General features: G+C 40.0%; 46 protein-coding genes and 2 pseudogenes (2 of these 48 only partly in view). 9 read left to right on the top strand and 39 right to left on the bottom strand.

Annotated elements, in window-relative coordinates; genetic code table 11:
• A protein-coding gene (gene trxB, locus BXY41_RS03200) for a thioredoxin-disulfide reductase (protein WP_104434520.1) crosses the window boundary here: on the bottom strand, window positions 1–611 show its 5' portion. 313 nt of this gene lie to the left of the window's left edge; only the first 611 of its 924 coding nucleotides appear in the window; it begins with the start codon at window positions 609–611; its stop codon lies off the left edge, out of view.
• A 148-nt stretch (window positions 612–759) separates the two neighbouring features.
• Between trxB and ymfI the strand changes: the two genes are divergently transcribed.
• Window positions 760–1,491, top strand: a complete 732-nt coding sequence (ymfI, locus tag BXY41_RS03195) for an elongation factor P 5-aminopentanone reductase (protein WP_104434518.1) — start codon at window positions 760–762, stop codon at window positions 1,489–1,491.
• Here ymfI and BXY41_RS03190 read toward each other — a convergent pair.
• From BXY41_RS03190 to scfA, 6 genes are all read right to left on the bottom strand, one after another.
• Window positions 1,450–1,956 (bottom strand): MarR family winged helix-turn-helix transcriptional regulator, encoded by a 507-nt coding sequence (locus BXY41_RS03190; RefSeq protein WP_242980023.1) that lies wholly within the window; start codon window positions 1,954–1,956, stop codon window positions 1,450–1,452. The two genes, ymfI and BXY41_RS03190, sit on opposite strands and share 42 nt — an antisense overlap.
• Window positions 1,957–2,138: 182 nt before the next feature.
• Entirely contained in the window at window positions 2,139–2,435 is a 297-nt protein-coding gene (yajC, locus tag BXY41_RS03185; protein ID WP_104434514.1) for a preprotein translocase subunit YajC, read from the bottom strand.
• A gap of 54 nt (window positions 2,436–2,489) precedes the next feature.
• The gene (tgt, locus tag BXY41_RS03180) at window positions 2,490–3,632 is read right to left on the bottom strand and encodes a tRNA guanosine(34) transglycosylase Tgt (RefSeq protein WP_104434512.1); all 1,143 of its coding nucleotides are present in this window, start codon (window positions 3,630–3,632) and stop codon (window positions 2,490–2,492) included.
• Between the two features lie 16 nt (window positions 3,633–3,648).
• Window positions 3,649–5,802 (bottom strand): protein translocase subunit SecD, encoded by a 2,154-nt coding sequence (secD, locus tag BXY41_RS03175; RefSeq protein ID WP_104434510.1) that lies wholly within the window; start codon window positions 5,800–5,802, stop codon window positions 3,649–3,651.
• A 61-nt stretch (window positions 5,803–5,863) separates the two neighbouring features.
• Window positions 5,864–7,258, bottom strand: coding sequence for a thioether cross-link-forming SCIFF peptide maturase (scfB, locus tag BXY41_RS03170; protein ID WP_104434508.1), 1,395 nt, complete (start codon window positions 7,256–7,258; stop codon window positions 5,864–5,866).
• Between the two features lie 128 nt (window positions 7,259–7,386).
• Window positions 7,387–7,533 carry a six-cysteine ranthipeptide SCIFF gene (scfA, locus tag BXY41_RS03165; RefSeq protein ID WP_097003442.1) on the bottom strand — a complete coding sequence of 49 codons (147 nt, stop codon included), beginning with the start codon at window positions 7,531–7,533 and terminating at the stop codon, window positions 7,387–7,389.
• A gap of 183 nt (window positions 7,534–7,716) precedes the next feature.
• Between scfA and BXY41_RS03160 the strand changes: the two genes are divergently transcribed.
• Window positions 7,717–8,076, top strand: coding sequence for a TIGR04086 family membrane protein (locus tag BXY41_RS03160; protein ID WP_104434506.1), 360 nt, complete (start codon window positions 7,717–7,719; stop codon window positions 8,074–8,076).
• Window positions 8,077–8,718: 642 nt separating this feature from the next.
• Here BXY41_RS03160 and BXY41_RS03155 read toward each other — a convergent pair.
• From BXY41_RS03155 to BXY41_RS03095, 13 genes are all read right to left on the bottom strand, one after another.
• Window positions 8,719–9,996, bottom strand: coding sequence for an HlyC/CorC family transporter (locus tag BXY41_RS03155; protein WP_104434504.1), 1,278 nt, complete (start codon window positions 9,994–9,996; stop codon window positions 8,719–8,721).
• Window positions 9,997–10,083: 87 nt separating this feature from the next.
• The gene (locus BXY41_RS03150) at window positions 10,084–10,551 is read right to left on the bottom strand and encodes a signal peptidase II (protein ID WP_104434502.1); all 468 of its coding nucleotides are present in this window, start codon (window positions 10,549–10,551) and stop codon (window positions 10,084–10,086) included.
• 19 nt (window positions 10,552–10,570) lie between these two features.
• Window positions 10,571–11,971, bottom strand: coding sequence for an ATP-dependent Clp protease ATP-binding subunit ClpX (clpX, locus tag BXY41_RS03145; protein WP_104434652.1), 1,401 nt, complete (start codon window positions 11,969–11,971; stop codon window positions 10,571–10,573).
• Window positions 11,972–12,179: 208 nt separating this feature from the next.
• Entirely contained in the window at window positions 12,180–13,595 is a 1,416-nt protein-coding gene (locus tag BXY41_RS03140) for a S1C family serine protease (protein ID WP_104434500.1), read from the bottom strand.
• A 174-nt stretch (window positions 13,596–13,769) separates the two neighbouring features.
• Entirely contained in the window at window positions 13,770–15,653 is a 1,884-nt protein-coding gene (locus BXY41_RS03135; protein ID WP_104434498.1) for an LCP family protein, read from the bottom strand.
• Window positions 15,654–15,689: 36 nt separating this feature from the next.
• On the bottom strand, window positions 15,690–17,108 hold the full coding sequence (locus BXY41_RS03130; RefSeq protein WP_104434496.1) for an undecaprenyl-phosphate glucose phosphotransferase: 1,419 nt from the start codon (window positions 17,106–17,108) through the stop codon (window positions 15,690–15,692).
• Between the two features lie 98 nt (window positions 17,109–17,206).
• Window positions 17,207–18,196, bottom strand: a complete 990-nt coding sequence (locus BXY41_RS03125) for a glycosyltransferase family 2 protein (RefSeq protein WP_104434494.1) — start codon at window positions 18,194–18,196, stop codon at window positions 17,207–17,209.
• Window position 18,197: 1 nt separating this feature from the next.
• Window positions 18,198–20,390 (bottom strand): glycosyltransferase family 2 protein, encoded by a 2,193-nt coding sequence (locus BXY41_RS03120; RefSeq protein ID WP_104434492.1) that lies wholly within the window; start codon window positions 20,388–20,390, stop codon window positions 18,198–18,200.
• Window positions 20,387–21,394, bottom strand: a complete 1,008-nt coding sequence (locus BXY41_RS03115; protein ID WP_104434650.1) for a glycosyltransferase family 2 protein — start codon at window positions 21,392–21,394, stop codon at window positions 20,387–20,389. Before BXY41_RS03115 ends, BXY41_RS03120 begins: the two co-directional genes overlap by 4 nt.
• A 4-nt stretch (window positions 21,395–21,398) precedes the next feature.
• Window positions 21,399–22,466, bottom strand: coding sequence for a zinc-binding dehydrogenase (locus BXY41_RS03110; protein WP_104434490.1), 1,068 nt, complete (start codon window positions 22,464–22,466; stop codon window positions 21,399–21,401).
• 9 nt (window positions 22,467–22,475) lie between these two features.
• Window positions 22,476–23,666, bottom strand: coding sequence for a class I SAM-dependent methyltransferase (locus BXY41_RS03105; RefSeq protein WP_104434488.1), 1,191 nt, complete (start codon window positions 23,664–23,666; stop codon window positions 22,476–22,478).
• A gap of 31 nt (window positions 23,667–23,697) precedes the next feature.
• The gene (locus BXY41_RS03100; RefSeq protein WP_104434486.1) at window positions 23,698–24,630 is read right to left on the bottom strand and encodes an NAD-dependent epimerase/dehydratase family protein; all 933 of its coding nucleotides are present in this window, start codon (window positions 24,628–24,630) and stop codon (window positions 23,698–23,700) included.
• A gap of 24 nt (window positions 24,631–24,654) precedes the next feature.
• Complete coding sequence (locus BXY41_RS03095; RefSeq protein WP_104434484.1) at window positions 24,655–26,589, bottom strand: thiamine pyrophosphate-binding protein; 1,935 nt, start codon at window positions 26,587–26,589, stop codon at window positions 24,655–24,657.
• 397 nt (window positions 26,590–26,986) lie between these two features.
• Between BXY41_RS03095 and BXY41_RS03090 the strand changes: the two genes are divergently transcribed.
• Together BXY41_RS03090 and BXY41_RS03085 are read left to right on the top strand one after the other, a co-directional pair.
• Window positions 26,987–28,333 carry a cell wall-binding protein gene (locus BXY41_RS03090; RefSeq protein WP_104434482.1) on the top strand — a complete coding sequence of 449 codons (1,347 nt, stop codon included), beginning with the start codon at window positions 26,987–26,989 and terminating at the stop codon, window positions 28,331–28,333.
• Between the two features lie 229 nt (window positions 28,334–28,562).
• The gene (locus tag BXY41_RS03085) at window positions 28,563–28,955 is read left to right on the top strand and encodes a hypothetical protein (protein WP_104434480.1); all 393 of its coding nucleotides are present in this window, start codon (window positions 28,563–28,565) and stop codon (window positions 28,953–28,955) included.
• A gap of 63 nt (window positions 28,956–29,018) precedes the next feature.
• Here the strand turns inward: BXY41_RS03085 and BXY41_RS26605 are convergent, their stop codons facing one another.
• The 9 genes from BXY41_RS26605 to BXY41_RS03045 form a co-directional block, all read right to left on the bottom strand.
• A complete protein-coding gene (locus tag BXY41_RS26605; RefSeq protein WP_170072174.1) occupies window positions 29,019–29,168 on the bottom strand; it encodes a hypothetical protein in 150 nt (49 codons plus the stop codon).
• Between the two features lie 398 nt (window positions 29,169–29,566).
• The gene (locus BXY41_RS03080; RefSeq protein WP_104434478.1) at window positions 29,567–30,238 is read right to left on the bottom strand and encodes a hypothetical protein; all 672 of its coding nucleotides are present in this window, start codon (window positions 30,236–30,238) and stop codon (window positions 29,567–29,569) included.
• 189 nt (window positions 30,239–30,427) lie between these two features.
• A complete protein-coding gene (locus BXY41_RS03075) occupies window positions 30,428–31,387 on the bottom strand; it encodes a hypothetical protein (protein ID WP_104434476.1) in 960 nt (319 codons plus the stop codon).
• A 17-nt stretch (window positions 31,388–31,404) separates the two neighbouring features.
• Window positions 31,405–32,136 carry a LytR/AlgR family response regulator transcription factor gene (locus BXY41_RS03070; RefSeq protein WP_104434474.1) on the bottom strand — a complete coding sequence of 244 codons (732 nt, stop codon included), beginning with the start codon at window positions 32,134–32,136 and terminating at the stop codon, window positions 31,405–31,407.
• Between the two features lie 9 nt (window positions 32,137–32,145).
• Window positions 32,146–34,014, bottom strand: coding sequence for a sensor histidine kinase (locus BXY41_RS03065; protein WP_170072172.1), 1,869 nt, complete (start codon window positions 34,012–34,014; stop codon window positions 32,146–32,148).
• 240 nt (window positions 34,015–34,254) lie between these two features.
• Entirely contained in the window at window positions 34,255–38,673 is a 4,419-nt protein-coding gene (locus BXY41_RS03060; RefSeq protein WP_104434470.1) for a hypothetical protein, read from the bottom strand.
• A gap of 85 nt (window positions 38,674–38,758) precedes the next feature.
• On the bottom strand, window positions 38,759–39,775 hold the full coding sequence (locus BXY41_RS03055) for a cadherin-like beta sandwich domain-containing protein (protein ID WP_104434468.1): 1,017 nt from the start codon (window positions 39,773–39,775) through the stop codon (window positions 38,759–38,761).
• Between the two features lie 65 nt (window positions 39,776–39,840).
• Window positions 39,841–40,086, bottom strand: coding sequence for a phage tail protein (locus tag BXY41_RS03050; protein ID WP_104434466.1), 246 nt, complete (start codon window positions 40,084–40,086; stop codon window positions 39,841–39,843).
• 39 nt (window positions 40,087–40,125) lie between these two features.
• On the bottom strand, window positions 40,126–40,374 hold the full coding sequence (locus BXY41_RS03045; RefSeq protein ID WP_104434464.1) for a phage tail protein: 249 nt from the start codon (window positions 40,372–40,374) through the stop codon (window positions 40,126–40,128).
• 544 nt (window positions 40,375–40,918) lie between these two features.
• On the opposite strand from BXY41_RS03045, the gene BXY41_RS03040 reads away from it, so the two are divergent.
• Entirely contained in the window at window positions 40,919–42,094 is a 1,176-nt protein-coding gene (locus BXY41_RS03040; RefSeq protein WP_104434462.1) for a glycosyltransferase family 4 protein, read from the top strand.
• A gap of 323 nt (window positions 42,095–42,417) precedes the next feature.
• Here the strand turns inward: BXY41_RS03040 and tnpA are convergent.
• A pseudogene (gene tnpA / locus BXY41_RS03035) lies at window positions 42,418–42,875 on the bottom strand (IS200/IS605 family transposase).
• A 192-nt stretch (window positions 42,876–43,067) separates the two neighbouring features.
• On the opposite strand from tnpA, the pseudogene BXY41_RS03030 reads away from it, so the two are divergent.
• The 4 genes and pseudogenes from BXY41_RS03030 to BXY41_RS03010 all read left to right on the top strand — a co-directional run.
• Window positions 43,068–43,356: pseudogene (locus BXY41_RS03030) on the top strand (recombinase family protein); the annotation flags it as partial.
• 149 nt (window positions 43,357–43,505) lie between these two features.
• A complete protein-coding gene (locus BXY41_RS03025; RefSeq protein ID WP_104434460.1) occupies window positions 43,506–44,948 on the top strand; it encodes an MBOAT family O-acyltransferase in 1,443 nt (480 codons plus the stop codon).
• A gap of 15 nt (window positions 44,949–44,963) precedes the next feature.
• On the top strand, window positions 44,964–46,553 hold the full coding sequence (locus tag BXY41_RS03020; RefSeq protein ID WP_104434458.1) for a hypothetical protein: 1,590 nt from the start codon (window positions 44,964–44,966) through the stop codon (window positions 46,551–46,553).
• 964 nt (window positions 46,554–47,517) lie between these two features.
• On the top strand, window positions 47,518–47,757 hold the full coding sequence (locus BXY41_RS03010) for a transposase (protein ID WP_341457790.1): 240 nt from the start codon (window positions 47,518–47,520) through the stop codon (window positions 47,755–47,757).
• A 360-nt stretch (window positions 47,758–48,117) separates the two neighbouring features.
• On the opposite strand, the gene BXY41_RS03005 is transcribed toward BXY41_RS03010, so the two are convergent.
• From BXY41_RS03005 to BXY41_RS02965, 9 genes are all read right to left on the bottom strand, one after another.
• Entirely contained in the window at window positions 48,118–48,531 is a 414-nt protein-coding gene (locus BXY41_RS03005) for a GtrA domain-containing protein (protein ID WP_104434451.1), read from the bottom strand.
• A 126-nt stretch (window positions 48,532–48,657) separates the two neighbouring features.
• The gene (locus BXY41_RS03000; protein WP_104434449.1) at window positions 48,658–49,389 is read right to left on the bottom strand and encodes a glycosyltransferase family 2 protein; all 732 of its coding nucleotides are present in this window, start codon (window positions 49,387–49,389) and stop codon (window positions 48,658–48,660) included.
• Window positions 49,390–49,416: 27 nt separating this feature from the next.
• Window positions 49,417–49,812, bottom strand: coding sequence for an HAD family hydrolase (locus BXY41_RS02995; protein WP_104434447.1), 396 nt, complete (start codon window positions 49,810–49,812; stop codon window positions 49,417–49,419).
• The gene (locus BXY41_RS02990) at window positions 49,805–51,256 is read right to left on the bottom strand and encodes a hypothetical protein (protein WP_104434445.1); all 1,452 of its coding nucleotides are present in this window, start codon (window positions 51,254–51,256) and stop codon (window positions 49,805–49,807) included. The genes BXY41_RS02995 and BXY41_RS02990 overlap by 8 nt, the downstream gene beginning before the upstream one ends.
• On the bottom strand, window positions 51,231–52,121 hold the full coding sequence (locus tag BXY41_RS02985; protein WP_104434443.1) for a lysylphosphatidylglycerol synthase domain-containing protein: 891 nt from the start codon (window positions 52,119–52,121) through the stop codon (window positions 51,231–51,233). Before BXY41_RS02985 ends, BXY41_RS02990 begins: the two co-directional genes overlap by 26 nt.
• A 14-nt stretch (window positions 52,122–52,135) precedes the next feature.
• A complete protein-coding gene (locus tag BXY41_RS02980; protein ID WP_104434441.1) occupies window positions 52,136–52,930 on the bottom strand; it encodes a glycosyltransferase family 2 protein in 795 nt (264 codons plus the stop codon).
• Window positions 52,923–54,533 carry a hypothetical protein gene (locus BXY41_RS02975; protein WP_104434439.1) on the bottom strand — a complete coding sequence of 537 codons (1,611 nt, stop codon included), beginning with the start codon at window positions 54,531–54,533 and terminating at the stop codon, window positions 52,923–52,925. The genes BXY41_RS02980 and BXY41_RS02975 overlap by 8 nt, the downstream gene beginning before the upstream one ends.
• Window positions 54,534–54,980: 447 nt before the next feature.
• On the bottom strand, window positions 54,981–57,017 hold the full coding sequence (locus BXY41_RS02970) for a glycosyltransferase (protein ID WP_170072170.1): 2,037 nt from the start codon (window positions 57,015–57,017) through the stop codon (window positions 54,981–54,983).
• Window positions 57,018–57,047: 30 nt separating this feature from the next.
• Window positions 57,048–57,671: the 3' portion of a class I SAM-dependent methyltransferase gene (locus tag BXY41_RS02965; RefSeq protein WP_104434435.1), read on the bottom strand. 450 nt of this gene lie beyond the right edge of the window; 624 of the gene's 1,074 nt are visible here — the last part of the coding sequence; its start codon lies beyond the right edge, outside the window; the stop codon is at window positions 57,048–57,050.

The following is a 57,671-nucleotide window of genomic DNA, read 5'->3' as shown; positions in this document are numbered from 1 at the left end:
TCGACTACGGTATCCCAGATGATTTCAACATTCTCCTGGTTAAATAACTGGGTCTGCAGTGTCTTTGCACCGCGCAGTTCGTCTCTTCTGTGAATTAAGTACACCTTCTTGCACATTCTGGAAAGGAATATGGCGTCTTCGATTGCCACATCGCCTCCGCCTACAACGGCGGCTACCTTGTTTCGGAAAAATGCTCCGTCACAGGTTGCACAATAGGAAACACCCATTCCGGTCAGTTCTTTCTCTCCAACGACGCTGAGCTTTCTATACAGAGCACCAGTTGCGATAATGACCGATTTTGTTACATAGGACTTCTCCTGACCTACAACGGTAAATTCTCCGTCTGCTGCCTCAATCCGAAGCACTTCGTCTGTGACAAAATCAGCTCCCAGCTTTTCTGCATGATCCCGAAATTTCATACCCAAGTCAAATCCGTTAATTCCGGGAAGACCCGGATAATTATCCACTTCGTAGGTATTGAGAATCTGGCCGCCGCTGGCGACTTCTTTTTCAATCACTACCATCTTTAGCTCAGCTCTTTTTCCATATACTGCAGCAGTAAGACCTGCCGGACCTGACCCTATAATCACAACGTCATAAATCTCATTCATTTTATCTACCTGCTTTCTTTATTTATATTACAGATTCTTTTGTAATCATTATATCTCACCCGTCTTTTTGTATGCAATGCCCTCGTTGCATTTTAAAGCAGAATTTGTTAAAATAATAGCATCACATAACGACAGAAAGGGTGGTTTTATGTCTAGAAAAACAGTACTTGTAACTGGCGCTTCCCGGGGAATCGGAAAGGCCATTGCTGTCAAATTTGCAAAAAAAGGATATAATGTGGTCATTAACTGTCTTCATAATGAAGACCGCCTTTTGCAGACCAGGAAGGAACTGGAGTCCTATCAGATCTCCTGCCTTTCCTATATGGGTGATATGGGAGATATGAATCAGTGCCAGGAACTCTTCCAGATGATAAAAAAACAGTTTGGTTCTCTGGATGTACTGGTTAATAATGCAGGGATCTCCTACATCGGACTCCTTCAGGATATGACGACAGAAGCCTGGGACCGAATTATACGGACCAATTTAACCTCTGCCTTTCATTGTTCCAAGCTGGCAATTCCGGGAATGCTGGAACGCAAGCAGGGCAAAATCATAAACATCTCCTCTATCTGGGGTGTCTCGGGTGCATCCTGTGAAGTCGCCTATTCCGCCACCAAGGGTGGGATTAATGCATTCACCAAAGCTCTGGCCAAAGAGCTGGCCCCAAGTAATATCCAGGTCAATGCAGTGGCATGCGGAGCCATCGATACGGAGATGAATCAGTTTCTAAGCGAAGATGAATTAATCGCTCTCATCGATGAGATTCCAGCCGGAAGACTGGGAAAAGCGGAAGAGGTGGCAGATCTTGTCTATCACCTGGGTTATAAAAATTCCTATCTAACCGGTCAGATCATCGGTCTTGACGGAGGATTTATTTAAAAAGCTCTCCACATTCTGATTCATGATTGACGCGGTGCGGTGAAGGATTTTAAGATCTTCTTCGGGAATCTCCCTGTGGAGTTCCTCCACAAATTCCTTCCTGCACCGCCTGATCCGTTCCACAATTTCCTCGCTTTTTTTCGTAAGCTGGAGGCGGACCAGCCTTCTGTCATTTTTATCCCGGTCTGCTGTTAAATATCCTTTCTCACTGAGAGAATCCACAGATCTTGCGATCAGGCCCTTGGAGATATTTCTATACTGCGCGATCTCCGAAGCACTTTTCAGTCCTTCACTATTGGCCAGAAACATCATAACTACTATCTCATTGGGAGTGAAACCATATTCCGATACAGACTGGCTGCACAGCTTCTGGTATACCTTATCAATTTTTACAAAACATGCCAGACAGCACTCTTCTTCCTGTCTCATTCTTTCTCCTGGCATATTGGTTATAGACTCATTCATAACAACACCCTTATTAAATCATATGAGAAAATTTCCCCACTGTATACTATGGCAGCTATTACAACGTTTTCAATAGTTCATTATTGAACCGTTTACTTTTGAAGTATATCTCATAGAAATGCACCTGTCAACCCTGTATAGAAAAAACCCGGAAAAAGAAATCCTTTTCCGGGTAATAATTTTTATGCTTCTGGCTTTTCAACCTGTGCAATTTGTGACTTCTGCATAGGAATTCTGCAGTTTTTGTTATTGCCAAATTCAACGATAACAGTATCATCAGTCATATCGATAATAACTCCATAAAATCCGCTGCTGGTTAATATACTGTCACCCACTGCAATACTGGCGAACATCTCCTGCTGTCTTTTTTTCTCTTTCTTCTGTGGTCTGATCGCAATAAAATACATGAAGCCAAAGATTACTGCAATGTAAATTACCCAGAAACCCATGCCCATTGTACCGCCTGTTGCTAATAACATAACCGTTTCCTCCTTAAATATCGATCTGCCGTCTGCCTGTCCGAAAAGGGGGCCTTATGCCTCGGAACCACCGGCCATCATGCCGGACAGTTTCCTCTCCTTATACTCTCCATAACGGTGATTCTCGATTGCTTCGCGAATCTCTTCCATCATTGTATTATAAAAATACAGATTATGCAAGACACATAATCTCATGCCCAGCATTTCTTTTGCTTTTAATAAATGCCTGATGTAAGCTCTGCTGTAGGAACGGCAGGCGGGGCACTGGCACCCTTCTTCAATCGGCTTATGATCCAGTTCAAATTTGGAATTAAATAAATTTAATTTTCCATGGTTTGTATAAACGTGGCCGTGACGGCCGTTTCTTGACGGATAAACACAGTCAAAGAAATCCACTCCCCGGTCCACACCTTCCAGGATATTCGCCGGAGTTCCAACTCCCATCAGGTAAGTAGGCTTATTCTCAGGCAGATAAGGCACCGTCTCATCAAGAATCCGGTACATCTCCGAGTGGCTCTCTCCTACTGCAAGACCGCCCAGAGCATATCCATCCAGATCCATGGCAGATATGGTTTTGGCATGGGCTATTCTGATGTCTTCAAACGTTCCGCCCTGATTAATACCAAAGAGCAGCTGATCTTTATTAATGGTATCAGGCAGCTCATTTAACCTTGCCATCTCTTTCCTGCACCTCTCCAGCCATCTGGTGGTACGGTCCACACTGTTTTGCATATATTCCCTGGTAGCCGGATGAGGAGGGCATTCATCAAACGCCATAGCAATGGTAGATGCCAGATTGGACTGGATCTGCATGCTCTCTTCCGGACCCATAAAGATCTTGTGTCCGTCAATATGAGACTGGAAGTACACACCCTCTTCCTTAATCTTTCTGAGTCCGGTCAGAGAAAATACCTGAAAACCACCGGAGTCTGTAAGAATAGGGCGGTCCCAGTTCATAAACTGGTGAAGACCGCCAAATTCCTTAATCAACCGGTCGCCTGTGCGCACATGAAGATGATAGGTATTGGAAAGTTCCACCTGGGTTTTAATTTCCCTGAGATCATCGGTGGAAACAGCCCCTTTAATGGCTGCTACCGTTCCCACATTCATAAACACCGGCGTCTGGATTGTTCCATGCACCGTAGTCACTTCCGCCCGTTTTGCACGTCCGTCTTTTGCAATGATTTTATAGTTCATTTACAATTCCTTACTTTTATTTTTTGCTGTTTTTAGCAGTTGCTTTTACACCAGATTTCTTTTTCCCCTTATTCACTGTCATAATATACCACAGGGATCCTGTCATACATACGGAAGAATAAGTACCGCATACAATACCCACCATAAGAGGAAGGGCAAACTCCCGAATGGAGGAAACACCCATGATATACAGTACAAATACCATGATAAATGTGGTAAGAGAGGTATTAATACTTCTGGTGAATGTCTGAGTAATACTTAAGTTAACAATTTCAATCAGTTCCATCTTACTCTGGGTCTTTAAGTTTTCGCGGATACGGTCAAAGATAACGATGGTTGCATTAATAGAGTATCCCAAAATAGTAAGCATACATGCAATAAATGTTGAACCTACTGACCATCTGAGCACAGAATAACAGGTAAACACAACTAATACATCATGAACCAGCGCCAGTACTGCACTGCTGGCGAACCGGATATCCTTAAACCGGAACCAGATGTACAGAAGCATACAGATAGTAGCTATGATAACAGCCACAACTGCATCCCGCTTCATCTCCTGGCTGACTGCACCAGAAATACTTTCAGCAGTAATTTTTTCCTGTTCCACACCAAAGTGATCCACCATGGATTTATTCAGTACTTCTCTTTCATCCACAGTTAAGGTTCTGGTCTTAATAATTACTTCATTGCTTCCAGCTACTTTCTGTGTCTGAACATCTGCATCCTTAGTCACCTCTTCCACAACCGGAACTACCTCTGAAGAAATCTTCTCCAGTGTCATGTCTTCATTAAACGTTACATTTGTAGATGTACCGCCTTTAAACTCCATACTGTAATTTAAAATACTTCCGGTCTGAGACTGATTGACACCAAGCCATACAAACCCAAGTACAATAACAAGTATAGAGGCTGAGAACCAGATTACGCGTTTAGAAACAAAATCAAAAGGTTTCCTGTCTTTTTTAATTCCATAAAGCTTCTCATTATCAAAACCTAACTGAAACAGACTGTTTAATACAAATTTGGTTACAAACAGTGCTGTAATCATGGAAAGCACAATACCGATAGCCAATGTGGCGGCAAATCCCTTTACTGTACCGGAGCCTCTCCAGAACAGTACGCCCGCAGCGATCAGAGTTGTGACGTTACCGTCGATGATTGCTGACAACGCTTTATGAAAACCGGCTTCAATCGCTGATTTAACCGTTTTTCCGTATCCGATCTCTTCTTTGATACGGGTAAAAATAATAACGTTTGCATCCACCGCCATACCGATGGAAAGAATAATACCTGCAACTCCCGGAAGAGTCAGTGTGACTTCAAATGCCTTTAACAGAATTAAAATAACACCTACATAAATAGACAATGCTACCACTGATGCAAAACCAGGCAGTAAATAAACCAGAATCATAAACACTGCTACGATCGCAAATCCGATTACACCTGCCTTTAAGCTGGTAGTAATCGCTTCCTGTCCAAGCTTTGCACCTACTACATTGGAACGTAATTCTTCCAGCTCCAGAGAAAGAGATCCGATGCGGATTGTGGAAGCCAGGGTTTCCGCCTCTTCATAAGAGCTCATTCCGCTGATCTGACACTGTCCCTGAGTAATTGGTTCCTGAACAACGGGGTTTGAATAAACCTTTCCATCATAAATAATAGCAATTCGTTTTCCAACATTGGCAGTTGTGGCATCGCCGAATACTTTTTTTCCTTCATCAGTAAAGGTCAGATCTACCATATACTGCTTGATGCCGTTATTTTCAGTAATAACCGGCTTTGCTGTTGCTACCTGATTACCATTTAAAATAACTTTTCCCGCTTCATCTGTAAATGTTAAGGAGCCAGGTTTTCCAAGCTCTTCAAGAATTGCATTGGCATCTGATACGCCAGGGATATCAACATTAATACGGTTGTCTCCCTCCTGGTACACCTCTGCCTCTGTGCTGTAGTTCTCAACCCTCTGCTGAAGTTTGTAGATCGTGTCCTTCATATTCTCAGCACTTGGTTTCTCTTCTTTTGCCTGATAAGTGATGCTGACGCCCCCCGCCAGATCCAGTCCAAGCTTAATGTCACTCATGGTGGTATATCCGAAATAACCGGTTAATCCAACCATTGCCAGAGCAAAAATCAGCCCCAATAACCCTTTACCTTTGTTGCTTTTCATTACTTCTCTCCTTCACTTTTGTAATACACAAGTCTAAGACTAAATGCTTGAACGTTCAGTCTTAGCCTTCCGCCAACGCCGCCTTGATCATGATCGCACACTCAATCCGCTTCTTCTGCATCTCGCAGCCAGTATCATACGCATCTGTAATGCTACCATGAAAATTATAGGAATTAGCTGCACAGCCCCCGCTGCAATAAAACCTTGCGAAGCAATCCCGGCATTTGTCTTTTGCATAAACGTTGCAAAGTTTAAATTCATCGCGGATCTGTGTGTTTGTCACACCTGTATCTACATTGCCCAGAAGAAATTCTTCTTCTCCGACAAATTGGTGGCATGGATAGAAATCCCCCCATGGCGTAACCGCCAGATACTCGGTCCCTGAACCGCAGCCAGACAATCTCTTTGCCACACAGGGTCCCTGAGTCAGATCAATATTAAAGTGGAAGAAATTAAATCCTCTTCCTTCCTTTTGTCTCTTAATATACTCAACAGCCAGCTTATCATACTCCTCTAAAATAGCAGGAATATCTTCCTGTCTGATGGAATAGTCCTCTTCATCCTGAGCCACAACCGGTTCAATGGACATGCTCTCAAAACCAAGATCCGCAAACTCCAGAACATCTTTTGAAAAATCCATATTATTCCGTGTAAAAGTCCCCCGGATATAATAATCCTTTTCCCCTCTCAGTTTTGCGAACTTCTGAAATTTAGGAACAATCAGCTCATAGCTTCCCTTCCCGTTCCTAAACGGCCTCATCTGATCATTCACTTCTTTCCGTCCATCAAGACTTAACACCACGTTGCTCATTTCCCGATTACAGTATTCCATAATCTCATCATTTAAAAGGACACCGTTGGTAGTCATGGTAAAACGAAATTTCTTATTATATTCTTTCTCTTTTGAGCGCCCGTATTCAACAAGCTGTTTTACAACGTCCCAGTTCATCAACGGTTCGCCGCCAAAAAAGTCCACTTCCAGATTCTTACGATTTCCCGAATTCTCAACCAGAAAATCCAGCGCCTTCTTACCAACCTCAAATGACATCAGCGCACGGCGTCCATGATACTCCCCTTCTTCCGCAAAGCAGTACTTGCATGCAAGGTTGCAGTCATGAGCAATATGCAGGCAAAGAGCCTTCACAACGGTCTTTCTCTTTTTAAAATCAACCACATAATCATGGTAAATATCCTTGGTAAACAGTTCCCCTTCATCAATCAGAAACTGAATTTCTTCCAGAGCCTCTCTCACCTCAGCCTCTTCATAGGTACTTAAAAGCTCCAAAAGCACTTTCTCTTCCGCTTCCTTTGGAAGCGCTGCAGCCTTTTCCATATCCGGTACCAGCTGAGCTGCAATCTTTACAGCATCATACATAACCGGATCAACCGAATGAACAGACCCGCTGTTGACATCCATAATAATATGGAAGCCGTTATTAATATATTGATGGATCACTTGTATTCTCCTTAATTAAAATTTAAACCCGTAATCATTTTTAGCAGACAAGCGAAGCAACCCCTACCGTCTAACGACCGTAGGGGCATGTGCTTATCTGCCTTATGGCTGTACTATACAGTTTTATACTAGCGATTGCTGTTCTCGCAGCTCTGGTTACCTACTGTACAGGATGTTTTGCAAGCTGACTGACAGGAAGTCTGGCACTCACCGCAGCCGCCTTTTTTCATAGATTCTTTTAATGTACTGGAACTTAATGTTTTTACGTGTTTCATAAACTTACACCTCCTGTATTTGCCTAATTCTTTGAGATTATACCACATGTTTTTAACCAGTGCAAGATGAATTGCCCCCTCAGGGAGGCGCCGAAACATTTTTTTCAACCGCCAATATATTCGAATATCCTCCCTGATGGACGAATATACTGAACCAGAAGACAAGACATAAGGAGAAAAAACATGGAAAAATCAAAGCTTCAGGTCACACTTAGAAATCTGCTTGTCACCTACATATTGACCGGAGTCCTGCTGGTGATCCTGGCCTTAGCGCTTTATAGATTCCGGCTGAAGGAAGGTCAGATCCGGCTGGGTGTCAATGCAGTTTACATTATCACCTGTCTCTTTGGAGGGATTCTCATGGGGAAGAGCATAAAGCAGAGGAGATTCTTCTGGGGCCTGTTACTGGGTCTTTTGTATTTCCTTGTGCTGCTGGCAGTTTCCTTTATGCTGAACAGAGGGATTAACGGGTCGATGAATCAGATACTGACTACCATGGCGATCTGCGCAGCTAGTGGGACTGCGGGGGGGATGCTTAGTTAGTGGGAGGACGGTTGGTTTAGAGATGGGGAGGCATGGGGGGCTGGCGGAAAATGAGGAGTCCGGTCCCCGGATACGCTCATGGTTTCGGGCGGGATAGGTGTAAGGGTGAGAAAGCACAAAAATAAGGACACCGGCACCATTCGTCAGGTTTTCTTGATGAAAACCCGACTCAGGGCGCCTAAAAAACGGACTTTGTGAGTCCGTTTTTTGTCCTCATTTTTGCACTTCCTCTCCCTAACACCTATCGACGCCCTGCACAAATCGCTGTATCCGGGGACCGGACTCCTCATTTTCTGTTCAACACTGCTTCTCCATCTGGGAAAAAACGTCGCGGACGAAAAGGTGAAATAAGCACCTTTACTTCTTTAGGATTGATGACGTGGAGGAGTTTTTTTAACAGTGGAGGGGCCTGATGCGTCGCTGGAAACAGGACAGACCAAGAGGGGCGGAGACGGTTTGGAGGCGGGGTTAGAACTTCTTAGGCCGGAGAGGTGCAAAAAACATGGGCGGAAATTGGCTTCAAAGCCAATTTCCGAGGAAACCCTGAGCGCGAATTTCTTTCAGAAATTCGGGTGAAGTGTTTCCGATCCCATGTTTTTTGTGCCTGTCCGGCCTTAGAAGTTATCCCGCCGAAACTCCGTCTCAGTCCCTCTTGGGCTGTCCTGTTTCTTCAACCCCCAGATACATTCTTACTTTATCAATTCTATTCTTATCCAGTGCCTCTACTACCAGCCTGATATTATTGCAAACTACTTCTTCTCCCTGCTCGGGAAGACGGTCTAACAGTCCGATGATTAATCCGGCTATGGAATCGTAGTCCTCTGATTCCAGTTCCAGACCAAGTCTGTCGTTTAAATCGTCCAGCTTCATGGAACCTTCCACCAGGTATTCCAGCGGGGCTACTTCTACAAGCTCGTTTTCTTCGTCTTCATCGTATTCATCACGGATCTCTCCTACAATCTCCTCCAGTAAATCTTCCAGAGTGATCATGCCGGCTGTCGCTCCGTATTCGTCCAGGACAATAACCACGTTGTTACAGGTCTGACGCATCTCTATCATGAGTTCAGCCGTTTTTTTGTACTCATATGTATAGAGGGGCTCTCTTAGGAAATTACGGATGTTGAAATCGGTGCTGTTATCGGTTAAAAGAAGGTCTTTCATGTTGATAATTCCAATTACATTGTCATTGGTTTCTTCGTAAACGGGAATTCTGGTGTACATCTCTTCACGGAAAATATCGATGAGCTCTTCGTATGTGGCATTCACATCTACTAATGTCATGTCAATACGGGGTATCATGATGTCCCTGGCTACGGAATCGCCAAAATCGAAAACATTGTTAATCATCTTTCTTTCTTCTGATTCAATTACGCCTTCTTCATGGCTTACATCTACGATGGTTCTCAGTTCGTCTTCTGTAATGGAATCCTGCTTTTTGTTGGGGTTTACGTGGATGAAACGCAAAAAGCTGGAGGATAGGATGTGTACTACGTAAATGACTGGTGTCATGATTGTCATAAATGCGTAGACGATTTTTGCATACCTTAATGCAATTGTTTCGGAATATAGGGTTGATATGGTCTTAGGGGAAATTTCACCGAAAACCAATATTACAAGGGTCAGAATGCCGGTTCCAATGCTGACCGCCTTATTTCCCCAAATACTCATGACAAGTGTGGTGGACAAAGAAGAGGCGGTTAAATTTGCCACATTGTTTCCAACGAGAATTGCGCTGAGCATCTTGCCCTGGTTTTCCAGTATCTTCGTAAGCGTAATGGCATTCTTGTTGCCTGCTTCTGCCAGTGTTCTGACCCTGATCCGGTTCACCGTCGTAAGTGCTGTCTCAGCGGATGAGAAAAATGCTGATAATGAAACTAATAAAACTAACGTAAGCAACTGTATATAGTCACTCGAATCCAAAAAAATCAACTCCTGTTTTTTTATATTTTACGAATGATTGTACAATAGAAAAACGGCTGTGTCAAGAAGACAGCCGTTTTTTTTAGTTTAGCGTTCTTTGAATGTACGTATGGTTTCAATGATGATGATGAGACCAGCGCCCAGAAAGATGAATAAATCACCCAGGTTAAAGACCACTTTTTTCAGCTTTCCGTACTGAATGCTGAAATAGTCCACTACGTAATGACGAACCAGCCGGTCGTACAGATTGCTGACCGCTCCCCCAAGGGCAATGGAGAAGGCAAGCTTTTCTGCTGTTTTTCCTTTGCTTTTTAAGAGGCATGCTAACATTCCTCCGATGAAGGAAGCAACTGCCAGGGGAATCATGGAAACAAGCTCCGGGTGGTCTTTTAAATAGCCAAAGGAGAAGCCGGGATTGTGATTCTTGTATAAAAGGATCTTACCGCCGCTTTTCTGTAATTCTTTGGGGAAGTCTGATTCGTTTTGCTGTTCTATGGCCTGCTTGATGAATAAGTCGAGAGCCGCAAGGATACCTATAATGCCGATATATAGCATGTTCCACTCTCCTTTCTTCTTATCCTCTCATCTGAATGAGAGGGCCTCCGTTTTTGTCTAAGTAAGCTCTGGTGATGATGACGGAACCGATGTTGGGGTCTTTGGGGATCTCATACATGATGTCAAGCATGAAGCTTTCTATAATGGCACGGAGGGCTCTTGCACCGGTCTTTTTCTTCAGTGCCTCCTCTGCAATCCATTCCAGGGCTTCGTCTTCAAATACCAGTTTTACCTCGTCCAGCTCCAAAAGCTTCTGATACTGTTTTAATATGGCATTCCTTGGCTCGTTTAATACCCGGACTAACAGTTCTTTGGTTAAGGTCTCCAGAGTGACTGTGATGGGCAGTCGTCCGAGGAACTCGGGTATCATTCCAAATTTTTTCAGGTCTTCATTGGTTACACGTGAAAGTATGTTGGCATCCTTGTCGTACTTGTCTTTTAATTCGGAAGAAAATCCTATGGAGGTCTTTTCTTTGAGGCGCTCTTTGATGATATCCTCCAGATCAGGGAAGGCTCCGCCGCAGATGAACAGGATGTTCTCGGTGCGTACGGTGGTCATGGGGGTCATGGCATTCTTCTGGTTTGCACCTACAGGAACTTCTACGGTGCTTCCTTCCAGTAACTTTAATAGTTCCTGCTGGACGGACTCGCCGCTTACATCTCTGCTGCTGGTATTCTTCTTTTTTGCAATTTTGTCAATTTCATCGATGAAGATGATTCCACGTTCTGCCCGCTCTACATCGTTATCTGCGGCAGAAAGCAGCTTTGATACTACACTTTCAATGTCATCGCCGATGTATCCGGCCTCTGTTAAGGAGGTGGCATCTGCGATTGCAAGGGGGACATCTAAGAGTCTGGCTAATGTCTTTACCAGATAGGTCTTGCCGCTGCCGGTTGGCCCGATCATGAGAATGTTGGATTTCTCGATCTGGACGGCATCTTCGTCGTTTTGCGCTGTGTCTGCTAAGTATACCCGCTTATAGTGATTGTAAACTGCTACGGATATGGCTTTCTTCGCCTGCTCCTGGCCGATGATGTATTCGTCAAGCTTCTGACGGACGGTATGAGGGGCTGGGATGTCTTTTCGCTCCAGCTGCTTTTGGGGCTCTTTGTCGGATCTCTTTTTGATCTTTTGTTTCTTTGGGATCTCCAGATCTTTGTTTAAGCTTCCCAAGTCGTTGAGGTTCAAGTTCATGTAGGGCATTCCGGGAAGCTTGCTTAGGTCAAGACCTCCCTGAGTAACGGAATCAAAGGCTTTCTGCATACAGTCGTGGCATAAGTTCATGCCTCCTGGCATGGATACCATGGAGCCTGCTTTGCTTTCTGGTCTGCGGCATACGTAACAGATTTTTTCGTATTCTGATTCGTCTTCTTTTTTTTCTTTATCAATATCAGAGTTTTGGATCTTATTGTCTTCCATCTTCTCCTCCAGAAAATCTTTATCGTTCAAAGTATAATCTCCTTTTGTCTGTAATTCTATACTGTATATCAGATTATTATAAAGCATTTAAAAGAGTCGTACAAGAGGAGACAGACAGTTTAGAGTTTTTTAATGAAATGGGAAAACTCCCGGAATTCTACTTGGAATCCCGGGAGTTTCATGTCTTAGTGTTTTATTGTTTTATTGTTTATTGCTGATTGGCGTCTGCCGGCTTTTTGCCCAGGGTGATGTCAACATTACGTTCTACATACTGGCCGTTTTCAAGTGACTGTACAGTCAGAGATACTTTTGTTCCTCCTGCATAGTATTTGAGCATGCTTGTTAAGTCATCATAGGTTTTAATTCCCTGTCCGTCGAATTTGGTGATGATGTCTTTTTCACGAAGATCTGACTGGGAAGCTGCTCCGCCTTCTACAATTTTGTAGATAAATACACCCTGTGGCATACCAAGCTGCTGGCTGGTGGTGGAATCAATGTTCTTGCACTGGATTCCTAAATAACCCTGATCATTGTCTGCAACCTGAGTTCTGGTCTTCCTGGTTATGAGACCGTCTATGATTGTCTGGGCTTTGGAGATCGGAATGGCGTATCCCATACCTTCTACTTCTGTAGAGGAATATTTGGCTGAGTTAATGCCGATTACTTCTCCCTGCATATTTAAAAGTGCGCCGCCGCTGTTACCTGGGTTGATGGCTGCATCGGTCTGAAGCAGATCACGGTTTGTTCCGTCTTCGGTCTGTACAGCGCGGTCCAGTGCACTGATATAACCTACGGTTACGGACTGGCCGTATCCAAGTGCATTACCGATGGCAATAACGCCCTGACCTACTTTTAATGTTTCGGATTTTCCAAGTGAGGCAATTGCTATTTTGGATAATGTGTCAGAGGAGATATTTTTTAATGGAACTGCTATCACTGCTAAATCACTGTCTGCGTCGGTTCCTTTAATGGCTGCATCTACGGCTGTCTGGTCAATAAAGGTAACTTTTAACTCCTTGGCTCCCTGAACCACGTGGTTGTTGGTCACAATTAAAAGCTCATCATCGTTTTTGCCAACAACAATTCCGGAACCGCTTCCTTCTCCTTCCTGCTGCATGGGGCCAAACCATGTCTGACTTTCATAGACCACCTTGCTTGTAATGGCAACTACCGATGGCATTGCTTTGTCAACGATAGGAGAAACGTCATTGATTGTGGAAATGCTGGATGTATTGGAAGCGGGAAGTGAGTTATTTGCCTGTGCTGTGGGAAGGGTTTCCGCACGGCTTATCTCTACCGATTTATTTTGAGCATAGGAGCCTGCTGCCCAGTTGATTCCCACTATGGTGCTTCCGGCAACGATTCCAAAGACCAGAGCGCTTCCAACAACTGCTGCTGCCTTTTTTCCAAAATTGCCTTTTTTCCGTTTCTTTCCTTCTTCTTCATAAGGGGTCTGGTCCGGTGTTCTCTGATAACGGTATTCCTGATAATGGGGAATGGTGTTCTGAGACTGTTCCTTTTCCGGTTCCGGATCTCTCATTATAAAATTGGTTGTTACGGCTTCATCTTTATTGGCTTCCGGGTTTACCCGGCCTGTTTCAATATTGTCATTTTCGTCATACATAACATCAATCTCCTTTCATGTATGTTTGTTATCTCATCTGATAAACAAAGTCTACCAATGAAATGTGACCATTCTGTGATAAATCTATATTGAATATGTGAATTGAAAAAATCCCTGCAAAAAGAGCTTTTTTGCAAAGCGCTGTGTGCAGGGATTTTGTATTTTATTTTAAATTTAATTGACTGGAGGTGCAGGAACTACAACTGTATCTGTATTGCCCCCTGGAGCTGTCGCTGCTGTGGTGGGAGCCGTATCGGTCTGCTGTTTCGTGGGAGCTTCACCAGGACCTGTGGTCTTTGTTTCCTCCGGGACAGCTGCCTTGGTTGTCTCGCTGGTTCCAGGTCCAGCCGATGCAGTGGTTGTCTCAGTGGTTCCTGAGGTAGTTGGTTTTGATTCTCCCGGTTTTCCGGTGCCTTTGGTGGTTTCATTAGGCTTGGTTTCTTTTGTGGGTCCGGTGACGTTTTCAGAGCTTTCAGTAGTCTTTACAGGGTTTCCGAATTCGTCAGTAGCACTCACAGTTTCCTCTTTGCTGGTCTCTTCTGCCTCTGTACTCTTCGTCTCCTTTACCGCCGGTTTGGTTTTGTCTCCGCCATCATATCCCTTGTCCGTAGGCACATGATCCACGCTTGTTCCCTGCTTATACATGCCGGAATCAGCCGCAATCTTGGCACTGATCTTTTTCACCATATCGGAGGGTTCATAGCTGTCCTTGTCGAAAAGGAATTTATGCAGCTGTACCACGTTTGTTTCCAATGTCTGAGGAATTACACAGTCACCTTTTTTACCTATGTCCATATCACCGCGGGCATATGGGAAGCCGCCTGTTTCACCAATGTGATATTTACCAATATCTAATAACAGTTCAGTAAAATCACTGAATGTTAAATTAGAGCCGATCTGGTCAACTTCCATAAGAAGAATTCTGTTAAGCAGACCCAGATCCGCTTTCTTTGCCTTTTCAAAAGATTTCTGAATTACAAGACGCTGACGCTCTGTTCTTGCAAAGTCTGTATCCATCTTTCTGAGTCTGGCGTAGGCCACGGCCTGAACGCCATCTAAATGGTTGAGACCAGCTGATTTTAAATGAACGGATGGGACTCCGGTTTTCTCAACAGTCTCTGTAATAAAGGAGTTGATATAGCGGAATTCAGCCTTGCTGATATCAATATCCACGCCGTCCAGCATGTTAATTCCATCTGCTACGGACTTCCAGTTGAAGGTCACATACTCAGTGACATCCAGATCTAAGTTTCTGTTAATTGCTGCAAGTGCCTGGGCAGCACCGCCGTTTGCATAGGCTGCATTAATTTTATTATAAGTATTGCCTTCATTGATGTTTAAATATGTATCACGGAAAATGGATACAATTTTTATTTCTCCAGTACCTCTGTTGATGTTACAAAGCATAATAACATCGGCATTGGTTCCTTTATTTACATTACCATCACGGCTGTCAACACCGAATACTGCTATGGTCCGATATCCGGTCATATGCTTCTTCTGATCTGCAGTCATTACTTCGTTGCGTACCTGATTTGTATTAAAATTATCAGGCTTCTGGATCGAACCCATGAGTCTCGCCACATACGCATAGGAGAAAATAAGTGCGAGGGTAAATATTTCTGCAACTGCAAGGATTATGAATTTACGGATCCGTCTCTTTTTTTCTGTATGAGCAGCTAACCGGCTGGCTGCAGCGGCCTTCTCCTGAGGAGAAATTCTTGGCTGCTGTCTGGAAGCACCGTCTCCGATCACGATCTGATCTCTCGCGGGTGTTCTTCCTTCCTCTTTAGAGGCGCGGCTTCTGCGGTTTTCCTGTTCCATGTTCGTTCTGGCCCTGTTCTCTTCCGGCTGCCTTGCACCAGTCCTTTGGGGTCTGGCAGCGCCTTCCTGCTGTCTGCGTGTTGCGCCTGACGATGCCTGCTGTCTGCCTGCTGATGATTGTCCTTTAAACATGGGCTGCCCGCTGCTGCTGGCAGAATCTGGCTTCGAATCAGAACCGCGCCTTTCTTTACGTGAGCTTTCACGGTTTAATTCATCATCAAAATCATTTCTCATTTACTTATCCTCATCCTAATTGTGTCGTATCCGATATCAGTACGCATTTTTATTAATAAACCCTTTGAACATCGTCAGGAACAGGATCTTAATATCAAATCCCAGTGTCCAGTTTTCAATATAATAAAGATCATGTTCAATCCGTTTTGTAATGGAAGTGTCTCCCCGAAGCCCATTAACCTGAGCCCAGCCTGTGATTCCGGGGCGTACCTGATGTTTAATCATGTACCTTGGGATTTCCTCTTTAAATTTTTCCACGAAAAGAGGCCGTTCTGGTCTTGGACCCACCAGACTCATATCTCCCCTTAATACATTAAGAAACTGCGGCATCTCATCAATACTGGTCTTTCTGATAAAACGCCCCACTGGGGTAACTCTGGAATCGTGTTTGGTTGTCCACTTCATTTTCTCTTCTGAAGGAGCCTGTACCACCATGGACCGGAATTTGTACATATGGAATGACCGGTTGTGAAGCCCGACTCTCTCCTGCTTATAGATAAGAGGACCGGGAGCAGTAAGCTTGATTAATATGGCAGTAAGAAGCATAATCGGCGAAAAGACCAAAAGAGCAAAGGCTGCTCCGAATATGTCTACCGCCCGTTTTAACAGGGCATTTACCGGGTCAGTCAGCGGCACACGCCGGATATTGACCACAGGAAGCCCCTGGAGGTCTTCAATGTAAGGCCTTGTGGGAATCATATTATTATAATCAGGTATAAATTTTGTGTGTACTCCTGATTTCTCACAGGAAGCCACAATCCGTTCTAAATCCGCATATTCGCTGATGCTTAGGGTGATGGCAATTTCGTCAAGGGAATTGAGGGCAAGTATCTCATCCAAGTCACTTACCTTTCCTATGACATGGATTCCTTTAAACTCATAACCCCATTCTTTCTTATTGTCAAGAATTCCTTTGATCTGATAGCCCCATTCAGGATTCATACGCACCCGTTCAATAAAGCCTTCTGCTGCACGGCTGTAGCCGATCAGAAGGATATGCTTCTGATTGTATCCCTTGGTCCGCATGGAATGAAGGGCTATACGGATTAAATTTCGTTCCGCTGTCTCCAATATTACATTAACAGCAAAGAAATAAAAAACCAGTCTGGTTGAAAACTCACTGAAATACGGGTTTTTCTTAACCAGGAACAGACTGAGGGTAAAAAGCAGAAGCCCCAGTACGTTGGCTTTTAAGATATTAGTAAACTCGTAACGCCTTTCCTGAACCCGCTTCGGTGCATACAGCTGGAAAATGCCGTAGAGGAGCAGATAGGTCGGCAAAATCAGGAGAAGCGCCGCAAAATAGTACTGAGGTGGCAGAACCTGCTTATAAGGGCTGAAGAACCAGTTACCCAGTAAAAGAAGCAGCCAGGCAATCACATAAGACAGAATTATAACCAGTCCATCCAGTACTACATGAAACCCATTAAATTTTTTTTGATTATCTTTAATCATAGCAGCAAAACCTTCCTACTTGCATGACTCCATACTCTTCCATGATAATTTCCCGTTTATTATACATGATATGTCAATATGATGCCATTAAAATATTCTTAAATTGACCTGTCAATTTTTAGTTTCCTTTTCATAAATTCCCAAACATAGAGAAATGTGCCCAATATCAGCTCTACCTCAATTCTTATATAATTACCAAGGCGGGACATTTGAAACCTGACTTTCTTTGTTTTTTTCAAAGTTTTCAGCCCTTCCTTCACTCCTTCGATATAATCAGAAGCGAAGCCAATCCGACGGAAAAACATATATTTTACTGCCATTCCCGCCAGAATGGGGAGAGAATTCAGGATTAACTGGAGGAAAGGCATATTTTTATAATTCAGATAAAGATTGTTTCTTGCAGCCAGTTTTACTTTAAAGGAATTGTATTTGGAACCACTGGTTCCGCTCCCCACATGATATACCACAGCTTTGGGGCAGTACCAGTTCTCATAACCGCAGATCTTCGCCCGGTATCCCACATCGATATCTTCCAAATATGCGAAATGGTCCTCATCAAAGCCTCCGATCTTATCAAAAACTTCTCTCCGGTAAATGGCAGCGCCGGCACAGGCAGAAAATACACGGCAGGCTTTTTTATACCCGCTGCTTTTTTGTCCCACCCCCCGTTGATAGGCCCAGCCCAATACGCTGTACATATCTCCGGCATCATCCATCAGATCTTTATGGTAAAGCTGAATCATCTTACTGCTGACGGAGAATATCTTAGGAGAACGCTGGATGGCTTTTACCATCTCTTTTACGTAATCCGGCTGAGGCTCTGTATCATTGTTTAGCAGTATGACATAGGGGGTCACGGATTCCCGTATTCCGATATTGACAGCACCGGAAAATCCCGTATTCTCTTCTAAAAATATGGACGGAATCTGATGGTCTTCCAGCCATTTTACACTGCCGTCAGTGGAGCCGTTATCCACCACAAGAAGCTCAAAGTTCTGATCACTTTGAGCTCTTAAGGCCTTAAAACAGGGTTCCATAAATTTTAATCCGTTATAATTGGGAATAATGATTGTTACTTTCTTTTGCATTTTAAACCTCTAACTGATAGGGTTCCCCTATTTTTTCTTTCTTCAAATCCCTCAGTGCAAAATTGGATTTGCGAAGAGTTAAATTGGGGTTATAGTAGGGATCACCGTCCCGTAAAATATCCGGCCATTTTTCTGAAAATTTCTTAATCTCCCTGTTGAAGCGTTCCACCTTTTCTGGTGTGTCCTCCAGTCCTCTGGACTTTGACTCATAATGATAGAACAGGGCATAAGGTACGTAAACAACCAGTTTATTTAAGGAACGAATCTTCATACAGTAATCAATGTCATTAAATGCAACTGCCAGATCTTCGGAAAATCCTCCCACCTGATCAAACAGGGATCGCTTGCTCATCATACAGGCTGCGGTAACTGCACTGTAATTTCTTGCGCACATGGCCTGGTTGAAATAGCTGCTCTCCGCTTTATGAAGACCGATAAAGGTGTGGCCTGCAATTCCGCCGAATCCCACAACGACTCCGGCATGCTGAATGGTATCATCGGAATACAGAAGCCTCACTCCCGTAATTCCTACATCCTCTCTCTGGCAGTATCCTAACATCTCTTCCATACTCTCGGGATTGATCAGCTCCGTATCGTTATTTAAAAACAAAAGGTACTCTCCCTTTGCAAAGGTAACACCAAAATTATTAATGGCAGAATAATTGAATTCTCTTTCCCAGGTTACAACATGAACAAATTCAAATTCCTTCTGAATCTTTTCATAGTAGGCAAATGTTGCCGGATCCGCGCTGTTATTTTCCACTACAATGAATTCCAGATTTTTATAAGTTGATTTTTCAATCAGGGAACGCATGCATAGATCCAGGTCTGCACTGTGGTCCTTGTTTGGAATAATCACAGATACCAGAGGATCTCCGGTAATTTCAAATGTTGTGTGGTAGATGCCGTAGTCTATCCCCTTTTCAACAGACTTCACAGGGATTCCCAACCGGTCATAATGGGCTTTCACAGCTCTGGCACCGGCTTCAAAAGCATAAAGCTTGCTTTCCGGATTACTGGCTGTTGAATCCTGATGGCACCGCCAGTGGTAAAGCGCTTTTGGAATATGACAGATTTTCCTTGCCTTCTCTGTACACCGTAAAATAAAATCATAATCCTGAGCTCCGTCAAATTCTTCCTTAAATAATCCTACTTCCAGAAGCAGTTCATGATTTACCACAAACAAATGGCAGATATAGTTGACACTGGTTAATAAATCCGGATTGAAGTCAGGTTTGAAATGAGGCTCAAACAATTCCCCTCCGTCGATATCAAGTTTATCTTCATCGGTATAAACCACATCAATCTCAGGATCCTGATTAATGGCCTTTACACATTCAAACAGTGCATCAGGCGCCAGAGTATCGTCATGATCTGCGAGGACAATGAAATCACCGGTAGCCATCTCAATGGCAGCATTGGTATTGCCGGAAATGCCCTTGTTTTCTCCCAGTATCACATAACGGAACCTTTCATCCTTCATGGCGTAGCGCTTTAATACCCGCTCCACACCCTCTCCCCTGGGACTTCCGTCAGCCACACAGACCTCCCAGTTTGTATAGGTCTGGGCAAGAAGGGAATCAAGCATTGCAGAAAGAAAACGTTCCGGTGTTTTGTAAGCAGGTATGACAACGGAAAGTTTTGGCATATAGTCAAATACGGTCTCTCTCTGCTGTGCCAGTTCTTCCTCCGTTGTTTTTGTAAGGGAGACCCATTCCGGATAATCGTAATCGCTGTCAATGCCCTGAAGTTTATGTCTGGATTTAATCACGAAAGCTTTGAGCCCGTTTTCCATAAGAAAATCCATGGCAGACTGCAGGGTCTGCTTATTCATCATGCTCTTTAATTTTGCTGACTTTTTGTGGGAAGAGCTGTTCTGCTTTTCAATAATATCTGCATTCAGCTTTACCGCCACTGACTTGTTTTCACATTGAATCACCAGAGTCCGGTCTTTTTTACTGTCCCTCACATAAGGAATCCGGATATCAAATCCAAGATCTTTCTCAACTGTCTTCTTAAAATAAATCTGGCTTACATCGTCTCTGCGTACCGGTACGTATTTGAATTCCACAGGGGTATCCTGCTCATCAAGCACCTGGAACTGTACCTCTTCTTCCGGAGTTTTTCCGATCACCCAGCCGTTTAATACGATGGAATTGTCCCGGATTCTCATAACATCTATCTTATATTTCATCTCTGTTTCCCATCCTCCATGGAGGCTGCCATAAGAAGCAGATCCTCATCTGTATCTTCCTGTGCATCGCAGGTAAAATTAATCCGCTCTTCTTCAATCACAAGTGGACGTTTCATTATGCGGGCATTGATGGAAAGAATATACTCCCCTACAAGACCGATAAAAAATATCTGAACGGATCCTAAAAAGCACATGCCAATCAGGAGAGGCGCCATTCCAGCAGGGAAACGGTCCCAGTAAATCAGCTTTAAAATTAGATAAACAAGAGCTACCATCATGCTGGCGAAGGAGCAGATACTTCCAAAAATCGTCGCCAGACGAAGTCCGACCTTTGTGTAGGAAGTAATGCTTAACATGGCTGCATCATAGAGCTTATAAAAGTTATTGCTGGTTTTTCCTGCCCGCCGTTTGGGCTGCTCGTAAGGAATTTCTTTTCTTCTGAAACCAAGTTCAGCCACGATTCCCCGAAGAAACGGAGTGGGATCATCAAGCTGTCTTAAAACATGAATAAATGTCTTATCATAAAGTCCGAATCCGGTAAAATGTTCGATCTGCTCCACATCGGACAGTTTTTTAATCATCTTATAGTAACAGCTTCTCAGCCAGTACATGATCTTACTTTCTTTGCTGGACTTTTTAATTCCGATTACGATTTTATAGCCGTCTTCCCATTCCTTTACGTATCTGGGGATCATCTCCACCGGATCCTGAAAATCTGCTGCCATCAAAATCGTACAGTCGCCGTCAGACTGAAGCATGGCATAGTATGGGGAGTTGAACTGACCAAAATTTTTCGCATTAAAGATTCCCTTTACCCCCTGGTCCTTTGAGCATAAATTACGTATGATCTCTCTGGTTCTGTCCGCGGAATCATTATCAATAAAAATCAGTTCATAACGGTATTTGTTTAATTCCCTTTTAAAAACGCCTGATATGGCCTGATACATGGCTTCTACGTTTTCTTCCTCATTATAACAGGGAACTACAATGCTTATTGTTTTCATCTGTTCACTTCCCATCTGTCTTAACCATCACCTTTACTAAATCTGCAGGTTTTTCTTTCATCATCTGGAGCGCAGTCTCCACTTCATCCAGTCCATGCAGGTGATGGGTCACCAGCTTCTGGGGATTAATTCTGCCGTACTGTATCATCTTTAAAAGGCGTTCAATCCGGATTCTTCCGCCTTTTGCCAGTTCCGTATGAATGGTTTTTCCGGCCATTCCCCTGCCCCCTGAAAATTTAGGGAAACCAAGGTTTCCGGTACCGCCAAAATAATTCACATTGGAAATAGTTCCGATTCCGTATCTGGCCATATCAACAGCCTGGGTAAATACCTCATCACCGCCTCCGCAGATGATAACGCCATCAGCGCCCAGACCGCCGGTCCGTTCCATCACCTGATCAACGATATTGCCGTTTTTATAGCTTAAAACCTCAGTTGCCCCATATTCCAGGGCAAGGCTGGTACAGACAGGTCTTGTTCCCACTGCAATGATCCGGGCTGCCCCCAAATGTCTGGCACCCTCAATAGCCATCAGACCGATGGGGCCAATTCCCATAACCACTACCGTATCGCCAAACTGAATATCTGCATATTCCGCTCCGGTAAAACCGGTAGTCACAACGTCCACACACATCAGAGCCTGTTCCAGAGTAACTCCCTCAGGAATCTTAGCCAGTGTGGTATCCGCATCTGGGATGAGAAACCGTTCCGCAAATACGCCGGGTATGGATCTGCCCAACTGATGACCGGAAAACGGAGCAGATGCATGCTTATAATTCCCTTCCTGAATGCCCATGGCTCTCCAGTCGGGTGTTATGGCAGGAACCGCAACAATTTCTCCAGGCTTAAAATCTTTTACCAGATCTCCTGTTTCTAAAACCTCTGCCACACATTCATGGCCTAAAATAAGATTCGGAGCTTTTCTTGAGCCTCCGCCGTATACGGTATGAACGTCTGAGGAGCAGGGTGTTACAGCTACAGGTCGAAGAATCGCCCCATAAGGCGTAAGCTGGGGCTCTGGCGCATCATGCCAGCCCACTACTCCTGGTTCAACTAAAACAAATGCTTTCATACTTTTTTCTTATATCCTTTCCAAATGATTGGATTTCAACGCTAAAATCTCCACATTCCGTCCAAATTTTTCCACAATGGATTTAGCGATCTCTTCTGTATAGCCTGGCGCCACGATTAAAATGGCATCTACCGGGTCCGTAAGGAAATGATCCGGTGCCACGATAGGCAAATGGGACGCAGGTGCAAACCGTCCCTGCTTAAAGGGTGCTGAATCAATGATATATCTGGCAAAATCCCCGATCACCGTTGTGGATGCCAGGGTAAATCCCTGATGGCTGGCTCCCCAGATCCCAAGATTCTTTCCTTCTGACTCTAACTCATCAACCAGACGTTTCAGTTCCTCATCGATGATCACCCGGCTTTTAAGCAGACCTGAGACATCCAGTTTTTCGGGATTTTTCCTTCCCCCATTCTCTTTTACAGTCTTTTTCTTTCTGACAATGACGGATAAGGTATCCCGGTTTACCATCTCCTCTTCAAGCACTTCGAAACCAGCCTGGTCTGCTGCAAAACGAAGGGTGTCAAAGGTATAGTAAGCGATATGATCCCGGATCAGTTCGTAGTAGCCATCGTATTCCAGAATATACTCAAGGCTGGGTACGGTAATCAGTCCCACGCCATCATCTGTTAAATTATCCGCGATGCAGCGAAGCATACCCACCGGATCCGGCTGATGTTCCAGATAGTTAAAGGACAAAAATCCATCATAAGGGCCACTGGTGCTTCCATCGGGAGACGTAAGGATCTCCCCCTTCCCCGCAAACTGCTTCCAGACGTTCAGTCCCTTTTCTTTTCCAAGTAAAACCAGGCTCTCCCTGTGCTCAATCCCGCATGAAGTAACGGGAAACTGGGAAAGAACCGAAAGAAATTCTCCCTGACCGCAGCCGGCCTCAATTAACTTCTTCCCTTCCAGATGGCAGAAATCAATAAAATGCCGGTACTGGCGTTTTCTTAGCTCCACCATAGTGGTGCTGAATCCGCCTGACCGGATAACGTCCTTATAATATGGCACAGGTTCACAATCAAACTGAACCAGACCGCAGCAGCTGCACTGATGCAGATTTAAACTGATTCCTTTGTCTTCTGCCAGATCTTCCATACCCGGGATATCCTGGGCAGATGCCGGCATGCGATCCAGTGTCATCAAAGGCTGCCCGTCAAGTTCCTGTCCGCATACAATACAAATCCTATCTCTCATACCACAAAATCTCCTCCGTGTCAATCCCTTTTTAATAGCCGCAGGTCTTCTTTACTCCCTCAGAAAAGCTTACAAGAGGGGAAAATCCCGTATTTTTCTCCAGCTTACTAATGTCCGGAATCAGATTTGCAAGCCCCTCTGCATTGGGACGTCTTCTTCCATAGCTGTAGCTGCCATGGAATCCCATGGTTTCATACATCTGCCGTATGTATTCCCGCAAGGGCTTTGTTTCCCGTTCCGGCGCTGCTACATTATAAATTCCGGAAACCGATTCTTTTTCCTGTTCCATTAAAAGTATCAGCGCCCGGACACAATCCTCCAGATATAAAAAATTCCACATTTGGGTGCATTCCCCAAGAGAAATGTATTCTCCTTTTCCGAATGCCCTTAAACAGCTTTCCACCAGAGACCAGGGATGATCTCCCGGTCCGTACACGCTGAAAATCCGCGCATGGATATACTCCATGGAAGATATCCCTTCCTGCTGCCACTGGTTCGTCTTTTTTGTTGCCTGTTTTAAAAAGTCCAGCTTTGCCTTTCCGTATTCAGAAACCGGGCTGCATTCGGTTTCCTCAGAAAGGGATCCTTTGTGAATTCCGTATTCCGCCTGAGAACCGCTAAAGAGAAAACGGCTGCAGCCTAAACGTCTGGCTCCCTCTAATGCTTTTAAAGCGTCCACCACATTCTTCTGCTGGACTTCCCGTTTCATCCGGTTTTCACTTCCGGATCCATCCCAGCCAAAATGGTAAAAGGCCTGACAAGGTTCATCAATTACCTGATCCAGTGTATCAAGCTCACCTAGTTCCCGTTCTATTATTACCAGACCGTCCTGATTTGACGGAAGATATCTTAAATTCCCCGAACCGGGGCGAACCACCGCATATACTCTGCTGCCCTGCTTTAAAAGGCGGTTCGCCACAGCTCTTCCCAGGAAGCTGGTCGCTCCTGTTACAACAACGTTCACCTTATTTCCTCCCTGTATAAAAATCTAGTCCCTGATCCGGGGAATAATCATATTCCGGTCCATCTCTTCCTCGGAAAGGAACGGAGACAAATCCTCTAAGGGAGGAGAAACCATGGTTCCATCAGGAAGCCGCTTTGCCGCAGATTTGGGTTCAAAATTCTGATCTCTGCTGACAAATACTTCGCAAATCACCGGTCCGTCTAAAGACAGGGTGTGAACAAGCGCCTGGTCAATCTCACTGTTGTGGCGGGCACTGACGTAGGGATATCCGTATGCAGCAGAAAGTTTCTCCATATCGGGGAAGCTTAAATCTCTGCTGTCATCTCCGATTCCCACAAGCGGTTCTCCAAAATAGTTCTTCTGGGTCTGGCGAATGGAATGATAACCCCCGTTATTGATTACAAATATCTTAATGGGGAGGCGATGATGTATAATGGTCTGCAGTTCCTGCAGATTCATCTGGATACTTCCGTCTCCTGTTACCAGAATAATGTCTTCTCCCTGATCGGCCTTGGAAATACCGATGGCTGCAGGCAGATCATATCCCATGGAGGCTACGGCAGAATTGGAAATAAAGCGCTGGCCGGGCTTTATCACATAAGCATGACCGCCTACCACACAGGCTGATCCATTGCCAACCACAGTGATCCTGTTCTCAGGAAGGCGGGAGCTCAGTTCCTTTATAAAAGCATAAATGTTTACTTCCTTGTGGTCATCCTGGCTGTAATGCCTTGGAAGTACCACCGGATAGGTCTCTTTCCACATACGGCATGTCTCATTCCAGGTAAGGGAATCAATCCCTGTTCCGCCTTGAAAGAGAGGATCTTCCCTGGTTGCCATAAATTCGTGATCCAGAAGATCTTCCATCACTTCCAGCAGATCTTTCACATCTGCATGAATCCGCATATCGGAATGTACCGATGGTTTCTTTAATTCCTCGGGATCAATATCGTTTACAATCACATAAGCTTCTCTGGCCCAGGTTGCAAAATTATATCCAACCTGACGAATGCTTAAACGGCTGGCCAGGGAAAGCACCAGATCACTGTTTTGAATGGCAAAATTACCGGGACGGTCTCCCATTCCACCACCTCTTCCGGTATAAAGAGGGTGGGCATCGTAGATGCAGTCCAGGCTGTTCCAGCCGGTTACAACAGGAACTCCCAGCTTTTCTGCGACACGCATAAATGCGTCATGGGCCTGTCCGATGCGAATACCATTCCCTGCATTAATCACGGGGCGGGAGGCTGATTTTATCTTTAAAAGGACCTCACGAACTGCATTCTTATCGGGCTTAGGGGGCAGTATCTGACGTTTTTCTCCAAGACCGCTCTCGTCCTCAGTTATCCTGGCATCACTGGCAGAAACCCAGCCGTCTCCACCATTCTCATAATTTTTTGCATCAAAGCCAATGAGATCGTCGGTTTCTACGTAAGCGCCCTGCACATTCAGAGGGATGTCTAACCAGGCAGGTCCCGGACGGCCGGAATAGGCAAGATAAACTGCCTTTTCCAGACAGTAGCGGATTCGCATGGGATCAATCACCATCTCGCTGTATTTGGTCATGCAGTCAACTGCCTTTGTAATGTCAAATTCCTGATCTCCCATGGCACGGATTCCCACGCCGGACCATCTGGCTGTGGTATCGTAGCGAACCTGTCCTGACAGAATCAGCATGGGAATGGAATCCAGCCAGCCGCCTAAAACTCCGGTTATGGCATTGGTACCCCCCGGGCCTGTGGTCACACAGACAGCGGCAATCTGCCCCCTGATTCTGGCATAGGATTCGGCAGCAATGGCGCATGCCTGCTCATGATGGTTATAGAGACAGGTAAGCCCTTCCTGATGTCCCAATGCATCGTTTAAATGCATGGCACCTCCTCCTGTTACCGTAAACACCTGGGAGATCCCAAGCTCCACCAGCCTCTGGGCTATATAATTGGATATTTTCATTCTCATGTTATTTTCTCCTTTATTAAGGAATGGTAATTATCTGTCTGTGATTATACCACACCGTACTTTATTTTCCTATTAAAGTTTTCTTACTTTCTAAAAGCTTCCATTTTTCCAAAAAACATGCTTTCTTTGGCAACTTTACCAGTTATGTAACCTTTGTTTCCCCGCTCAGCCTTATTTTACAGGCAACTGCCGATACGCTCTTGGTTACAGCGTTTTGATGCATTCCGGGTAACCCCTGCCTGTCAGCAACTTTTCTCCTGTTCTGTTAGCTCCTTCCATATCTGCCATCAAACCACACTTTCTTTGTTCCTTTCATTTACGTTATAATCGCAGAGTAATGCAACTATGGATTTTCGGCCACGATAAAACTTACTGCAAAAAAGGAGAGAACATATTTATGAAAAAGCAAATTAAATTGATGGCTGTATTATCCGCTGCCGGTATTTTAACTGCAGCTGCCCCACAACTGGGCATCTTAAACACAGCCTCTACTGTCTATGCCAAGGCAACTGGCTGGGTAGAAGAAAACGGTACATGGAAATTCTATGAGGAGGGTGATTACTACGCCACTGATTCCTGGAAGAAGTACGGAGAAGACTGGTATTACTTAAATGAGGATGGCGAAATCGCTGTCGGTCAGAAAGTTGATGAGTACTATGTAGACGAGAGCGGAAAGAGAGTATCCAATTACTGGGTTTCTGTTACCAATGACAGCTACTGGGACTCCCCTGATTCACCGGAAAATTACTGGCATTATTACGGAAAAGACGGAAAAGAAGTCGTTTCCAAATGGCAGAAGATCAACGACAACTGGTATTATTTTGACGAACAGGGTCAGATGCTTACTGGCAAGGTAGAAATCGCTGGATCTACTTATTACCTGGGTAACGAAAATGACGGCGCACAGAAAACAGGCTGGTTTGAGCTTGAGAGTACGAAAGAAGATTCCGACCATACAAATGCATGGTACTATTTTGACAAAGACGGCGTTATGGTTAAAGATCAGGTAGATAAAAAAATTAACGGTTCCTACTTCACCTTTGTAAATGGCGAAATGCAGACCGGCTGGTACAAACTTCCTGTAACAGCAACTCCTTCAGAAGCGGCCGAAAATACTGACAACAAGACTTCCGCAGCAGGCTATCAGTACTATGATGAGAGCGGTGCAAGAGTCGATGGCTGGAGAGAAATCGAAGGCATCGAGGGCATCAGCGCAGAAGGCGAACAGCACTGGTTCTTCTTTAAAAACGGTGCTCCTTACTTTGCGAAAAAGGGTATTGAATTATTCACTGTAAACTCCCAGAAATATGGATTTAATACAAAAGGTGAAATGCAGACCGGTCTTAAGGTTGTGAACCTGGAAGACGGAAATACTGCAAACTTCTATTTCGCAGACAACGGCGTGATCAACACTGGAAAACAGTCCATTACGAATGAAGATTCAGGCGATAACCAGATTTGGTACTTTGTAACTTCCGGAAGCAAGAAGGGTCAGGGCTTCCACGGTATTCTTGACGATACTCTTTACGAGTATGGTTTAAGAAAACAGGCAGATGCGGATTTAAGAGTTGAAGCATTCACTCTTAACGGTAAAAACTATCTGGTGAATACCAATGGTGTTCTTCAGAAAGCTTCCTCCACATCTAAGTCCACAGCAAAACCAGAGCTTGGCGCAGGCTACAGAGATTTCAAAGACACCAATGAAAAAGTTTATGTTGTTGATGTAAATGGTATTATTCAGTAAATAGAACACCTTTATAAATGAAACATCCGTTCAATTGCCAAAAAGCCCGCAGTGTAACAGCTGCGGGCTTTTATTTGTTTTTAACAATTATAAGAGTTGTAACTATACAAAATGCCTAAATAGTAATTTTTTTATCGATATTTCTGTTTTTGCGTTATATTTTTGTCGATTTAACGTTATACATATAGGAGTAGATTGTTTATCAATCTATAAAAAAAGGAGGAGACCAATGAGAGAACTGTCCGTGTACTATTGTTCCAAATGCGGGTATTATGGTTATTATCAGCTGGAGAGGAATGCGGTATGCCCAAAGTGCAAGGTGGACATGCTTGCGTTGTCCATCAGCTATCAGGCTTTCATGGATTTGTCCTGTGAAGAAAGGGACGAATTGCTTTCCTCTCAAATCATTGCTTCATCGTCTCCCTATGTAAAGCGCATTCTTGTGCCCCACAAAGTAAATAATAACCGGGAAATCATTGCCCGAATGGGAGACCGCATCACCGAACTGGAGATTGAAAATGAAAAACTGAATAAAACCATTGAATGGATGCACCAGACAATTTGGGAAATGGTACGTAAAAACAAAGGATTAAATATAAGTGATCAGGATGAATCCCATTAGGGGATTGATCCCTGACAGGGACATTCCGGGAGTGCCCCCCTGCACTCCTTATCCATCCCCCTGTCAGGCGATTTTGTCAGTACTTATGTAACGTCCGATCAATCTGTTCAGTGTCTGATTCAACCTTTCAATCACTTTATGGAGTCTCGAATTTTCTTCCATCAGCTTCTCATTCTCCATCTCTACAATCCGCAGTTTCTCAGCATCTGTCATAAAGATACCCCCTCCTTCTTCTGCTTTTCTTGTAATCAATATAAGTCCTTTCTAAGTGTTTGAAAAGTGAATTTTATCGCATAATTCGACATTTTTTACTTTATTTTAGCCAATTTAACCATTTAATCTATGATAATTTTAAAACAAGCACTACATATGCCATATCGATATTAATCTGGTACTAGATATGCGATTGCCTTCAATCTTATATTGTCGACATAATTGATATTAATTATAAAGGTTTTGATGATAATTATTTTAATTTATCACACGCTCTTTTGATCTCGTCAGATTTTTCACATATATAATGCTATATATCTATTTATTGACCGCCAACTTCAATAAGCCGGCACTGAGTCCGGCTGAAAATAAAGATTTAATTTTCTGTACTATCTTACTCACGAGTTTTTAAGCCTCGTCATGAGAAGAGGGAGCTTAAGCTCGTCTAGCACTTCATTAATATGAAACAGCACTGAAACAGTTCCATCCGCCTTTCTGTCACCGGAAAGGAACCAGCAGACAACTGCATCATTGGGAAGAGATGCAGACAACGCATATCCCGCTTTTTTAAGCAGATGCTGTATTTCGTCAATTCCAAGACCAAGTGAAATGGCAATCGCCAGCAGTGTCTCCTTGGACGGCTGTTTATAGCTCTTAATGTATTGCAGCATCCGTTCACTGACATTGGCCGCGTCACAGATGGACTTGCACCTTCCTCTCCTGCCATTTAATAATTGTCTGAAATACCCGCAAAAATCATGATCACCGTTTAGAGAAAGACCTGCTTTATTAGCCAGTAGCTCGGTTTCCTCTGCTGTTAAATGAAATAACTCTGCACAAGAGGCGATCAACTGTATCTTGGACTGCCTTGTCTGGGTGCTGCATGGGTGATTTTTCCACCAGGAAACAGCCTGTTTATTAACTCCCAGTTTCTGATAGACCTCCTCGAGAAGCCTCAAATCATTTGTCCTCTTATAGTCTTTAGCCAGATTATTTAATGCAGTGTAAAAGCTTTCTTCCAGTATTACTCCATGATCATCCAGCCATTGTCTGGTTTTTTCATAATCCATTTCATTCCCCCGCCTTCCTTAAACGGCTCTTTTATGTGTTTTTTTGCACAAAAAGAAGCCAGCTGATTTGTGAATATCAACTGGCTACATTATATCTGCATTTTTTTCATTGGAGGGGGGATATCCTTATGATGCAAAAAACCGCCACAACTGGTAAATCAGTGGGGTTAAACGGCTTATAACATGTTATCAGAAACTACCGTAACTCTGATAACCGTCGTAATCAACCGTGCCGATGCAGGTTAGATTTAAGGTGTTTTTTAATAAGTCTCCCGGAGAGATGAAATATTCATACATATCTTTTAACTTTTGCAAATATGGTACTGCATCATTGTTACCACCGTCTGTTCCACCGGAAAAAGTCTTTACAAATTGTATGCAAAAACGGGTTACTTCTATAATAAGGTCATCCGACAGTTCATAAGAAGCAGACAGTTCTGTCTCATACTGTTTTTTACTGAGTGCTTCATATAGCTGGTCAATTGCTTCATCCACATTTTCATCGGATACGGGACTGTTTTCCACATCTGCCTGAAATATACGGTTGTTGTAGCTGGCAGGATCCTTTTGTATGATTTCAATAATCCGGTCAAGGAGAGGAAAGCCTGGATTACCCTTTAATTGAATCTCATACTCATCTCCCGCTTCCTTATAACAATGATAAGCAAACTGGGAGCACATCATCGCTTCTCTGCCCTTGTATATTAAGGCATCTTCCAGTTCCATTAAGATACCCATGGAAAGCTTCACAATCCTTGTTACAAGGCCTTGAAGCCCTGTATCACCCAACATGTTGTTAGTGATGCAATAAAGCCCGATAAACGGAAGCTGGGCATGTGCATAGGGCAGCTTCTCACTGACATAGCGGGCTGCAATGTCCATGACTGGCTGGCAATTGTTATTCCCTGGATTTAACCGCATCACATAGGCGGTTCTTGCTGTTCTGGTAAGGATGGTATCCTCCAGCGCATTGGGGGGCGTTTCTTCAATCACGGTTCCTACAGGCTTGTCCGGCCCGCAGCTTAAAGCGGTATGGCTCACTTCTGATCTGGTAACCCAGGCAATTATTTTAGATATCTTTTCGTTATTCGGCTCCAGTAAAAGGATATCTCCTGCCTTTAGATCACTTACTCTGACTTTTTCACCCATCGTATTTTCCTCCTGAATTAATTAAAATATTGTTTCAGTTCTTTTACCTTATTCCGACTAACCAGTATCACATCGGAAATGTCTTTAAAATACATATCATAGGTATAGTTAATCCGCGGCCGGAACCGGTCTGCTCTGGATAAATTAGCCAGATAGCATTTATGAGTGCGGAAAAATGAATTCTTCTTCAGCTTTTCCTCATAAAAATTCAGAGTTTTATTTCCACGGAATACGTGATCCCTGGTATGTATCATACAAACCCCCTGTAACGCTTCTATATAAAATATATCAGCCGCCGGTATCAGAACAATGTCTTCCTCGTTAAACCCGCAGATCATATCTAAATTATAATCATACTGCCCGCTGATCTCCTGATACACGTTTTGTCCGGTAGTGGTAGTCTCTAATTTATTCAGGCATTTAAAAAGTCGTTCTTTGGTATAGGGTTTTAGCAGATAGTCCACTGCATTCAGTTCAAATGCCTTTGCTGCATAACCATTATATGCCGTTACAAAACAGATTTTAGTCTTTGGGTGAAGACTGCTGATTTGTTCTGCAATGTACATGCCATTAATTCCAGGCATGTCTATGTCCAAAAACAGCAGGTCACAAGGGTTCTTTAATAAATATGCCAGTCCCTCTCTGGAATCAGAAAATGCCCCAGCAAGAGTAAATTCCTCTTTTTTCTTCAGCAATTCCGTAAGATATTCAATTGAATTTTTTTCATCATCAATAATTACAACCTGCATATCTGTACATTACCCCCTCTTTGGAATCTCAAAGCTGATTTTCGTTCCCTTTAAGCCCAGACTTTCAATAAACAGTCTGCTTTGAAAACATATGTTAAGCCGGTAATTGATATTGCTGATCCCAACACCGTTTTTTGAAGTGCTGCTTTTTGGAATGTTACTTTTATCAATAGTCTCAAGGGTTTCCGGGCTGATCCCCCTGCCGTCATCCTCTACACTGATTACCAACCTGTCTCCAGCCGCCATGACCCGTATCAGAATATTCAGTTCACCAGACTTATATCCATGCTTGATGGAGTTCTCTACCAGAGGTTGAATCGTCAATGGAAGGATGTCATTTGAAAGGAGTTCATCCGGCGCATCAATCTCAAGCTTTAAGGCACCGTTCATTCTCACATTTTCCAGTTCCACATATGCATTAACCAGATCCAGTTCTTCCTTTAACTGATATAGAGTATAGGTTCTGTAATCAAACCTGTATTTCACCCTTAGAAAGTCTGACAGGCACATGAGCATATTTTTTGCCATGTTCACATTGGTGTCCATAAGGCAGTATATGTTGTGGAGAATATTAAATAGGAAGTGAGGGGAAATTTGCGCCTGCAAAGAAGCGATCTCCATTTCATGGGCAAGTTCCGACTGGCGGAAGGTATCTTCCACATTGACTGCCAGAACATATCCCTGACTAAGGAGGAAAAAAAGCACTCCAAAATAGTAGAAATTGAAATCGTTTAAAAATTTTACATCAATATTATGCTGGATATCCACAATCTGCAGGACACATGAAACAATATATACACAATAACCCAGAAAAACCGGTCCGGCATTGGCCTTTTTTAATTTAAAAGCCTTGGCAATTTTTAAAAAATAGCAAAGCGCATTTACAAATAAAATTGGTATAAATACTATATCGTCATACAAAACCGGCATAGCCGGCAGACAAATAAGAATGGCAGTATAGATTAAATCTAACATTTTTAAAAAGCGGAAAGGGTGAGTTTTCCCCAGCTCCGGGTACATACTCCATAGAAAAAACTGTATAGAGGTGATCTGAACCATAAAGGACACATACTCTGCCTTTAGAACTGTATCAATGGTGAGAAAAGGAAAAATACTGACCAGACTCTCGCCGTCTATAATAGAAGCAACAACCAGCACAGAAATACAAAAAATCCAGAGGCAGATGGACTGGGCTTTTTTATTCAGGCACCAGTTAAAAACATACAAATAGCATGCCATTCCAGCCAGAATACCTATAAATCCAATATTTTTCATCAGATTAAAAAGATGAAACCGAAATAAAGGAACCTGTTTCCCAATATAGACAGGAAGGACGATCCCTCCATTGTTACAATGAAAATTAGATACCTTAATTTTAATTACGAGATCGTTTTGATCCGCATGAAAGTAAACAAACTGAGGGTTCCAGCTTGGAATTTCAGTGGCTTTATCTGCGCCAATTGTTCCATTCTCCACAATTTTTTTATCATTTATGTAAAGCTGGTATGCACTGGAGACATAATTAAGCTTCATGCAGTAATCACCGGGAGAGGGTACTTTCACACGCAGTTCATATACTCCAATGCCATGTTTCCCCAGTTTCTTTCCGTTTATCACCTTACCCCGCCAGGATCCCGGAACTTCTAAACTGTCTGCTGTCTGGGAGCCGGTACCATCTAATGTACCTTCATAGAACTTCCATACTCCATTTAACTGAACAGCCTTTTCCTCCAGATTCTCTTTTGACAGATTTAAAAAACCATCTGCTATCGGATACGAAATATATTGATTCCGGATGCTTACCAAACCTGATATCAGACAGACTGACAGAATTAAAAATAAAAGGGCTTTTCTGTTCTTCTTGTATTTTTCTTTCATTATTTGTTTAATTCTTCCCCCGGATCTGTTGCCGATCATGCATTAAATTTCGTGTATTTTTGTTTATTTTACTATTTATGGAAAAATATAGCAATAAAAATATTTTTTCATAATGCAGCAAAAAGAAAGGGCGCAAACAGATCGTTTTTATACTGTATGCGCTCTTTCTTTTTTGTATCTGGGGGATACATATTCTATTACTGAATAAATGGTGAAATAGGCTTTTTAAATGTTGTCGTATTATGAAATACGTTCTCCATCCGGCCCTACACGATGTCCGTCGGGTGTTACGGTATCTTTGAGCATGGAACCTTTGGTGACATCTGCTGCCTCACTGAAATAGTACCATTTCCCATCAATCATGTTCCAGCCTGTATACATATATCCCTTTTTCCCGTCACTGACCGGATTTAAATAATACACACTTCCTCTGTATTCAAACCAGCCAGTTACCATATATCCGTTTTCATCAAAGAAATACCAGTTATTTGTTCCTTTCCAGTCCGTATACACCCACCGGTTTACCGGTCGGCTTCCATCTTTTCCGATTATCTTCCAGCCATTTTCATCTGATTGCCAGCTGCCCGGGTAATAATGATCATCGTCTCCGCCCGTTCGTTTTCCGGGTTCTGTAATCTCTCTGTCATCATCATCACTATCGTCTCTGGGAAGCGCTTTTACTGTGACTGTGAAATCATCTGTGAACTCTTTCTCATTTCCATACCGGTCAGCTGCATAATATATAACCTTAACCGTCCGGGTTCCTGTTCTGGTAAGATTGTATTCCAGATCATACTGTCCCTCTGATAAAGCTGTTTTTCTGACTGCATTGGAAGGACTGGCTTTCTGATATTCGGTTACTTCGAGACCCTGTGTATCCAGGTCTTCTCCCAGTGTATAGCTGACTTTATCCGGCCTTTTTGTTATTTTGATTCGAAGAGTGTAGTATTCCTGCTCTTCCTGTTCTTCCAAAACCGTTATGTGAATGATTACATCAAGTGGGATTCCACTGGGATTAATCACGTTGTCTGGAAGTACTACGGTTCCTTCCACGGTAAAGCTCTGTTCTTCACTTAGTAACGGATCATAGGCGCTTGATTCTAAATCCCAGACCACATCTGCCTGGACGTTTCCGTAATTGGTTCCTAACGTAACTTTTGCCGGTATTCCCAGGGCAGTAACTGTTTTGGCAGTTCCGTTGGTAATTCCTTTTATCGCAGACAGAGGATAAATTTTTTCCAGGATTTTATCTGTTGCTGATTCGGCATCCACTGTTACTTCAACGGCCACAGTAAGAGGGATATCATTGGGATTCACCACTTTGTCTGGAAGAGTCACGGTTCCTTCCACGGTAAAGGTCTGTTCTGTCTTCTGCTCAGGATCATAGGAGCTTGCTGCTACGTCCCAGGTTACAACAGCTGATACAGTTCCTTTATCTGTCTCAAGGTTCACATTCTCAGGCAGCCCTAGTGCAGAAGCAGTTTTTGATGCGCCATTGGAAACCCCTGTTACAGCGGGTAATGCTGAGATACTCTCCAGAACTTTATTAACCGGCACCTCAGCATTTACAGTAACATGGATCGTTGCCTGAAGGGATATTCCATCTGGATTATATACATCGTCAGGAAGAAACACAGTTCCTTCCACATCAAACGCCTGCTCTTCCTTCTGATCTGTATTATAGGAGCTTCCTTCCACGTCCCAGGTAACTTCTGCGGATACCTCACCCATTTCAGTCTCAAGAAATACATTCTCAGGCAACCCTAGTGCAGAAGCAGTTTTTGATACGCCATTTGCTATTCCAGTAACCGGCGCAGGAGATGTAATAGATCTCAACGCATTTTTGGTTGCTGATAAAGTTACGGTATAGGTATCTTCTGAATCGGCAGTTCCGTCATTGGCTTTGAATACCAGTGTATATGTTCCGGCTTCTGTCGGTGTGTAGGAATAGTTCCTGGCAGCAGACTTCTCTACTTCCTCGTCTACTTTTACTTTATAGGTCAAATCGTCCTTATTTTCATCAACAAATATTGTATCCAAATCCAGTGTATAAGCATGATTGACTATTATTGTTGCGGACTCTGCCCCATCTACCCCACTTATCCTCTCTGGAATTGTATTAACGGCATTGAGCGTTACCGTATAGGTATCTGTGGAATCGGCTGATCCATCATTGGCTCTGAATACCAGTGTATTGGCACCTATAGCGGTAGGCTTATAGGAATAACTTGCATCTGCTGTTTCTTCCACCCCGCCATTTACTATTACTTTATAGGTCAGAGCATCATGATCAACATCTTCAAAGATTTCATTTAGATGAATGGAGTAGGTTTTATGGACTGCCACGCTGTCCACTACGGACTCACTTACTCCGCTTTTTCTTTCTGGAGGTGTGTTTGCTGCTTTTGCATTCAGAGTTACCTTGTAGGTATCTGTAGAATCGGCAGTTCCGTCATTGGCGGTAAATTCCAGTGTATACGTTCTAACCTGATCCGGTACAAAAGTATAATCTTTGTCAGCTGCCGTTTGAGTACCCCCGTCAACTTTTACTTTATAGTTTAACGTGTCCTGATTCTCATCTTCAAATATTGTACTTAGATTTAATGCATAGGTGGTATTGACTGTTATATTTTCGGTTGTAGCGGCTCCTATATCAATTTTTCGATTTGGAATCGTATTTACTGCCGTGAGTATTACTGTATAGGTCTCTGTGGAATCGACTGATCCATCATTCGCTCTGAATTCCAGCATATTGGTTCCCGCGGAGGTTGGTTTAAATGAATAGTGCGCATCTGCTGTCTCTTCCGCACCTCCGTTTACCTTTACCTTATAGGTTAAATAATCACCTTCATTATCCTGAAATATTGTATTTAGATTGATTATATATGGTTTATTAACTGCTATACTTTCTGGTACCACTTCATTTATATCATCCTGCCTTACTGGCGGCGTGTTGGCCGCCTTCACATTCAAATTTAGAGTATAGGTATCTTCCGAATCCGCAATTCCGTCATTTGCTATAAATTCCAGGGTTAACGGTCCAACAACTGATGGAGTATAGGGTAGCACATCATTTGCCGCAGTTTCTGCTCCCCCATTCACTTTTACCTTATAATTTAAATTATCATGATCGGCATCCTCAAAAATATCATTTAAATTAATGTTAATAGGATCACCTTTTGTAACGTTTTCCGATTTAGATGCTGGCACTCCGCTTTTCCTTACTGGTGCTGTATTAACTGCATTAAGTGTTACAGTATAGGTGTCTGAAGAGTCCACCGTTCCGTCATTAGCAATAAATACAAGGGTATATGTGCCTGCTGGGGAAGGGGTATAGGAGTAATTGTTTCCTGCTGATACAAACGACGTGTCGTTAATCTTTACTTTATAGGTCATAAAGTCCGTATCCGGGTCCTCAAATATTGTACTTAAGTCCACAGAAAATGCGGTTTTAACTGGCAAACTGGCTGATACGCTGGCTCCTACATTACTTTTTCTGACAGGAGGATAGTTTACACCTTGCACATTAACGGTTGTGTAAACCGGTTCTGAATGGTAAAGATTATCTACTGCAGCTACCTTAATCGTTCTTGGTTTTGTATCTGGTTTTACTATATTTGTGTTTTTGTATGTGATCGCTTTTATTAATGCCTCAACATTGGTATCATTTGCATTTAAATTTAGTAAAACGGTTAATCCTGATCCTGAAGTGCCTCCTGAATACGAGCCAATAGATGTTCCGCTGTAGAGGACGTTGCTACCGGAAAGTGTGATCCCACCTGTCTGAGCAATTTCAAGCACATCTTCTGAAGTAACTTTATTACTGGTAATGGAAGCAGTAACTGAACCGCCAGTATAGGAACTGCCGCGCGCGGAGTCTACTTTTACTGTGGCATTACTGTCTTTATCCAGAGGTACTGCAGATCCTCCTTCTGTAAATGACACTGTATCTCCATCTAAATTTGAGATAATGGGAGGTGCGGCTGCGCCCGTAAGCATAACACTCAGACCGTCAAAATCCACATAGTCACCTGCATCGTCCGGGTAAGTGACTTCAGCTTCCAGCACAACACGTATCATTTTAACATTTGATTTTACATACAGAGATGGCACCGCAACTGTTTCCCAGGCGGGAATACTTGTGCTTATCCCAGCTGCGCTCTTACTCACCTCATAACTGCTCCCAACAGGCTCGCCACTTCCTGTTTCATTATCGTACAATTCAATTCGCAGCGCTCCTTTATCTGTATTCATATAGGGAAAAACCTGAGCAGAAGCATTTAAATAATAATATCCCGGAGTGTTTAAAGTATAATCCTTATAAATCTTTCCCACACCCGGAGTCTTTGTATGATATGCAGTACAGTATTCAATAATATCGCTGTTATTATCATTGTCGTTCACATCCTTAGGTGAAGTTTCTCCAGCCAGATTTAGTTGATTATACTGATACCAGTCTTTCTCTGGGAACACCGTGGAAAAATCAAAATTATTGTTGTAATCAATGTTTCCAACCCAGCCTGAAATTGAGGTTGCATCCTGATCTTCTGAACTTAATAATTCTCCTGTTTCACCATAAACACACACTGGGACTGTAGTAACAAGCAGTACCACAGTGAGCATCCCGCTTAAGCAGCGTAACTTTTTATTTAAAAACATTCAATCCCTCTCTCCCATACAATTCTCAAAGGCATAGAGGGGAAACAAGCTTCCTCCTCTATGCCGCTGAAAATATTTTTGAATATTATGACGTCTTATTTATATTGAAAATATAGGTTCTGCTATCAAATCCGGTCTTAGAAGCTACCACAATCTTGATTGGATTTAAGCCTTTAATAAGTGATATTGCCTGACCGCTGTTAAATGTGGTGCCATTTAAAGAAATGATAACAACTGCTTCTTGATCTTCAGGTGTAGGAGTGACTTTTGTACTGGCAAGATTCCGGGTTGTAAGATTATAACTATACGTGGTCTTTGAAAAACCGGGTATGCGGAATCCTGTCATTGTCACAGAAGCCAGATAAGGGCTGCTGGCCCTTGTAACAGTTACCATATAAGTCACTGTATAACCGACTGCTGAAGTCACCTTAATTTCAACGTTATTCAAACCACTGGTCATCGCAACAGAAGCTTTTCCCCCTATCAATTCCTGCCCATTAACCGTAATAGCTGCCGTAGTTTTTGATGCAACCGGAATTACTGTGATGCAATCAGAATCATATCCCACATTGGAAGTATATGACAGTGTATCTGGATGGAATGCCGGAGTCAGCAGTGCTGTGTGTTCTTCCTTATCTTTTATTACCAATGAAGTCAGTACGTCTACTTCTGTTTCTACCAGCTCCAGCTCCATGACAGACGCCGCGGATTTATTGGCTTGTAGTCCTCCATTATTAGGAACAAAGAGCCTGAAATATCTGGCATATACGGGGCTGGCCAACACACGGGTACAAACATTATATGTATTGCTTGTTACAGAATCAACTGTGATCCAATTAGTCCCATCTATACTTCTTTCCAAACTAAATGAAGTCATACGATAATCGGCCGGCCAGCCAGCATATCCACTAATACTTTTCACTGTCCATTCACCGATCCAGCATGATTTATTCAGATCCAGACGCAGCCATCCTGGCAATGCAGCGCACAGCCATCTGGAGGTTGGGTCACTCACTATACCATTTACAGCTCTTCCAGGTTCGTAAGGATCGACATAACTGCTTGCAGTTATGTCCGCATTTAAAGCTAAATTTTTACCCATATTTATCTCATCAATCCTTTCCGGTAAATTGAAATACGGTTATTCTCTCATACCCAGCCTGATGACTATGACCGGGTCGGATAGTAACCATACATGGCAATAACATAATGAACACCGGGATTTGGCTCAAACCCCTTTAAATTGGGTATACAAAATGTGGTATTAACATTGCCTCCAAATGTATTTCCAAGCAAAGAATACAACGCCTGATATTGCAGTATCGGGTATTCCTTACCATCACAATACACTGTGTCCATAGGAGCAAACGTATAGGGTACAAGTAATATTTGACCTAACAAAACTTCATCCATGTATCTTCTCTCCTTTCTTATCCAGAAATCACTGCAAAATTATGGTCTCTGGGGATACAGACCTTCGACTGCAATGTAATATTTCATCTGATTGGTTACAGCAAGGGGATTTGCATTTGTCAAGTCCGGCAGCTTAAAACTAGTAGAATTTCCTCCAAAGGTGATACCTAATAGAGAATATAATGCCTGGTAGTAAGCAATTTCTAATGATCTTCCATCACAGAGCATCCAGCCTCTTGGTTCAAAGTTATAGGGAAATAACTGAATTTGGCCAATTAATGGATCCATAAATAATTCCTCCTTAATCTGATTGTTTTCGTCAGTCGGTTGAATGAAACAAGCTCCGCTTGATTGGGCGGTATGCAGCATGTTAAAATACGGTATTGGAGTGGGCTCATAAATTGAGATTATCTATAGCGTTATACCATGTTGCGGATAATTTATCATATCGCTTAGGGAGATATAAAACCCGAAATTAATTATGACTTATTGATCTGTTTTGTTTTTTAACTTATTAGGAATGGAGTAGATTGTAAGATTTACATACACAAACTATATATTTTTAAAAGTTGAAGAATAGGTTGCTGAAGGCACTTATCTGTATCAGCCTAAAAAAATAAAAGATAAATTGGTTTATTTCAGATTTAGTTGCTATCACTGTATAAAAGTAATATAATAGTTTGAGGTAAAGAGAATAAAATAGATATCCTTAACTTTTAATCCAAACGTTTTTATATCTATATGTTGATGACGTAAATGTGTAAATATACAAAATAAGTAAATAAAAAACAAAACCGCCCCATTTAAATATATTCTGCTTAAGGAGTTTATTATGATCCCCCCTAGAAAAGCATTATTAGTGACAACAGTTAGTGGATTCATACCACAATTTGAAATGTCAAATGTTCATATTTTACAAAGCATGGGATATGAGATTCATTATGCTACCAATTATAATACACCTGCCTACGGAAAAGATAATAAACGCTTGGACGGTACTGGGATTATTCAGCACCAGATAGATTTTGTACGCAGCCCATTTAATATTCATAATATAAATGTTTACCATCAATTGAAACGATTGATGATAAAGGAACACTTTGATCTTGTGCATTGCCATACCCCAATGGGCAGCGTCATTGCCAGGCTTGCAGCCCACGCAACAAAAACTGGTCCTGTAATATATACGGCCCACGGGTTTCACTTTTTTAAAGGTGCCTCATATATTAACTGGTTATTTTATTATCCAGTGGAAAAATTACTATCATTCTTTACAGATCAATTGATATGTATTAATCAAGAAGATTATAAAAGAGCACAAAAACATTTTCATGCAAAGCATGTTAACTATATTCCGGGAGTAGGTCTGGATATCAATAAAGTAAAAAAATCAATTAACAAAAGTGGTAAAAAACAAGAACTAGGACTTCCTGCTGATAAATTCATCTTATTATCTTCAGGAGAATTAATAAAACGAAAAAATCATGAGACAATTATTAGAACAATTCAATACTATAAAAATTTTATTGGTACAATTCCTTTCCATTACATTATTTGTGGTCAGGGAGAGTTAGAATACTATTTAAAAGACTTGGCAGAAAATTTGAATGTATCTGAACATATATCCTTTTTAGGATATCGAAATGATATGATGGATATCTTTCAAATTTCAGACCTTTTTATATTCCCTTCGTACCAGGAAGGATTGCCAATGGCACTATTAGAAGCTATGGCTTATGGCCTACCCGTAATTTGTTCTGATATACGTGGAAGCAGAGATTTAATGGGAAAATGTGCAGTAGAAGCAATAGATGTGTGTGATGGGGGTATTTTGGTAAAACAGCCTACTGATATATCGTCATATAGTCAGGCTATCTTTTTAATCCTGAATAGCAAAAAATCATTAGAAGAAATGGGCAAAAGAAATGCGATCCGAGCAAAAAGTTTTTGCAGGGAAAAAGTCGATGATGCTATGTTCGATATTTATAGCAGTATAATAAAAGAATAAATTGTGATAACTGCTAGTAAAAATGAATTTTAAACCTTAATTTTATATATATTAAAATGTTATCATTTAATAATTCTTAATTTTCCATATCCTTAACTCCACTATTGAGCATGGAGCAACTTGATCATACACTTTATATCCACAAACAAAACAAAAGGTCATAGATAATATTTCCAAATGTTTTGAAATTTGAATACAAATACAACTGATTTCTCGGTGCAAGATTTATCAAGGGATCACAACTTCCCATTGTTTCCTAATGATATATTGTAATATACTCTTCATAAATATCCATAGTAACAGAATTATTCAATTATTCTAATTTAATTGTAAATAACATTACCCTTAAAAGAGTCCTCATACTCTTTGACGCTCAATTTATCCATTGCATTTTGTTCCTAGATATACTTTCTTATAGTTGCCTCGTTAAGACCGACTGTACTCACATAATATCCCTCTGCCCAAAAATGTCGGTTTTCAAACTTATACTTTAAATTTGCGTGCTGATCAAAGATCATAAGCGCACTTTTTCCTTTGAGATATCCCATAAATTGTGATACACTCAGTTTAGGTGGAATGCTTACTAGCATATGATATGGTCGGGCATTATATGACCATCCAATATTTCTACACCTTTGTATCCACATAGTTGTTTCAGAATATCTCTAATACTTTCCTTGTACTGGTTATAAATTATTTTTCTCCTGTACTTTGGTGTGAACACTATGTGATACTTGCACATCCATTTGGTATGTGCCAAACTGTTTGCCTTATTGGCCATTAAAATTACCTTTCCTATCGTTATAAATTGGCTTGAACAACCTTATTATAACGGAAAGGTGATTTTTTTGTGTAACAAACACCGCGCACCCGCTATGACGGGTGTTCATGATTCCCCATAATTTAGTTTCAGCAGTCGATAAATATCTGATATGCAGGATCATTTCTTATTAGCTAAAAGGGGGATTAGAAGATGGAAAATGTTTATAGTTATATTCGAGTAAGTACAAAAGGACATAATGAAGACAGGATATTATAGAGAAGAATTCTTTTTTGATAGGCAATCAGGGAAAGACTTCTAACGTTCCCAATACAGAGAAATGATTCCAAAGCTGAAACGAGATGACCTTATGCATATAAAAAGTATTGACCGTTTAGGCAGAAACTATGAGGAAATCTTAGAACAGTGGAGAATTTTAAATAAGGATAAGGGAATTGACATTGTTGTCCAAGATATGCCTATGCTTGATACACGAAGAGGAAATTTTTTCAAAACAAGCATGAATAGGTCAGAAAAGAGGCTATGTAATTAAAAAAAACTTGGAAGAAGGCCTGTTTTATGGTATTCTTAGAAAGTTGATTCATAGAATGGTTAATTCGTAAAAGTACATAATTCAGAGGGAGTTTTAGTATGCAGTTCAATTCATATGTTTTTATTCTGTTGTTTTTGCCGTTACAAGTAATAAGCTATTTTTTTTCAAATAGGATAAATGACAAGCTGGGGAAGGCTGTTATAGTTATTGGAAGTATTATTTTTTATGCCTACTCAGATATTTCACTTATCAAAGTAATGCTTTTGAGTGGTATTATAAACTATTTGTTTTCGATTTGTATAAATCGATTTAATTGGAAACGAGTTTTTCTTTGCATTCCGATAATTATAAATCTTACTTTGCTTTTATTTTTTAAGTATACAAACTTTGCAATATCAAATATTAATATATTATTTGCAAGGGAAATCCCATTAAAATCAATAATTCAACCTTTAGGTATTAGTTTCTTTACCTTTCAGCAAATATCATATCTGGTATCTGTATATACAGGAATTGTTAATACATCAATTTTAGATTACATGGCATATATTCTATATTTTCCCAAAATTTTAATGGGACCGTTGGTAGAACCGGCTGATTTTTATCAGCAGATTAATAATACAGAATTAAAAAAAATTGATTGGAATAATATTGCAGTTGGAATTAAGCTTTTTTCATATGGATTATTTAAAAAATTACTTTTAGCAGATACGTTTGCAAAAGGGGTATCGTGGGGTTATTCAAATATAAGCACTGCAACTTCAATGGACTGGATATTTATCACACTGTTTTATACGTTTGAAATCTATTTTGATTTTAGTGGATATAGCGATATGGCTGTTGGGTCATCACTTATGTTAAATATTACGCTTCCAATTAATTTTGACTCACCGTACAAGTCGCTTTCCATCAGAGATTTTTGGAAAAGATGGCATATTTCATTAACGAGTTTCTTTACTAAATATATTTATTTTCCATTAGGTGGAAGTAGGAGGGGAAAGCTCTTCATTGTTGTCAATACGATGATAGTTTTCATTGTTAGCGGTATATGGCATGGGGCAAATTGGACGTTCATCTTGTGGGGAATTCTTCATGGTGCATTTAGTATTTTTGATAGAGTTACCGAAGATAAACAGAAGAAAATATTTGAGCCAGCGCGACGGATAATGACGTTTGCATTAATTAATTTTCTTTGGTTGCTATTTAGGTCAGATTCAATTCAGCAGTGGAAAGAGATAGTAAGAACAGTATGTCTATTCCAAAATACGGCAATAACAGGCGGTCTTTTAGATGCCTTCAATTTACCAGAGCAAGCATTTATTTTAAAGATTATTCCGATTATGAATAAATTAAGCGGTGTACGTGGTTTATGGATGTTGTTGTTTACATTTAGTGCCTTTGCAATATGCCTTATTCCAGAAAACAATTATAGAAACAAAGATAATATATCTTGGATTAGTATGATTTATGCATCTGTAGCTTTTGTATGGGCATTTACTTGTTTGGGTGCTGAATCTGTGTTTGTATATTTTAATTTTTAAAGGAAGTGTGAGAATATGAAATCAAAGATATGGGTAGCAGGATGGTTGGCTATTGTTCTGGTGATTACTGGAACGATTGGATTCTGGGTATATAAAGTTGATCCGTTTATGCATTATCATAAACCAAATACAGATAGATATTACTATGTTTTAAGCAATACAAGAAGTCAAAATGATGGAATTACAAAGCATTTTGACTATGATGCACTGATTACAGGTACTTCTATGACCCAGAATTTCAAAACGAGTGAAATGGATGATGTTTTCAAGTGTACATCGATTAAGGTGCCATACTCAGGTGGTTCATATAAAGAAATAAATGATAACTTGAAGGTTGCATTGACACATAATCCAAATTTAAAAACAATCGTTCGCTGTTTGGATATGAGTTATTTTTTTGATGAAAAAGATGGTATGCGATTGGATTTAGGTGAGTATCCGACATATCTGTATGATGATAACCCGTTTAATGATGTAAAATATCTATTGAATAGGGATATTATCTGGGGTAGAACGTATGAAATGGTTATTGCAAATGATGCAGACGATTTCACACCTGGAATAACGTCGTTTGATGATTATGCTGGCTGGCAACAAGGCTATAAATTTGGCATAAAAACAGTATTACCAGAGGGCATAGCAAACTTCCAACTAAGAGAGCCAGTACATCTTACTACACAGGAAAAAGAATTAATTAAAGAAAATATTGAACAGAACGTAACTTCTCTCGCTAACGAATATCCGAACGTGGATTTCTATTATTTCTTTTCTCCATATAGCATTTCTTGGTGGCATACATTGTTTGCCAATGGGGGAATATATAGACAAATAGAGGCGGAACAATACATTATTGAATTAATACTAGAGTCAGATAACATAAGACTTTTTTCTTTTAATAATCGTTATGATATTACGACTGATTTGAATAATTATAAGGATGTTTTGCATTATGGAACATGGGTAAATAGCCTGATGTTGAAGTGGATGCATGAAGGACAATATCATTTAACGAAAGATAATTATAAAGATTATTTAGCAAAAGAGATGGAGTATTATACGTCATTTGATTATATGAGTATAAATCAGCAAGAAGATTATGAAAATGATTTTTATTCGGCTGCATTATATAACAAAGAGCTGACGGGAGCAACGCCTTTTGTTGTTTCGTTAGACATTCCAAATTTTGAGTTTAAAAATGCAAGAATAATTGAAAATCAATACAATGGAGAACTAGGGATCGAATGTGTGGGCAGTTTGCAACGAAAAAGTGGTGACAAATACAGTATTGAGGACTCACTAAGAGAAAGTAATTTCGTTGGAGCTAGTACTACTGTTGATATTTCTAGTGAACACAAGTATCTAGTCTTTTATGGAAGGAAGAAGAACGATCATGGACAACCTACAGTAATGATATTTAATGATTGCGGAGAAATGCTTGCTGAGCTATTGGTAAGCTATCATGATATTGATGAAGAGTGGCATCAGTATATGATTGACGTATCCAATTTGTATGGAAGGATGAAGATAGTTTTTAATGGAGGCTATGAAGACAATACTGGGGATGATAATTCAACATTTATTTTCAGCAACATATGTTTATATTAGGAAAATAAAATAATTAAATTAAGGTAAGCGCAACATAATCTACAGTCGTCTTAATTGATTTTTTACTGTAAAATAAGGACAGTTGGAGTAATTCACAGCTCTGTTCTTGAACAACAAAGGTTGTGGCATTTCACTGCTATTTTACTTCAAACTTTTGTATGATTTTACTCCATATTTTCTTGAAGGATTTTAAAATATGACAAAAACTCAAAAAGATAAATACTGGATGGATTGCATCCAGCAGCGCCGCATAAGCCGCTTATCTGATTAAGCCTGGTGCTACCATAACGATATATCTACCAGTTCTTTTTATTAGAATATAAAGCGGCTGAGGAGGAAAGCCTCTATGATTCCTGACTCTGTTCCAAAAGTTCAAGAGAAAATAGAAGTTGTACCAATACACTACATACGAGAACGCCAACATATTCAGACACTGGCAAACAAGCAGTTAGCAATTAATGAGGTGAGTAAATTGTATTAAGAAGGACATGCCATAGACGAAATTACTCGTCTGACTGGTCTTACATATCAGACGGTAAAAAAATATTTAGAAGAAGAGTGCTCTTCTAACAATGGTCATTATGACTGTCGGATGCCAGGTAAGCTAGCACCTTATGAGCAAGAAGTGGTAGCCATGCGTTCACAGGGAATAACCTATAAAAAAATTCATGAGTACATTTGCCACAAGGGATATACCGGAACCGTTGCTTCTTTGCGGGTTTTTATGCAAAAAGAAAGAAACCCATCAGAAACGTATTTCGGCAGCTGAACAAACAGTGTCTGTTGAATATATTCCTAGAAAGAGCCTGTGTCAATTAATCTATCGTGATTTAGAACATGTGAAAGGAATGACACAAGGGCAGTACGAGGCAACGATAACAAAGTATCCGGTTATTGGGCAGTTATATTCACTCCTAAAAGAATTTCATGGTATTGTGTTTTCACGAAAGGAAAATAAAATAAGTTGGACTCATGGATGACAGCAGTAGCTGCTCTACAGATTGATGAACTAGATACTTACATAAATGGGTTAAATGCAGATATTGATGCTGTCAATAATGGTATTCATTATAAATATAATAATGGTCTAGCAGAAGGAAGCGTTAATAAAATAAAATTAACCAAAAGGATCATGTATGGTCGAAATAGCTTTCAATTATTAAGAGCAAAACTTCTGCTAAAAGAAACCGGGAATAAATTTTGATATCTACCCCGAAACTATGCCCTTACGCTCTAAACACAAGAAAGGGGGAGGATTCATACGAATCCCACCCCAACTATTGACAAAGAACCTCTAATTCATTCCCAGAAAGAATCCATTTATTTCCAGAGGCACAAAATTTATTACACTACCTTTTTATATAATAGTTCATAAATATAATCAGTCCGTTTCCGCATACTTTATTTTTCGTTATATTTTGTTTGAATAAACATACAATTCTAATGTCTTTACATAGTTAACAATAAAACAATTGAAAAGTCTAAAAACACTTAGTATGATAACCTATCGAAATTAGCCTGATAGATGGCTAAAGGCGTCAATTAGAATCACTCATATACAATTCTATAATTTCTCAATTACTCCCTTCATTACAAAGAAGTTTAAGGTCATTGTAATCGGCGTTATTAGTATCTTTGCAATTATAGCAGAAGATTTTTTTATAATATCAATCATAATATTTGCTAATATAACTGCATTGATTACATTAAGTAGCTTTGAAATAAAATAAATAAGCAAACACTGATAAAGCAAATACAGTACATACTTCCACTTAAGTGGAATATTACTATCATTATCAAATACTTTCCTTGTAGCAAAGATAAAAACAAAGGTAACTCCCACCCACGAACTTATTGAATTATTCAGCACCAAATTTGCAGAAACTAAGCCTATTAATGTATATATCCCAAAATCAAGCAACCAGCCCACTCCACTTAAGCCAATAAATCTAATTGCCTGACTGATTAATGTTTTCAATCAACTTTCCTCCGATTTTTTCATTATCATATGGCCTACCACCTGTATATATTTTATAAAAGTTCCTCAATAAGTCTTTGCTTCTTATAAAACATAAAATTCGGTTTCAGAATTAATTAGCTATTTCTATTCCACTAGAAACCTCTGAAGTTCTTCAGGTGTTCCAAGCACATGCACCCTCTTCAGCGGAATGTCAGAAATATAGATTTCTCCACCTTTAAAAAGTAGATAATCGTACAATGGAGCCACGTATTTCTCACCATTTACAAGTTCCTGCGTCTTGCTGTAATACTCATTGTACAGATCTTTATAGAGCTTACAGCTCTTGAAATAATATGCTCCAAGCGTACAATAATTGGAGATTCTCTTTTTCTCCTTAATTTCAACTACTTTACCAGTATCATCAAGCCTTACAAAACTCCAATGATCCCCTTCGGCCTGGAAACAAGGGATAAATCCATCTCCCTTAAGCTCTGCAGAATTCATTATTCCAGCTTCAACATAAGTATCAATATTATATATTAGAAGTGCATTGCACGAATTCCAATACTCAGATGCTAATGAAGCAGTTGTGGCCTGGCCATCTGTAAGATAATCTAGCATTATCACACGATAATTAGGAAGATTCATCTTCTGACACTGTTCTATTATAAATTTTTCGGCATCTACTGCATCATCTTTCATCGCTATAAATATATAGGACTCAACATCTGCCTTATATCCCTCAAGAGAAATCATGGACCACTCAAATAATGTTTTTCCCTTTGCCTCAATCATATACTTAGGCACTGTATAGCCCATTTTACGGAATCTGGAACCCAATCCTCCCATTGTAATTACAACATCTATCTTTCGCATTGAATATCCCCTTTCTCATTTAAAAAATCACGAACGAAGTCTAGAAGCCGCACATATTTTTTCTAACTCATCTGTTGAATATTTAAGGAACTCGTCTGGTCTTATTGTACGATCATCAATATAAAATCCCTTGTGCCCCGGCCATACCTTCCCATAAACGACTTCATCATAAGGGATTTCCCATTTTTTCAACCACTCAGACAAAACTATAGCTGTATGCTTGTTAATAAGGCCAATATTTCCGTTATATGAATTCATATTTCTGGAAGTATATAATATAATCTTTGCACCATTTTCCTTGTAATATTTCAACTTTTCAACCATATCAGACAATGGAATTAAATCCTCATATTTTTCGTTTTTTTTCTTAATAGGACATAATGTTCCATCAACATCAAATACAAATGAATAATCCTTAAACATTTTTTTCAATCTCCTTTAAAATATTATTAGCGTTCAAGATGAAGCCAAAAACTTTATGTAGATTATCAATGTGTAAAGGTAACATAGAAAGGAATAGAGATGCCTCATATATTCTTACTGTAAGATAGTCAAATCCGTTTTCTTCTACCTTCTGTTTAAAGATTTGAATATACTTTGAATTATTAAAAGGAATCTCTAGATCAAAGTTAAGATTTCCATCTATGCGTATGTCAAATAACGCATTATTGAAGAAATCATATCTTCCACATACAGAATGGCTAAGCTTGGCAACATCATAGTAAGCGTTTGTCCATAAATCCGCCTCTGTAAGTGCCCCTTTGGGATCAATAAATTTAAGTGTCTTTGTAGACTTATTGTACATGGTATTTGCAAAACAAGGATCACCATGACCAATCACACTAATTTGGGGATACTGATTTTTTGCCTCAATTTTATCCTTTAAGGTAAAATATTTCTCTACTAAGGCATCAATGCTAATATTCCCAGAACTTTCTAAAAGCTTTTCAATTTTCGCATATTCAGGTAACTTCTTTAAATCCATAATTCTATCTATTACTTTTTTCACATAGAGATTGTTAGCAATTTTCTGATACTCATCCATTAGACATTTTCTTTTATGTCTTCCAGTAAAAAAATAAAAATATTTATCCATCAGATCTTCAAATTCGAACTCATCCATTGAACCATGAACCCATTTGATAGAAAGATCTGTCATATGAAGTCGCTCCATCATATAGCTGGCACTATTATCTGTTTCCTGATAGTTAAATGGCAAAACGAACCAGATTTTCATATCCTCAGGTAAAAGATGATAAAAACTATATTCTGCTTTTATCTTTTTCTTGTTTGTAGAACTCTTTACAAGAGTATACTCATTTCCCTTAAGAGAGTTAAAATATCTTGACTCAAAATTTCCGGTGATGCATTGTATGAAGTTACCTATGATGCTGATATCTACAAGACCTTCGATATTCATATAATCTATATACTTTTTTAGAACATCCTTCGCTTTTTGACCCGAAATTATTGTTTTACAGAATTTAGCATACTCATCCACAGATGGAAACATTGCGGCAACAGCCCCTTTTCCATCCATTACTTTGTATGGATCATCAATATATTCTAACTTCTTAAAAGTAAGAAGCGCCTTATCTTTATCTGAAAAAATATAGTTAGAAAAGCAATGAATTACCTTTCCTGTTTCGCCTGCCAAGTCTAATGATTTTATAAGATCAGCATATTCAAATATAGAACGAATTTTTCTCCACTCCACATCCTTATATACTTCTTCTATACAGATTCTGTAATATTCTTCTAGCTTTTTCTTTTTGACAACTACATCTGCAAAACCCTTATCTCCGATTATATCTGCAATTACTTCACTTTTTCTACCTGTGTCATCGTATATGACATATATTTTCATTTCGTCTCACCTTTTTTTTAAATTTTAACGGAAACATCATTATAAAGTAGAAAGCTATAAACATCAGAGCACTGACAAATACAAATTTACTCAAGTCCTGTGATTTGCCGCTTGACATAGCTGACATAAGGTATTCCATTAATACAGGATATCCGTTTTCTGATAAGTATGCCTTGTTTATTAATAATACCGACGATAACTCTACCCCCCATGCAATTAATGACACTCCAAAAAGTATTATCCCCCTGCCTCTTATAACCTGCTCTATCTCGCTATAAAGAGCCTGAATATTTTTTAGCGTCCGTAATCCCCACAACTTGTGTTCCGATGCTTTAGCATTTAAAAGATACTTTTTCCAAAAGTGATAAAAACTAGGGAAAATAAAATATATAAAAATTGCCATCATGAGAAAAATAAGTAAGGCTGCAGCAAAGCCATTTATTGTCCCGCCATTTATCGATATAATTATAAGAAGAATCATAAGTAATGCCAATGTGTCCATAAATCGGTCAAGGAGTACTATCACTATACCTTTAAGAATATTCCCTATCTCCTTACCATAGCAATACATTCTAAAAAATTCTCCAAGCTTGAACGGCAATAAAACCGAAATCGGTGTTACTTTACAATATGTTTTAAAATATCTTCTCAAACTGATGTCATGTCCATACAAAGCAAAATATAATCTTATCGCCTTAATTCCATGTACTATTAAAACGCTCAGTAAAAGCACTACATTAGATAATGCGGTATCCCTTTCAAAAAGTCTGCTCACATTTTTATAGCGAATTGCAAATATACCTAATATAACGCATAGCATTACAATATTTGTCAGATAATACGCGGTATTTTTTTTCTTTTCCACTAATACACCACCTGTTATTTATTCGTATAGATGACTTTGGCGGTATAACTCTCTACAATCTTATTCCGGTGTTCATCTTCAACAAATTTTTTCTTATTCACAACAAAGATCAATAATAGTTTTAGAACTGTAATTGCCTGGTTGACCATTTTAACATTAGAAACCTGATCATCCTCTCTCCAAATTATAGGAAAAAACTTTATCTTATGCTTATAGTAAGCAGAACCCATTACCATACAATAATTAAAAATAAGATTATCCTTATACTTCAGATAAAATTTATCTTTCAGTATTTCTGTTTTATACATGTTAAGTCCTGATCCAAGATCATAGACTTTATATCCACAACCAATAGAAAACAGAAGGTCATAGATAATATTTCCAAATGTTCTGAACTTTGAATATCCACGAAGCTGTGATCCCTTGATAAATCTTGCACCGAGAAAACAGTCGTATTTGTTATATTCCAGATTTTTTAAATATGGCAAAATATTTGAAATATCACCTTGGTCATCTCCATGTAGAAGAATCACATAATCAAAATCATTATCTACAGCATACTGAAATGCAACCTTATGTGATCCACCTAAACCATAATTATCATCATTTCTTAGCAGGCTAATCTTTACCGGTATTTCATTTACTTTAAGATAATCTACTACCACCTGCTCACTATTATCCGTGCTACGATTATTTATTACGAGTACTTCATTAAGATGTCCACAGACTTCATCTGTAAGCTGATTAAAAACACGTGTGATTTGCTTTTCACAGTTATACATGGGTATAAATAATAAGATTTTATCCATCTATCTCAATCTCCTTGATTTTCCTATGCTCGCTAAATTCAATTAATATTTCAAAAATCAAATATACATATCCCAAAAAATAAAAAGATAACACATACATAATCAAACCTGATGGCTGGGTCAAAACCACAACAGGTACTCTTATTAATACTGCCGTACATATTCCTAGAAGATACCAACTTTTTTTTCGCAAAAGTTTAAGCCATGCTAAGATTAACACCGTTAAAGGAATCATTGAATTCCAAACAACTCTCTGAATAATCACCCTATCAGTCATACCCATTGAATGAATAAATTTTGCTCTGAAATTTTTAAATACCGGTCTATTTACAATCCATCCCCTGCCTAATGTAGCTATCGCAGCAGTATTTCCGTTATTTTCCTCAAATAATCTCTCTGCTACCACGATATTGGTTCCTGTTTTACCTGTCATTCCAGATCCATTTACAAACAAGTTCCATCTTTCCGCAAGAACCACTTTTGGATATTTAATTGACAATTTTACAATTGCCTCTAAAAAGTTGCTATAATCATCAACTGAGTACGCATTTCTAACAGCATCAGTACTCCAATATATTTCCTCTCCATCATATGATGGATTGTCGTAGATAGTTTTTAATGAAGTTACACGGTCAATTGCTGCAAGTTCTTTTGCATCAACCTCTTGGTTTGCAGCATGCACAAGAACAACACAAGGTCTCATTAAAGATATGACTGCATAATTTGAATTACCTAATTGATAGCTTTGAAACTTATTAACACAAAAAAAACCAACAACTATAATAAATAAGCAAATTCCTTTTTTTATGTATGGTATAATCTTTTCATTTACTGCCAATATAAGAAGACACGCACATGGTACATAGAAGAATGATTCTGTCCTCCAGGAAGCAACAACTATACAAAGCGAGCAAAAAAGTAACAAATACGATATACTCCATTCCTTTCTATCTTTTACTGCAGTTATCAAGATCACTAACATAACCAATTCAAGATACACATACAATCCTATTCTGTAACCAGAAAATTGATAACTCAATACAGGTGGAAGTAAAAAAGGTAATAATTTTACGGCTGTATCAATAATCTTATATTTTAAATGTTTAAGATTGTATGCTTCTTCAAGTTTTGTAACACTAAATGCCACGCACAATCCGACAATGACATTCTGTAGGAATATAATGCCTCCTGGAAACGGTAAAATTTGTAAGAGCACATTCTGATAAATTCCTGTAAATGCATGCTGCCATGGATACCAACTTTCATAACCAGCTATGCTGTCTAACGTCCACAAATCGTCCCATGACCAGATTCCTGGCCATAAAATTAATAAAAAAATTAATATTATTGTCAAATAGACTTTAAAAATATAAAAAGCTCTAGAATAAAATCCATCCTTTGATTTTATTTTTTTCAATGCATTAAATCCAAAGCACCACGAAATCAGCAGAAAAAAAAGATACATAACCTTTGTTCCTACCATGTAAACAGTTTCAGCATCATATGAAAAAAATAGTCTATCTATCTGTAATACAGTGGTCACAAACCATTGAATCAGGGCTATAACAATTGGTCTTTTATATATTTTAAAGAAATTATTCATATCTCAATCTCCTGTAGTAGTCATTACATAGGTAATCCCATTGTTTTACTAACGATATATTCTCTTTATAAATTTTCATAGTAACAGAATCAATCAATTATTCTAATTACAATTGCAAATAATATCTCAAGGCATTACTTTATTAAGCATTGTATATAAATACTACTTTCCTCATAGAAGACCCTTCGATACTTTCACTCCCCTGCCCCTTACTCATAAGGGGACTGGGGAGTTTTATTTAACATTATTTTATAAGATCTTACAAGTCATTATCGCAAACTATTAAGGCGATATCTTTTCGATCGCCCATTTCTCGTTATATTCACTATTAACAAGATCTTTGATTCCATGATTCAACAAGACGTTAAGGATAATTCGATTCTATCCATACTTAATCTTTCAATCCTTTATAGATTAATTTGATATAAGCACTTCATTTATAATATTTTAATTTTTCATACTTGAAATAAGCATCGAATCAAAAAATTCTTTAAATACTTCTGTTTTATATACCCAGTCCCACTGTTTTATGCTTTCTAAATTTTCTTTTGACAATTTTTGTAGAATATTAATATCGCCTAGAATTTCTTTTAGTTTCTTTTTCAATTCTTCTTTACTTCTTTTTTCTAATATGTACCTACTCTGCATCGGTCCCGATACTTCTCGAACTATTCCCACGTCTGTTGATATAAATGGTATACCACATGCCATACACTCAAGAATTGGATTAGGGGTACCTTCTATTTTAGAGGCACAGATATATAAATCAATATTGGAATAATATTTAGGCATATCATCATGAGATATCAACTTTATGTTTCTATCTGCTATATTCAATTCTAAATTATATCCTTCTAATATTAATTCTTCGATAACTGGCTTAATAATACTGTGATAACCTTTAAAATCCTCTTTATCAGCTGCCCACATGCTATTGCCTGCCCAGCCAATAATTAATTTTTGGTTTTTAGTTCTTTCATTAAAACGTTCTAGCCTATATGGTCTAAATAATTTCAAATCAACCCCATCAGTAATCACCATGTTAGGCTTATGTGCAATCCTTGAATCATTTGTATAGATATTAAATAATTTATTTGAGGACACCGTATACCCCTTTACCACAGTATCTGATGATGAAAACAATCTCTCTGTTATATTAAATTCATCATCTAAATATAAATGATCATAAACAGATGTTGTAATTATTTTATTATCAATATATCTTTGTCTAAATTCCAGGTAAGACAATCCCAACTTCCTCGCATATACTTCGGTATAGTCTGTTCCTAATGAAGGAATCCAAGACCGCCATAAAAAATGAATAAGTGCACAGTCTTCAGCCAGTAAAAAAATACTCATAATATTATCAACATTACAAAGGAAATAAATTTCTATATCATAATGATAATGTAAATTCTTTTTAATTTGCTTAGCAATATTATGTAATGCCCAATTAGGATTATCTACAACAAGCGCAATTTTTGTTTTGTTGACTTTATTAGCTGATATTATTCCATTATCAATATTTTCGTCATTTAAAAGATTTTTCAATCTCTCATTCACCCACCCTTCTACGGAAGGATTCCAAACATTAATATGGTGTTTTCCTTCAAAGTACTTCGCAGATTCAAACAACTTACTAGTTGAAAACCTTTGCTTCTCATATTCAATATCAACAGCTATTTCTGGCTTTGGGTGATCATGTATTAAACTAACCATTCCACAACTTCCAATTTTATAACCTGCCTGAAACAGTCTCATTGAAAACTCCGTATCTTCAAAGCCTACAAACATTCCCTCATCATAGCCACCACATGCAAAGAAAGTGTCCTTTCGCATTATACTTGCTCCACCTGGCACAAATGTGCATAGGAAAGGCGGCTGTTCACCCTCAATATCACCTTCAACTTGATAGGCTGTACCTCCGCCGATGGTAAGTACCTTGCTATTTTGTTCTACATATAAATTCCCTCCGTACAAAAAAACCTTATTATCATCTTTGTTTATTAATGGCATACAAAGAAAATGACAACCCAGTAAGGATAAAACTTCCTGAACTTCATCTAGAGGATTATTTATAAAATAAATATCATTATCCAACTGAAATATCCAATCCGTATTAACATATGAGTTAAGCCTATTTCTCCCCCCCCCAACACCATAATTACGATCAAATTCAATCATTCGACATTTATATGGCATTTGTTTCATCTTTTTCTTTAATATTTTTTTTTCTTCATCATGAGAACCGTTATCGCCAATTAGAAATTCACCTTTAAATTCCGGTATATATTCTGATATAGAATTCATCAATTTAATAGTTAAATTCGATCGATTCATAGATAAAACGGCTATTGTTAGATTCTCACCATTTTCACCTATATTAGTTATGCTTTTGGTGCCAATACCACTCCCAAGCAACATGTGCCTTTTACTCGTAATATATGTTAATTCTTCTGTTTGATATCCTGCTCTTTTTTCCAATTTCCTCTTGCCTCCAATATTCATATGGTTTTATTTGAATAGTCGGTGCATCTTATCTTTTAGTTTATAAATAGGCATTAAACAGCGAAAAGTTCTGGAATTATAAATTTGTTCTAATTCGTTTTGATACTTATTTGCTGCCTCCCAATTTAAGCACATATTATCGCGTATAATATTTTTTTCCTTTTCAGATAACTGTAAAGCTGTGTGTAAACGATCTACTTCAATTGCTCTATTATTATTTTTTTCTATCTCACTATATTTAGAATATAGTTCATCATACTCTTTTCGTAATAAATCGATTTGTCTAACTTTATTTAATAATTCAAACTCATACTGCTGATTGCATTGATCCTTTGCATAAAAAACTGCATTATTAACAATACCTTCATTACGTCCCCATATACCAACATAATAGCTACTGTTTTCTGTATTTAGCTGAAGATGTGATGGTATTTCAAAATAATTACCATTCTCTTTATATTGAAACATTTGAAATGGATTTCTAGAATTATATTGTCCATGTCTATCATTTTTTTGAATAGGTAAATTAATAAAACCTCCTGCTGCATAACCTAGAAAATAATTACAATTTCCTCCAAAATAGCTCTCAGCTAAATCACTAAATTCTTTAAATGTATATCTTTTTTTATG

The organism is Lacrimispora xylanisolvens (assembly GCF_002934545.1).
In the GTDB taxonomy this organism is placed as follows: Bacteria; Bacillota; Clostridia; order Lachnospirales; family Lachnospiraceae; genus Lacrimispora; species Lacrimispora xylanisolvens.
Note: the sequence above shows the minus strand (reverse complement) of the source record. Positions and strands in the feature narration are given on the sequence as shown.

Coding starts and splice junctions, on each gene's coding strand:
- ymfI (WP_104434518.1), top strand. CDS start 760: ATGTCTAGAAAAACAGTACTTGTAACTGGCGCTTCCCGGGGAATCGGA.
- BXY41_RS03190 (WP_242980023.1), bottom strand. CDS start 1,956: ATGAATGAGTCTATAACCAATATGCCAGGAGAAAGAATGAGACAGGAA.
- yajC (WP_104434514.1), bottom strand. CDS start 2,435: ATGTTATTAGCAACAGGCGGTACAATGGGCATGGGTTTCTGGGTAATT.
- tgt (WP_104434512.1), bottom strand. CDS start 3,632: ATGAACTATAAAATCATTGCAAAAGACGGACGTGCAAAACGGGCGGAA.
- secD (WP_104434510.1), bottom strand. CDS start 5,802: ATGAAAAGCAACAAAGGTAAAGGGTTATTGGGGCTGATTTTTGCTCTG.
- scfA (WP_097003442.1), bottom strand. CDS start 7,533: ATGAAACACGTAAAAACATTAAGTTCCAGTACATTAAAAGAATCTATG.
- BXY41_RS03160 (WP_104434506.1), top strand. CDS start 7,717: ATGGAAAAATCAAAGCTTCAGGTCACACTTAGAAATCTGCTTGTCACC.
- BXY41_RS03150 (WP_104434502.1), bottom strand. CDS start 10,551: ATGCTATATATCGGCATTATAGGTATCCTTGCGGCTCTCGACTTATTC.
- clpX (WP_104434652.1), bottom strand. CDS start 11,971: ATGGAAGACAATAAGATCCAAAACTCTGATATTGATAAAGAAAAAAAA.
- BXY41_RS03140 (WP_104434500.1), bottom strand. CDS start 13,595: ATGTATGACGAAAATGACAATATTGAAACAGGCCGGGTAAACCCGGAA.
- BXY41_RS03135 (WP_104434498.1), bottom strand. CDS start 15,653: ATGAGAAATGATTTTGATGATGAATTAAACCGTGAAAGCTCACGTAAA.
- BXY41_RS03130 (WP_104434496.1), bottom strand. CDS start 17,108: ATGATTAAAGATAATCAAAAAAAATTTAATGGGTTTCATGTAGTACTG.
- BXY41_RS03125 (WP_104434494.1), bottom strand. CDS start 18,196: ATGCAAAAGAAAGTAACAATCATTATTCCCAATTATAACGGATTAAAA.
- BXY41_RS03120 (WP_104434492.1), bottom strand. CDS start 20,390: ATGAAATATAAGATAGATGTTATGAGAATCCGGGACAATTCCATCGTA.
- BXY41_RS03115 (WP_104434650.1), bottom strand. CDS start 21,394: ATGAAAACAATAAGCATTGTAGTTCCCTGTTATAATGAGGAAGAAAAC.
- BXY41_RS03110 (WP_104434490.1), bottom strand. CDS start 22,466: ATGAAAGCATTTGTTTTAGTTGAACCAGGAGTAGTGGGCTGGCATGAT.
- BXY41_RS03105 (WP_104434488.1), bottom strand. CDS start 23,666: ATGAGAGATAGGATTTGTATTGTATGCGGACAGGAACTTGACGGGCAG.
- BXY41_RS03095 (WP_104434484.1), bottom strand. CDS start 26,589: ATGAGAATGAAAATATCCAATTATATAGCCCAGAGGCTGGTGGAGCTT.
- BXY41_RS03090 (WP_104434482.1), top strand. CDS start 26,987: ATGAAAAAGCAAATTAAATTGATGGCTGTATTATCCGCTGCCGGTATT.
- BXY41_RS03085 (WP_104434480.1), top strand. CDS start 28,563: ATGAGAGAACTGTCCGTGTACTATTGTTCCAAATGCGGGTATTATGGT.
- BXY41_RS26605 (WP_170072174.1), bottom strand. CDS start 29,168: ATGACAGATGCTGAGAAACTGCGGATTGTAGAGATGGAGAATGAGAAG.
- BXY41_RS03080 (WP_104434478.1), bottom strand. CDS start 30,238: ATGGATTATGAAAAAACCAGACAATGGCTGGATGATCATGGAGTAATA.
- BXY41_RS03075 (WP_104434476.1), bottom strand. CDS start 31,387: ATGGGTGAAAAAGTCAGAGTAAGTGATCTAAAGGCAGGAGATATCCTT.
- BXY41_RS03070 (WP_104434474.1), bottom strand. CDS start 32,136: ATGCAGGTTGTAATTATTGATGATGAAAAAAATTCAATTGAATATCTT.
- BXY41_RS03065 (WP_170072172.1), bottom strand. CDS start 34,014: ATGAAAGAAAAATACAAGAAGAACAGAAAAGCCCTTTTATTTTTAATT.
- BXY41_RS03060 (WP_104434470.1), bottom strand. CDS start 38,673: ATGTTTTTAAATAAAAAGTTACGCTGCTTAAGCGGGATGCTCACTGTG.
- BXY41_RS03055 (WP_104434468.1), bottom strand. CDS start 39,775: ATGGGTAAAAATTTAGCTTTAAATGCGGACATAACTGCAAGCAGTTAT.
- BXY41_RS03050 (WP_104434466.1), bottom strand. CDS start 40,086: ATGGATGAAGTTTTGTTAGGTCAAATATTACTTGTACCCTATACGTTT.
- BXY41_RS03045 (WP_104434464.1), bottom strand. CDS start 40,374: ATGGATCCATTAATTGGCCAAATTCAGTTATTTCCCTATAACTTTGAA.
- BXY41_RS03040 (WP_104434462.1), top strand. CDS start 40,919: ATGATCCCCCCTAGAAAAGCATTATTAGTGACAACAGTTAGTGGATTC.
- BXY41_RS03025 (WP_104434460.1), top strand. CDS start 43,506: ATGCAGTTCAATTCATATGTTTTTATTCTGTTGTTTTTGCCGTTACAA.
- BXY41_RS03020 (WP_104434458.1), top strand. CDS start 44,964: ATGAAATCAAAGATATGGGTAGCAGGATGGTTGGCTATTGTTCTGGTG.
- BXY41_RS03000 (WP_104434449.1), bottom strand. CDS start 49,389: ATGCGAAAGATAGATGTTGTAATTACAATGGGAGGATTGGGTTCCAGA.
- BXY41_RS02995 (WP_104434447.1), bottom strand. CDS start 49,812: ATGTTTAAGGATTATTCATTTGTATTTGATGTTGATGGAACATTATGT.
- BXY41_RS02990 (WP_104434445.1), bottom strand. CDS start 51,256: ATGAAAATATATGTCATATACGATGACACAGGTAGAAAAAGTGAAGTA.
- BXY41_RS02980 (WP_104434441.1), bottom strand. CDS start 52,930: ATGGATAAAATCTTATTATTTATACCCATGTATAACTGTGAAAAGCAA.
- BXY41_RS02975 (WP_104434439.1), bottom strand. CDS start 54,533: ATGAATAATTTCTTTAAAATATATAAAAGACCAATTGTTATAGCCCTG.